At 61.4% G+C, this 51,859-nt stretch carries 45 protein-coding genes (1 of these 45 only partly in view); 25 read left to right on the forward strand and 20 right to left on the reverse strand.

What is annotated here, in order from left to right; all coding sequences use genetic code 11:
• Positions 1-232: the start of a Rossmann-like and DUF2520 domain-containing protein gene (locus tag AC1ECK_RS31510; protein WP_480326323.1), read on the reverse strand. Its footprint begins 707 nt before the window's first position; 232 of the gene's 939 nt are visible here — the first part of the coding sequence; its start codon is at positions 230-232; its stop codon lies beyond the left edge, outside the window.
• Positions 233-1,050: 818 nt separating this feature from the next.
• Between AC1ECK_RS31510 and AC1ECK_RS31515 the strand changes: the two genes are divergently transcribed.
• Positions 1,051-1,344: a hypothetical protein gene (locus tag AC1ECK_RS31515; RefSeq protein ID WP_480326325.1), complete on the forward strand. Its 294-nt coding sequence runs from the start codon at positions 1,051-1,053 to the stop codon at positions 1,342-1,344.
• Between the two features lie 178 nt (positions 1,345-1,522).
• On the opposite strand, the gene AC1ECK_RS31520 is transcribed toward AC1ECK_RS31515, so the two are convergent.
• Positions 1,523-3,091: a UbiD family decarboxylase gene (locus tag AC1ECK_RS31520; RefSeq protein WP_480326327.1), complete on the reverse strand. Its 1,569-nt coding sequence runs from the start codon at positions 3,089-3,091 to the stop codon at positions 1,523-1,525.
• A 586-nt stretch (positions 3,092-3,677) separates the two neighbouring features.
• On the opposite strand from AC1ECK_RS31520, the gene AC1ECK_RS31525 reads away from it, so the two are divergent.
• A complete protein-coding gene (locus tag AC1ECK_RS31525) occupies positions 3,678-4,832 on the forward strand; it encodes a transglycosylase SLT domain-containing protein (RefSeq protein ID WP_480326329.1) in 1,155 nt (384 codons plus the stop codon).
• Positions 4,833-4,974: 142 nt separating this feature from the next.
• On the opposite strand, the gene AC1ECK_RS31530 is transcribed toward AC1ECK_RS31525, so the two are convergent.
• The 4 genes from AC1ECK_RS31530 to ribBA all read right to left on the reverse strand — a co-directional run bounded on the left by AC1ECK_RS31530 (position 4,975) and on the right by ribBA (position 8,507).
• Complete coding sequence (locus AC1ECK_RS31530) at positions 4,975-6,168, reverse strand: pyridoxal phosphate-dependent aminotransferase (protein WP_480326331.1); 1,194 nt, start codon at positions 6,166-6,168, stop codon at positions 4,975-4,977.
• 175 nt (positions 6,169-6,343) lie between these two features.
• Positions 6,344-6,778: a transcription antitermination factor NusB gene (gene nusB / locus AC1ECK_RS31535; RefSeq protein ID WP_480326333.1), complete on the reverse strand. Its 435-nt coding sequence runs from the start codon at positions 6,776-6,778 to the stop codon at positions 6,344-6,346.
• Positions 6,775-7,293, reverse strand: coding sequence for a 6,7-dimethyl-8-ribityllumazine synthase (gene ribH / locus AC1ECK_RS31540; protein WP_480326335.1), 519 nt, complete (start codon positions 7,291-7,293; stop codon positions 6,775-6,777). Before ribH ends, nusB begins: the two co-directional genes overlap by 4 nt.
• 77 nt (positions 7,294-7,370) lie before the next feature.
• Positions 7,371-8,507, reverse strand: coding sequence for a bifunctional 3,4-dihydroxy-2-butanone-4-phosphate synthase/GTP cyclohydrolase II (gene ribBA / locus AC1ECK_RS31545; RefSeq protein WP_480326337.1), 1,137 nt, complete (start codon positions 8,505-8,507; stop codon positions 7,371-7,373).
• A gap of 259 nt (positions 8,508-8,766) precedes the next feature.
• Between ribBA and AC1ECK_RS31550 the strand changes: the two genes are divergently transcribed.
• A complete protein-coding gene (locus tag AC1ECK_RS31550) occupies positions 8,767-9,534 on the forward strand; it encodes a tetratricopeptide repeat protein (RefSeq protein WP_480326339.1) in 768 nt (255 codons plus the stop codon).
• 40 nt (positions 9,535-9,574) lie between these two features.
• On the opposite strand, the gene AC1ECK_RS31555 is transcribed toward AC1ECK_RS31550, so the two are convergent.
• Positions 9,575-10,294 carry an ABC transporter substrate-binding protein gene (locus AC1ECK_RS31555; RefSeq protein WP_480326413.1) on the reverse strand — a complete coding sequence of 240 codons (720 nt, stop codon included), beginning with the start codon at positions 10,292-10,294 and terminating at the stop codon, positions 9,575-9,577.
• Positions 10,295-10,855: 561 nt separating this feature from the next.
• Positions 10,856-11,173 (reverse strand): hypothetical protein, encoded by a 318-nt coding sequence (locus AC1ECK_RS31560; RefSeq protein WP_480326341.1) that lies wholly within the window; start codon positions 11,171-11,173, stop codon positions 10,856-10,858.
• Between the two features lie 14 nt (positions 11,174-11,187).
• Between AC1ECK_RS31560 and AC1ECK_RS31565 the strand changes: the two genes are divergently transcribed.
• On the forward strand, positions 11,188-12,366 hold the full coding sequence (locus AC1ECK_RS31565; RefSeq protein ID WP_480326342.1) for a porin: 1,179 nt from the start codon (positions 11,188-11,190) through the stop codon (positions 12,364-12,366).
• A gap of 114 nt (positions 12,367-12,480) precedes the next feature.
• On the forward strand, positions 12,481-14,289 hold the full coding sequence (locus AC1ECK_RS31570) for a methyl-accepting chemotaxis protein (RefSeq protein WP_480326343.1): 1,809 nt from the start codon (positions 12,481-12,483) through the stop codon (positions 14,287-14,289).
• A 141-nt stretch (positions 14,290-14,430) separates the two neighbouring features.
• On the opposite strand, the gene AC1ECK_RS31575 is transcribed toward AC1ECK_RS31570, so the two are convergent.
• Together AC1ECK_RS31575 and AC1ECK_RS31580 are read right to left on the reverse strand one after the other, a co-directional pair.
• On the reverse strand, positions 14,431-14,724 hold the full coding sequence (locus tag AC1ECK_RS31575; protein WP_480326345.1) for a hypothetical protein: 294 nt from the start codon (positions 14,722-14,724) through the stop codon (positions 14,431-14,433).
• A 298-nt stretch (positions 14,725-15,022) separates the two neighbouring features.
• Positions 15,023-16,573 (reverse strand): methyl-accepting chemotaxis protein, encoded by a 1,551-nt coding sequence (locus AC1ECK_RS31580; RefSeq protein WP_480326347.1) that lies wholly within the window; start codon positions 16,571-16,573, stop codon positions 15,023-15,025.
• A gap of 572 nt (positions 16,574-17,145) precedes the next feature.
• On the opposite strand from AC1ECK_RS31580, the gene araD reads away from it, so the two are divergent.
• The 6 genes from araD to AC1ECK_RS31610 all read left to right on the forward strand — a co-directional run bounded on the left by araD (position 17,146) and on the right by AC1ECK_RS31610 (position 25,376).
• Positions 17,146-18,948 carry an L-arabinonate dehydratase gene (gene araD / locus AC1ECK_RS31585; protein ID WP_480326349.1) on the forward strand — a complete coding sequence of 601 codons (1,803 nt, stop codon included), beginning with the start codon at positions 17,146-17,148 and terminating at the stop codon, positions 18,946-18,948.
• 17 nt (positions 18,949-18,965) lie between these two features.
• A complete protein-coding gene (locus tag AC1ECK_RS31590; protein WP_480326351.1) occupies positions 18,966-19,700 on the forward strand; it encodes a ribonuclease activity regulator RraA in 735 nt (244 codons plus the stop codon).
• 69 nt (positions 19,701-19,769) lie between these two features.
• A complete protein-coding gene (locus tag AC1ECK_RS31595) occupies positions 19,770-21,107 on the forward strand; it encodes an MFS transporter (RefSeq protein ID WP_480326353.1) in 1,338 nt (445 codons plus the stop codon).
• A gap of 133 nt (positions 21,108-21,240) precedes the next feature.
• A complete protein-coding gene (locus AC1ECK_RS31600) occupies positions 21,241-22,428 on the forward strand; it encodes a porin (protein WP_480326355.1) in 1,188 nt (395 codons plus the stop codon).
• 224 nt (positions 22,429-22,652) lie between these two features.
• Complete coding sequence (locus tag AC1ECK_RS31605) at positions 22,653-24,245, forward strand: aldehyde dehydrogenase (NADP(+)) (RefSeq protein ID WP_480326357.1); 1,593 nt, start codon at positions 22,653-22,655, stop codon at positions 24,243-24,245.
• 63 nt (positions 24,246-24,308) lie between these two features.
• Positions 24,309-25,376, forward strand: coding sequence for a LacI family DNA-binding transcriptional regulator (locus AC1ECK_RS31610; RefSeq protein WP_480326359.1), 1,068 nt, complete (start codon positions 24,309-24,311; stop codon positions 25,374-25,376).
• A 199-nt stretch (positions 25,377-25,575) separates the two neighbouring features.
• Here the strand turns inward: AC1ECK_RS31610 and AC1ECK_RS31615 are convergent, their stop codons facing one another.
• The 3 genes from AC1ECK_RS31615 to AC1ECK_RS31625 all read right to left on the reverse strand — a co-directional run bounded on the left by AC1ECK_RS31615 (position 25,576) and on the right by AC1ECK_RS31625 (position 28,185).
• Positions 25,576-26,634: an SDR family oxidoreductase gene (locus AC1ECK_RS31615; RefSeq protein ID WP_480326361.1), complete on the reverse strand. Its 1,059-nt coding sequence runs from the start codon at positions 26,632-26,634 to the stop codon at positions 25,576-25,578.
• Between the two features lie 28 nt (positions 26,635-26,662).
• On the reverse strand, positions 26,663-27,577 hold the full coding sequence (locus AC1ECK_RS31620) for an SDR family NAD(P)-dependent oxidoreductase (protein WP_480326363.1): 915 nt from the start codon (positions 27,575-27,577) through the stop codon (positions 26,663-26,665).
• Between the two features lie 80 nt (positions 27,578-27,657).
• Positions 27,658-28,185, reverse strand: coding sequence for a TetR/AcrR family transcriptional regulator (locus AC1ECK_RS31625; RefSeq protein ID WP_480326365.1), 528 nt, complete (start codon positions 28,183-28,185; stop codon positions 27,658-27,660).
• Between the two features lie 441 nt (positions 28,186-28,626).
• Here AC1ECK_RS31625 and AC1ECK_RS31630 point away from each other — a divergent pair, with 441 nt between their 5' ends.
• The 3 genes from AC1ECK_RS31630 (at position 28,627) to andR (ending at position 32,234) form a co-directional block, all read left to right on the forward strand.
• Complete coding sequence (locus tag AC1ECK_RS31630; RefSeq protein ID WP_480326367.1) at positions 28,627-29,931, forward strand: MFS transporter; 1,305 nt, start codon at positions 28,627-28,629, stop codon at positions 29,929-29,931.
• A gap of 147 nt (positions 29,932-30,078) precedes the next feature.
• On the forward strand, positions 30,079-31,191 hold the full coding sequence (locus tag AC1ECK_RS31635) for a succinylglutamate desuccinylase/aspartoacylase family protein (RefSeq protein ID WP_480326369.1): 1,113 nt from the start codon (positions 30,079-30,081) through the stop codon (positions 31,189-31,191).
• Positions 31,192-31,277: 86 nt separating this feature from the next.
• On the forward strand, positions 31,278-32,234 hold the full coding sequence (gene andR, locus AC1ECK_RS31640) for an anthranilate 1,2-dioxygenase regulatory protein AndR (protein WP_480326371.1): 957 nt from the start codon (positions 31,278-31,280) through the stop codon (positions 32,232-32,234).
• 56 nt (positions 32,235-32,290) lie between these two features.
• Here the strand turns inward: andR and AC1ECK_RS31645 are convergent, their stop codons facing one another.
• On the reverse strand, positions 32,291-33,655 hold the full coding sequence (locus AC1ECK_RS31645) for an NAD(P)/FAD-dependent oxidoreductase (RefSeq protein ID WP_480326373.1): 1,365 nt from the start codon (positions 33,653-33,655) through the stop codon (positions 32,291-32,293).
• Positions 33,598-34,083, reverse strand: a complete 486-nt coding sequence (locus AC1ECK_RS31650; RefSeq protein WP_480326375.1) for a DUF3830 family protein — start codon at positions 34,081-34,083, stop codon at positions 33,598-33,600. The genes AC1ECK_RS31645 and AC1ECK_RS31650 overlap by 58 nt, the downstream gene beginning before the upstream one ends.
• A gap of 299 nt (positions 34,084-34,382) precedes the next feature.
• On the opposite strand from AC1ECK_RS31650, the gene AC1ECK_RS31655 reads away from it, so the two are divergent.
• From AC1ECK_RS31655 to AC1ECK_RS31675, 5 genes are all read left to right on the forward strand, one after another.
• Positions 34,383-35,015: a redoxin domain-containing protein gene (locus tag AC1ECK_RS31655; protein ID WP_480326377.1), complete on the forward strand. Its 633-nt coding sequence runs from the start codon at positions 34,383-34,385 to the stop codon at positions 35,013-35,015.
• A 110-nt stretch (positions 35,016-35,125) separates the two neighbouring features.
• Positions 35,126-37,075, forward strand: coding sequence for an alpha/beta hydrolase domain-containing protein (locus AC1ECK_RS31660; RefSeq protein ID WP_480326379.1), 1,950 nt, complete (start codon positions 35,126-35,128; stop codon positions 37,073-37,075).
• 65 nt (positions 37,076-37,140) lie between these two features.
• Complete coding sequence (locus AC1ECK_RS31665) at positions 37,141-37,872, forward strand: SDR family NAD(P)-dependent oxidoreductase (RefSeq protein ID WP_480326381.1); 732 nt, start codon at positions 37,141-37,143, stop codon at positions 37,870-37,872.
• A 16-nt stretch (positions 37,873-37,888) separates the two neighbouring features.
• A complete protein-coding gene (locus AC1ECK_RS31670) occupies positions 37,889-39,124 on the forward strand; it encodes a dienelactone hydrolase family protein (protein ID WP_480326383.1) in 1,236 nt (411 codons plus the stop codon).
• A gap of 130 nt (positions 39,125-39,254) precedes the next feature.
• On the forward strand, positions 39,255-40,421 hold the full coding sequence (locus AC1ECK_RS31675) for a pyridoxal phosphate-dependent aminotransferase (protein WP_480326385.1): 1,167 nt from the start codon (positions 39,255-39,257) through the stop codon (positions 40,419-40,421).
• 107 nt (positions 40,422-40,528) lie between these two features.
• On the opposite strand, the gene AC1ECK_RS31680 is transcribed toward AC1ECK_RS31675, so the two are convergent.
• A complete protein-coding gene (locus AC1ECK_RS31680) occupies positions 40,529-41,728 on the reverse strand; it encodes a porin (protein WP_480326387.1) in 1,200 nt (399 codons plus the stop codon).
• A gap of 180 nt (positions 41,729-41,908) precedes the next feature.
• Between AC1ECK_RS31680 and AC1ECK_RS31685 the strand changes: the two genes are divergently transcribed.
• From AC1ECK_RS31685 to andAa, 5 genes are all read left to right on the forward strand, one after another.
• Entirely contained in the window at positions 41,909-42,613 is a 705-nt protein-coding gene (locus AC1ECK_RS31685; protein WP_480326389.1) for a GntR family transcriptional regulator, read from the forward strand.
• A 219-nt stretch (positions 42,614-42,832) separates the two neighbouring features.
• The gene (andAc, locus tag AC1ECK_RS31690; protein ID WP_480326391.1) at positions 42,833-44,140 is read left to right on the forward strand and encodes an anthranilate 1,2-dioxygenase large subunit AndAc; all 1,308 of its coding nucleotides are present in this window, start codon (positions 42,833-42,835) and stop codon (positions 44,138-44,140) included.
• A gap of 9 nt (positions 44,141-44,149) precedes the next feature.
• On the forward strand, positions 44,150-44,623 hold the full coding sequence (gene andAd / locus AC1ECK_RS31695; RefSeq protein WP_480326393.1) for an anthranilate 1,2-dioxygenase small subunit AndAd: 474 nt from the start codon (positions 44,150-44,152) through the stop codon (positions 44,621-44,623).
• 10 nt (positions 44,624-44,633) lie between these two features.
• On the forward strand, positions 44,634-44,957 hold the full coding sequence (gene andAb / locus AC1ECK_RS31700; protein ID WP_480326395.1) for an anthranilate 1,2-dioxygenase ferredoxin subunit AndAb: 324 nt from the start codon (positions 44,634-44,636) through the stop codon (positions 44,955-44,957).
• The gene (gene andAa / locus AC1ECK_RS31705; protein ID WP_480326397.1) at positions 44,947-46,164 is read left to right on the forward strand and encodes an anthranilate 1,2-dioxygenase system ferredoxin--NAD(+) reductase; all 1,218 of its coding nucleotides are present in this window, start codon (positions 44,947-44,949) and stop codon (positions 46,162-46,164) included. Before andAb ends, andAa begins: the two co-directional genes overlap by 11 nt.
• 205 nt (positions 46,165-46,369) lie before the next feature.
• On the opposite strand, the gene AC1ECK_RS31710 is transcribed toward andAa, so the two are convergent.
• The 4 genes from AC1ECK_RS31710 to AC1ECK_RS31725 all read right to left on the reverse strand — a co-directional run bounded on the left by AC1ECK_RS31710 (position 46,370) and on the right by AC1ECK_RS31725 (position 50,333).
• Positions 46,370-46,987, reverse strand: coding sequence for a riboflavin synthase (locus tag AC1ECK_RS31710; RefSeq protein WP_480326399.1), 618 nt, complete (start codon positions 46,985-46,987; stop codon positions 46,370-46,372).
• A gap of 16 nt (positions 46,988-47,003) precedes the next feature.
• Complete coding sequence (ribD, locus tag AC1ECK_RS31715; RefSeq protein ID WP_480326401.1) at positions 47,004-48,125, reverse strand: bifunctional diaminohydroxyphosphoribosylaminopyrimidine deaminase/5-amino-6-(5-phosphoribosylamino)uracil reductase RibD; 1,122 nt, start codon at positions 48,123-48,125, stop codon at positions 47,004-47,006.
• 61 nt (positions 48,126-48,186) lie between these two features.
• On the reverse strand, positions 48,187-49,479 hold the full coding sequence (gene hemL / locus AC1ECK_RS31720) for a glutamate-1-semialdehyde 2,1-aminomutase (RefSeq protein ID WP_480326403.1): 1,293 nt from the start codon (positions 49,477-49,479) through the stop codon (positions 48,187-48,189).
• Between the two features lie 311 nt (positions 49,480-49,790).
• Positions 49,791-50,333, reverse strand: coding sequence for a hypothetical protein (locus AC1ECK_RS31725; protein WP_480326405.1), 543 nt, complete (start codon positions 50,331-50,333; stop codon positions 49,791-49,793).
• Between the two features lie 235 nt (positions 50,334-50,568).
• Here AC1ECK_RS31725 and AC1ECK_RS31730 point away from each other — a divergent pair, with 235 nt between their 5' ends.
• Positions 50,569-51,789, forward strand: a complete 1,221-nt coding sequence (locus tag AC1ECK_RS31730; RefSeq protein ID WP_480326407.1) for a Bcr/CflA family multidrug efflux MFS transporter — start codon at positions 50,569-50,571, stop codon at positions 51,787-51,789.
• Positions 51,790-51,859: the final 70 nt, after the last annotated feature.

A 51,859-nucleotide genomic window follows, 5' to 3' on the forward strand; every position in this document is an offset into this window, starting at 1 on the left:
TGTTGTCGTCGGGAACGGCTAGAAAGACGATATCGGCGGCGTCGACGACCTGCTGCGGGTCGTCGTAGGCCGCACACTGATCGATCTGACTGGCGAGCTGGCGGGCCGATTCCGCCGTGCGGCTCGCAATTGCCGTCACCGGATAACCGGCGCGTGCAAAGCCGTGCGCGAGGCAGCGCGCAAGGCGCCCCGCGCCGATAAAGCCGAGACGCGGCATAGAGGACTGGGACATGGTTTCGGCTCCGGGCGGCACGTTGAACTGAAAGCTGGAGTATCGCGCATTCAATAAGCGCTCGGGCGCCACCAGCGTGGCGACGCACGCCGCACGTGGCGGCCAGGAGGGTTTCCTCAGATCAATTTTTGCGCGATATGGCTTGTGGAGCGGGTCATCGGCTGGCGCGCTCCCCGCAGGCGCGAAAACTGCTCACAATTTTCAGGGTCGATGGAGGTAGCAGTCGCGGTTGGAGTTTTTTCTGTCTCGCAATCAGATTCGGGAGGTAACAATGAGCATCTTTTCTTACCGAAAGCACTTGCGGTTCTTGACTCATTCGCAGCGCCGCCGCTGGTGGGATCAAAAAAAGCGCCTCACGCCACGCGTCAAAATCAGCGGTGCCTACGTGCCACCGAGTGTCACGCGCGAGTTCACCTACGTCAAAGTAGGCTGAAGATTTGTCTCTGAATGGGTAAGAAATGCCCGGTGCTCGCACCGGGCATTTGCGTTTACGACCACTGCGCTGTCTTGCGCCGACGCTAGGCCAGTCGGCCATTGAAGTGAATTTGTAATTAAAGATTACCGGCGCGGCCGCTCCGGCGCTGCGGCAACCGGTAAAACGGGCCGAGCCGTGCCTCTGACCCCGCGCAAACCCCTAGTTATCGGGGCACAGCGGGGGTTCGGCGTGCCGCAACACCTCACGGCTGGTTACGGCGTATCTGTACCGATTGCAATTTGCAACAAATGCGAACAGCGGCGCCGATCCTTTTTCTATACATTGAATTCCATAGCATGCACGTCATGCGACACGGTCACCCGGCCGCGCCTGGAGAAGAAAAGTGAAAAAGATCATTCCGTTTGTTGTTGCCGCTGCGCTTGGTGTGGGCTTCACGACCGCCGCCGAGGCGCACGTGTCCGTCGGTATCGGGATCGGTATTCCGCTGGCGCCCGCTTATCCGGTCTATGCACCTCCGCCGCCGGTGTACTACGCACCTCCGCCGGTGTACTACGCTCCGCCGCCTGTCGTGGTGGTCGGCGGCGGCTATGGTTACTACGGCTATCGTGGCCCATACTATCACCACGGGTATTGGGGCCATGGGTACTACGGTCATGGCGGCTACTACCGCCGCTAATCGATACGACTAGTTATTACGGTACACGCCTCAACGGCGCAACGCAGGCTGAATTGCCGCGTTGCGCCGTTGCCGTTTTAGGCGCGTGTGCGGGACCGGCGTGGCGGTTCGCTTCGCTGCCCGATGCGAATAAGCCCTTGTTTAAGGGCCTAAACCAGGCGCTGCGCAAGGCGCAGGGCTACAAGCCCAACTCGGTCCACAACGCGTCGATGCGTTGTTTGACCGCCGCATCCATCTCAATAGGGCGGCCCCATTCGCGGTCGGTTTCGCCGGGCCATTTGTTGGTGGCGTCGAGGCCCATCTTCGAGCCGAGTCCCGCTACCGGCGACGCGAAATCCAGATAGTCGATAGGCGTTCGATCGACCAGCACGGTGTCGCGCACCGGATCGATGCGGGTGGTGATTGCCCAGATCACTTCTTTCCAGTCGCGGATATTCACGTCCTCGTCGACTACGACGATGAACTTCGTATACATGAATTGTCGCAAGAAGCTCCATACGCCGAACATCACCCGTTTGGCGTGACCCGGGTAGCTTTTCTTCATCTGCACGATCGCCATCCGGTAGCTACAGCCTTCGGGCGGGAGATAGAAGTCGGTGATCTCGGTGAACTGCTTCTGCAGCAGCGGCACGAACACCTCGTTGAGCGCGACACCCAGCACGGCGGGTTCGTCGGGCGGCTTGCCGGTATAGGTGGAGTGGTAGATCGCGTCGCGGCGCATCGTGATGCGCTCGACGGTGAAGACTGGAAACCACTCCTGTTCGTTGTAGTAGCCGGTGTGGTCGCCGTAGGGGCCTTCGAGCGCGTGTTCGTAGGCAGCGCTCGCGCCTTTCGCGGGGCGCGGCGGCGCACCGTCCGGTGCCGGCGCTGGTGTTCCTTCCTGCGGGTAGATGAAACCTTCGAGCACGATCTCCGCGCGCGCCGGCACTTGCAGCGTGTCGACGCCTGGCGTGATGCACTTCGCCAGCTCGGTGCGGCCGCCGCGCAGGAGGCCGGCGAACTGATATTCAGAAAGCGTGTCGGGCACCGGCGTGACCGCGCCGAGAATGGTGGCCGGATCGGCGCCGAGCACGACGGCTACCGGATACGGCTTGCCTGGGTTCTGCAGCGCGAATTCGCGGAAATCGAGCGCGCCGCCACGATGGGCCAGCCAACGCATGATCAGTTTGTTACGTCCGATCAGTTGCTGGCGGTAAATGCCCAGATTTTGGCGGCTCTTGTTCGGGCCGCGCGTGACCGTCAGGCCCCATGTGATCAACGGACCCGCGTCACCGGGCCAGCAGGTCTGAATCGGCAGCTTTGCGAGGTCGACATCGGCGCCTTCCCAGACGATTTCCTGGCAGGGCGGGGCGCTCACCGTCTTCGGCGCCATGTCCCAGACCGCCTTGGCGAGCGAGAACAGCTTGCCGGCGTCCCGCAGACCCTTGGGCGGCTCGGGCTCCTTCAGCGCCGACAACAGGCGGCCGACGTCGCGCAGCGACTCCAGCGCACCGCTATCGCCGTCCTGTTCGGCGCTATCGATACCCATGCCGAGCGCCACGCGCCGTGGCGTGCCGAAAAGGTTGCCGAGCACCGGGAACGCGTGGCTTTGCCTGCTCTCAAACAACAGCGCCGGGCCGCCGGCGCGCAACACCCGGTCGCACAACTCGGTCATTTCCAGGACGGGCGAGACGTTTTGCGGGATACGGCGTAGCTCGCCTAGTGTTTCGAGACGGCCGACGAAGTCGCGCAGATCTTTGTATTTCATCTGGTCCGGATCAAGGCCGCGCAGCGCGGCGAAAAGTGGGGCGCGACAGGCTATTGCCGCGCAGGAACGATTGTCGATTTTACCTGCGTTGGTTGGCGCACGTTGCCGAAGCAAATCTGTAACTGCCCCGAGAGGCGCGCAGCGCGCGGGTTTGATCGCACTGAACACTGTTCGTTATTACAATTAGTTATACTTTTGCATTTCTATAGTGTTGACGATCTATTAAACCCTGCTAGAATCCGGTCACATTGGTTGCAGGGCGTGAACCTTTTTACCACCGCCCCCTGGTCCTTACGACGCTACGCGTCACCGCTTACCGACCCCCTGCACGGTATTTGACGGCCTTTTTTGCAGTCCTCGCCAGCGCGATCTGACGCTGGTTTTTCGCGTGGGAGCCTCTGCGTGCGTGCTTTTTAGGCACGGCGCCGGGTTGTATCCGAGATGGCTCCCCACCGACGGTTTTGACGCCGTATTCCCGACGCCGCTGCCGCCCTAACCAGAGCGCGCGACGTCTTGACTCTGCGAACGTGTTTTGATGCCGGCTCGACCGGTGGGGTTCGCAGATCATGCAAGATGGGAGATCTGAATGAACGCCTGGTTAACGTGGCGTCCCGACGAACGACTTGCGCAAGCTGTGCGCGCTGTCTTGCGTCGCGGTACGCGAATGAGTCATCACCTGTTCAGCATTGTTGGCGGCTTCGCCATCCTGCTGGCGTTCGCGCTGTGGCTGATGCCGGCATGGCGCGGCACCCTGGCCGCAAAGTTGATGCCGGTCATTTCCGCTGCTGTGCAGGCCGGCCCGGCCCGTCTGCTGCAGGGCAATCCGCTGCCGTCGTTCGCTCCTTCCAATGGGGCGAGCTCCGACGATTCGCTGTCCGCCAACGCGGCCAGCGGTGACGCCAGCAACGGCGCCACCAGCAATACCAGCTACGACGGCGCTTTTGACGGCAGTGGCACGAGCGGCCTCGGCGTCACGGCTTTTAACGCGCTCGATCCGCACTCGGTGCAAAGCATCAGCGCGCTCGCGCGGCTGATTCCGTCGCAGCGCGTCGCCGCCGATGCGCGCGACGACCGCGTGCTGGTTTCGTCCCGCGAACAGGATCTGGTGGCCTCCTATCTGGCGCGTCGCTATCGCGTCGCCCAGGAGCCCGTGAGCGAGCTCGTCAAGGCTGCGTTCGATACCGGTCGCGAAGTCGGCCTCGATCCGCTGTTGCTGCTCTCCGTGATGGCGATCGAATCGGGCTTCAACCCTTACGCCGAAAGTGGCGTGGGTGCACAGGGCCTGATGCAGGTGATGTCGAAGGTGCACTCGGACAAGTTCCAGTATTTCGGCGGCCAAAGCGCTGCACTCGATCCGCTGGCCAACATCAAGGTTGGCGCGCTCGTGCTGAAGGACTGCATCGCACGCGGCGGTTCGCTGCCGGGTGGTCTGCGTCTGTATGTGGGATCGAGCACGCAGGACGACGGCGGCTACGGCGCCAAGGTGATGGCCGAACGTGGCCGTCTGCGTGACGTGGCGCGTGGCCGCAAGGTGCCGATCAACGCTCCGCAAGCACCGGTGACGACGACTGCGTCGATCGCGGCGCCGGCCTCGGGTGCGGGAGCCGCGCCTGCCAAGCGTGTCCAGGTGACACTCGACGCGTCGCATCCATTGACGGCGACCACGCCGGTCAAGGCGCCGGAGCAGGACGACGCCAGCACGACGCCCAAGCATGCAGCGACACCGGAACTAGGCGCCTGAGAGAGTAATGGCCTAGTCGCCCGATCCACGCGCGGTATCCGCAGTACAAGAAAGAAAGGCACCCGAGGGTGCCTTTTTTCATGGTGCGCTGCCTGAGCGATGGTTGCCGGGGCTAGACGAGGCTCACGCGGCGCGTGAAGGTTCAGCGTCCAAAGAACCCGCGCAAGCGCTCCACCGCTTCTTCGAGCTTCGAATACGCCGTTGCGTATGACAAACGGATATACGAACGCGGCGCGTGGTTGCCGAAATCCAGTCCCGGCACCATCACCACACCTGCGTCGTGCAGCATGGCCGTAGTCAGCGCGGCGCTGTCGCCGGCCGCCGCATGGGCCACCCGACTGCAATCCGCGTACACATAGAATGCGCCGTCCGGCATCACAGGCACCGCGAAGCCGAGCGATTCGAGTGCCGGGGCAATGAAGTCGCGGCGACGCTTGAATTCGAGGCGGCGCGCTTCATAGATCGCCAGTGTGTCCGGTTCGAAGCAGGCGAGCGCGGCATGCTGGGCCAGCGCCGAGGCGCAGATGAACAGGTTTTGCGCGAGCTTCTCGAATGCACTGACAAGCGACGGCGGCACGACCAGCCAGCCCAGACGCCAGCCCGTCATGTTGAAGTACTTCGAGAAACTGTTGACGGTGATGACATCGTCGCCGAACGACAACGCGGAGACGGGCGGCGCGTCGTAGCTCAAGCCTTGATAGATTTCGTCGACAATCGTGAAGCCGCCGCGTGCGCGGACTGTTTCGACGATGCGCTTCAACTCCGCAGGCTCGATCGACGTACCGGTGGGATTCGAGGGCGACGCCAACAGCACGCCGCGCGTGCGTTCGCTCCAGAGGCGCTCGACATCGGCGGCAGTGAGCTGGAAGCGTTCCGCCGGGCCGCTTGGCACCAGCACCGGCTTGCCTTCCGCCGCGGCGACAAAGTGCCGGTTGCACGGATAGCAGGGATCGGGCATCAGCACTTCATCGTCACGGTCGACCAGCGCCGTGCACGCGAGCAGCAGCGCAGCCGAGGCGCCGGCGGTGACGACGATGCGCGCCGGATCGATATCGACGCCATAGGCGTGCGCATAGTGCCCGGCAATTGCCTCGCGCAACGAATGCAGGCCGAGCGCGCTGGTGTACTGCGTAACGCCGCGGCGCATCGCGCTGGCGGCGGCTTCGATGACCGGCTCGGGGGCGGTGAAATCGGGCTCGCCGATTCCCATGTGGATGATGTCGCGCCCTTTACGTTCCAGCAGGGCGGCTTCCTTCGCCAGTTCCATCACATAGAACGGCTGGATGGCGTCGACGCGCGCAGCAAGCCGCACCAACGGTTCGGTCACGGAATTCATACAGTGAATACAGTAAATGCCATTTCAAAAGCGTGGCGGCATGCTATGCGCGTCTGCGCCTCAGCCTAGCGCGGTGCATGGCTGCGCGACGCGACCCCGCCTGCCGGAATAGCGCGCGGCAAACCGGAGTTTGCCTGCACACTCACCCCGCCGAGGCAGGCCCGCATGCGGCGGCTTATTGCTTGCGAGCCGCTTGCGTTTCGGCAAGGCGCAGTTGCGCCGCCAGCTTGTCCAGCACGCCATTGACGTACTTGTAGCCGTCTGCGCCACCGAATGTCTTGGCGAGCTCGACAGCTTCGTTGATGACGACGCGATACGGAATGTCGACGTGATTCTTCAGCTCATATGCTGCGACGAGCAGCACCGCGCGTTCGACCGGCGAGAGCTGGTCGATCGGGCGGTCCAGACACGGCGTGAGTTCGGCTGACAGCGCTTCCGAGTCGCGGATCACGCCATGCAGCAGCGCGTCCAGATGCTCGTGGTCCGCCTTATCGAAGCCTTGCGCGCCGCGCAACTGCGCGTCGATCTCGCCGCCGGGCGCGCCCGACAGCAGCCACTGATACAGCCCCTGCGTGGCCAGTTCACGGGAACGTCGGCGAGCGCTCTTCATGCCTGTGCCTCTTCATCGTCCTCGTCTTCTTCTTCGTCGTCATCGTCGCCGCCGAGTTGTTCGAGCGCGACGGCGAGGTTCGCCATTTCGACGGCCACGCGTGCGGCGTCACGACCCTTTTCGGTCATGCGTGCGACGGCTTGCTCATCGGTTTCCGTGGTCAACACGGCGTTGGCGACCGGAATGCCGAAGTCGAGACCGATGCGGGTGATGCCCGCGCCGCTTTCGTTCGACACCAGTTCGAAGTGGTAGGTCTCACCGCGGATCACTGCGCCGAGCGCGATCAGGGCGTCGAACTGGGCGCTTTCCGCGAGCTTTTGCAGCGCCAGCGGGATTTCCAGCGCGCCTGGCACGGTGACCAGCAGCACGTCTTCGCCGGTGACGCCGAGGCGTTCGAGTTCTTCGATGCACGAATCCGCGAGGCCGTTACAGACGGGCTCGTTAAAGCGCGCCTGGACGATGCCGATACGCAGGCCGTCGCCGTCGAGGTTCGGTTGGTATTGTCCGATTTCCATAGTGAGTCCGTAGGGTTGTTTCAGTAAGCGCTAATGCGCGTGAATGGTCGGATCAGCGTTGCGGTTGCTGGTGCCGGTCAGGGCGTTTGCGGCGTTTGGGAGGGGCAGCCCGGCATCGGCACGAAGCCCGTGACTTCGAGACCGTAGCCCGACATGCTGCCCAGCTTGCGCGGGTTCGACAGCACCTGCATCTTGCCGACACCCAGTTCGCGCAGGATCTGCGCGCCGATGCCGTAGGTCTTGAAATCGACCGGGCGGCGTTTGAGCGCGTCGGCCTTGTCCTTCGAATCGAACGCCTTGAAGACGTCGATCAGGTGCTCTTTCGAGTCGCCGCAATTGAGCAGCACGACCACGCCGAGGTCGCGTTGCGCGATCTCTTTCATCGCGGCATCCAGCGTCCACGAGTGGGTCGATGCGCCGACTTCGAGCAGATCCAGTACCGAGAGCGGTTCATGGACCCGCACCGGCGTTTCCTGCTCGGGGGTGGGCTTGCCGCGCACCAGCGCGATATGCGGCTGGCCGCTTGGCTGGTCGAGGTACATCACCGCGCGGAATGGGCCGTGCGCCGTCTGCATGGTGCGCTCGCAGATGCGCTCGACGATCGATTCCGTGCGGCTGCGGTAGTGAATCAGGTCGGCAATCGTGCCGATTTTCAGGTTGTGTTCCTCCGCGAACTCCAGCAGGTCCGGCAGGCGCGCCATCGTGCCGTCGTCCTTGATGACCTCGCAGATCACCGCCGCGGGCGTCAGGCCCGCCAGCGCCGTGAAATCGCAGCCGGCCTCGGTGTGGCCGGCTCGCACCAGTACGCCGCCGGGCTGCGCCATGATCGGAAACACGTGACCGGGCTGGACGATATGCTCGGGCCGTGCGTCATGCGCGACGGCGGCGAGGATCGTGCGGGCCCGGTCGGCCGCCGAAATGCCCGTGGTGACGCCTTCAGCCGCCTCGATACTGACGGTGAACGCTGTGCCGTACTGGGTGCCGTTGCGATACGTCATGAGCGGCAGGTTCAGCAGCTTGCAGCGTTCCTGCGTGAGCGTCAGGCAGACGAGGCCGCGGCCGTAGCGGGCCATGAAGTTGATCGCTTCCGGCGTGACGAATTCTGCGGCGATGACGAGGTCGCCCTCGTTTTCGCGGTCTTCTTCATCGACGAGTATCACCATCCGGCCGGCTTTCAGTTCGGCGATGATCTCAAGAGTGGAGGCGAGCGTCATGTTGGCGAGAAGTTCGGTAAAGCGCGTATTTTACGCCACCGGCGGGTCCGCGTCGTTACGGCGAACGGGATAGGCCGTTTGGCGGGGTGGTGTAGGGGCGGCGCGACTCCGTCTTAGGTAGACTGTGGCATCTGCAATGCAGCAATTCAACGGATTGCGATCCGTTGCGGGCCGCCGGCACGCTGCGCGCCCATCGTGGTTGCGCCTTTGCCGTCCGGCGCGGTCGTTTATCGCTTCACCTTGGTCTCAAGTCGAAAACATGTCATTTTTTGGAATCGGTCTTCACGTCATCGTAGCGCTGTTTTTTGCCGTGCATGTGGTGCGTACGCACCAGAATATGTACTGGCTGTTGCTGCTGTTCGCCTTCCCGTTGCTCGGCAGCGTGGTCTATCTGTTCGCGATCTACTTGCCGAGCCTGCGCGAGTCGCGCGGCGGCCGGGCCGCCACGCGTGCGATTTCGCAACTGGTCGACCCCAATCGGGCAGTGCGCGAGGCGCGCGTCAACTTTGACCGCGCGCCTACGGTCGAGCATCGGATGCGGCTGGGCGCGGCATTGCTGGAAGCGGGGCAGGCCGGAGAAGCGCTGGAGCATTATCAGGCGGCCGCAAATGGACCGTTTGCGACTGATCCTGCGTTGCTGCTAGGCCTGGCAAAGGTGCAGTTCGAGGTCGGTCAGCATGCCGCGGCGCAGGCTAGTCTCGCGCGGCTGTTCGACGCGAACCCGCAGGCGCGCCAGCAGCCAGAGCCGGCGTTGCTCTATGCGCGGACCCTTGCTGCGCTCGATGCCCCCGACACACGGGCGGCCTTCGAGCAGTCGCTCGCCTGTGCGAGCGATGCCGCGCCGCGCTGTCTGTTTGCCGACTGGTTGGTCAAGCAAGGCGACGCGGCGGATCGCCAGCGCGCCATCAGCCTGTACGCGGATATCGCGCAGGATGCGAAGCACTGGCCGCGTCATGCACGGGAACACAACCGCGAGTGGCTGCAGCGGGCTCAGGCGGCGCTGGCGGCGGCGCCGTCACGGTCGTAACAGGCCTTCTCGCCCAGGCAACGAAACGCCAAGGGAACTGCTAGTCAGTGTCCCTGGCTACGGCTGCGCCCGTGATGTTGTGACGCGCGAGAGACGCCGCGACAAAGCCGGACGCTTTCATGTCTTCGACAAACCCGGACAGATACGCGGCGGCTTCATCGCCCCTTGTCTTCGGCACACCCATCGCCTGGCGGATCACCATGAAACGCTGACCGAGGATCCGCAATCCGCCCGCCTTGGCGGCATCTGTTTCGAGCTGTTGCTTGACGCCTGCTGCGACGTCCAGATGCTGATCCAGAAAACTTCGCACCACAGCGGGCGAGGTCGGAATCCGCACAATCGTCGCGTGATGCAATTCGCGCGTGAGAAACAGATCGTAGGCGCTGTCCTTGCCGACTGCGACGGTTACTCCCGGTTGATCGACCTGATCGTTGGTGGTGATCGGCGAGGTGTCGCGCACCAGGTAAAAGCCTTCGATCAACACGTACGGTTTCGTGAAACTGATTTCCTGTCCGCGCTTCGGATCGACGGCGAAGAAACCGATATCGGCCTTGTCCTGATTCAGATTGTCCACGGATGCGCCCGCTGACTTTGCCGTGACCAGTTGCAACGGTACGCCGAGACGGCTGGCGAGTTCGGTGGCGAGATCGACCGAAACGCCGACCGGCTTGCCGGTCGCCGGATCGATGCTTGCCAGCACCGGATTGCCGAGATTGATGGAAGCGCGCAGCGTTCCGCTCGGCGCAAATACCTTCACCATGGATTCACCTGCTGGCTCTGTCGACTGCGAAGCGGTTTGTGGTGCGACGCTCGCGCCTTGAGCTTGCGCGAACGCGGACACCGGAACGAAGGCGGCGGCGCCGGCGCCGGCCGCCAGCATGAAAGATAGCGTGCCAATCAGACTGGTTCGGCGTTCCGGCGTTGAAACCTTCTTCATATGGAGATGCGTTTGTTTAGCGGATTGGCACGAGCTTGCAAGCGTACGTCGAACGGACTGCAAAAATCCAGTTATTCCAACGGGTTGTGAAGATCCAGGGGGGGCGATGGATAGGCCTCTCCTGATGTCCTGCTTATTCGGGGCTCACGCAGGTATCGCCGACCATCAGGTGCACGATTTCATCGCCGTTGGTTTGCGGGTCCACTGCTCGCCGGCCACTTCGCCGCGCCGCAGCACAACTATGCGGTTGGCGAGTCCGAAGATGTTCGTAGTTCTTGTTGTACGACGACGCATAACAAGCGAGTTGCTCGCCCGTGTCCTTCGGGCAGGGTCTCCATCCTTATACGATAACGGGCATATCCCTACATGCCATGCAGAGTATCCTTACATGGCAAGTTCCTGAAAGCTAAGAGGTGGGTAAACACCGACTAGCTGAGCTTTGCCTAATTTTAAGTTACGAGATACGATGACCGACAATTTTGCGTTGCCCGATCGGCGCATGTCGCGTTGTTCTGCATTGATGGCTTTGCGCACCAGATGACTGCTGTCCTCGTCAGCGTGCTGAGTGCGTATTTTCTCGAATCGACCGGCCTGGGAACCGTGTGCGGATTTGCGGGAGTGGCGGCCTGGGATTTTTAGTTGTGGCTGGCGCACTCGCAATAGAGAGAATAGTTGGTTTAACGAAATATTAATGACTTTCAACAGGAGATGACGAGATGAGTATCAAGCAAGTAGCGCTTTACCGGGGAGCGGTGACGGGACTTTGTGCAGCCGTCGCGTCTGGCTTGCCGTTAGCCGCGCATGCCCAGAGTAGCGTGACCTTGTATGGTGCTATCGATAACGGGATTACCTACGTCAGCAATCAAAAGGGCAGTCATAATATTTACCTGAGCCAGGGCAGTCTGAACGCGAGCAAGTTTGGCTTTCTCGGTTCGGAAGACCTCGGTGGCGGTCTAAAAACGATCTTCCGGCTCGAAGCCGGTTATAACTCGTTGACCGGCGCCGCCAGTTCGTCAGGCTATGAATTCAACCGCCAGGCATACGTAGGATTGAGCGATCAGCAATACGGCACGTTGACAGTGGGTCGCCAATACACGCCGTACTTCAATTTCGTCGGTGCGCTTGGTCCGACGGGTTACCTGACGGGTGCAACCGGTGCGCATCCGGGCGACCTCGACGCGCTCGACACCACCTTGCGGTTCAATAATTCGCTAACCTACGCGTCGCCCGTGATCCGCGGCTTGCAGGGTAGCGTGCAGTACGGTCTGGGTGGCGTCGCAGGCAATTTCACGCAAGGCAATACGCTAAGCGCGGCGCTGCGTTACGAGATGGGCAGTTTCAGGGCCGCGGTCGGCTACGTTCGGCTGAGCAATCTCTCCTCCAGCAATGCGCTGGGCACGGTGGCCGACAACTCCCCGGTCAACGCCGCGTACGCGAGCGCCGAAACCAACCAGATGGTTGCAGCGGCGGCCCAGTACACGTTCGGCGGCTTGATGGTCGGGTTGAATTATTCGAATGTGTTGTATCGACCGGGCGCGGGCTCGGCTTTCAAGCAGACGGCCGTGTTCAACACCTACGGCGCGATCGCAACCTATCAGGCGACCCGAGCGATCACGGTGGCCGCCGGGTATAGCTATACGCGGGCGAGCGAATCGAACGGCATTTCGGATACGGCGCGTTATAACCAGGTCTCGCTCGAGCAGACTTATGCGCTCTCCAAGCGGACCTGCATCTACTTCCTCGAGGCCTATCAGCGCGCCAGCGGGGAAGCACTCGCGTCCAACGGGACTTCGATTGTCAACGCGGTGGCGGTTGTCGGCGATTCGCAGAACGGCACACCTTCTTCGGGACCCTCCCAGTTCGTCGGGACCATCGGCTTGCGCCATTTCTTCTGATTTGAGTTTGCTGGAGTGCGCATGGATTGATCTGGCCGGCGTGGCCGCGATTTCGCGCAAGGCAGTACGCTGAGCGCGGCCTGTGCGCCGGCCAACAATCGTTGGGAATTCATCATGCTTGTATCGATTCGCGCACGCATCCTCGTCACGTGTGTCGCCATTGTCGTCACTGCGCTGGCCGTTACCGGCGGGCTGCTCTACTACGTGGCGCAGCGGCACAACGATCAGATGATCGACGAGAATCAGAAGGCGGTTTTAGCCGGCCAGGCGCTCGCCATCGACGAGTGGATCGCCACCCGGACGAAGCAGGTCCAGACGCTCTCCGACTCGATTCCCCTTGGCGACGGCGATCCATTGCCCATGCTGAAGCTCATTTCCGGTTCGGGGGACTTCATTGCCGTCACACTCGGTCTGCCCGACAAGAGCGCCTATTCGTCGGTGCACCTGCCTGGCGGCTATGACCCCACGGGGCGGCCCTGGTACAGGCAGGCGTCGGCGACGGGCCATGCGCTGGTGACGAATGCCTATCTCGATGCGGGGACCGGCAAGCCGACCTTCTCGTTCGTGGCGCCTGTCATGCGCAACGGCAGCTTCAAGGGTGCGATTTCCGCCGGCGTGCTGCTCGAGGGCGTGAGCAACATTGTGTCCGGTATTCACCCGACACCCGCGAGTTTTGCCTTCCTTGTCGACAAGGAAGGCAATCTGCTCGCTCTTGCCAGGACCCAACTTTTGATGAAGCCGGCAACCGAGCTCGCGCCCACGCTGACGCGCGACAAGCTGGCTTCGCTACAGGATGCGGCGGCGCCGGTTCCGGTGACGATAGACGGCGTGACCAAGCTGCTGCGCGCTCACCCGGTTGCCGGCACCGCATGGAGCCTCGTCCTCGCACTCGACCAGTCGGATGTGACCGCCGGCACACACGCGATGGCGACGACGTCGTTGATCGCGATCGTCGTGGTTGCGCTGATTGCGGCGGCCGTCGTCGGCACGTTGACGGGCGTGACGTTCAAACGCATTTTGCTGGTGCGCGACGCGCTGACCGACGTGGCCAGCGGCAGCGGCGATCTGTCGACGCGTTTGCCGGTCACCGGTGAGGATGAAGCGTCGCAGATCGCTCACGCATTCAACCTGTTTGCCCAGAAGGTCAATGCGATCTTGTTGCAGATTCGGGAAAGCAGTGCGTCGGTCAGCATCGCGAGCGCTGAAATCGCGCAGGGCAACCAGGATCTGTCGAGCCGGACCGAGCACGCGGCCTCGAGCCTGCAGGAGACGGCGGCGGCAGTCGAGGAGATCGCCGGCACCGCACGCAATTCGGCCGATGCGGTCAGGAAGGTGAGCGAGCTTGCCGAGTCGGCATCGAGCGTGGCGTTGCAGGGCGGCAAGGTCGTGAACGAAGTCGTCTCGACGATGAACGACATCACGCAGGCGTCGGCCAAGATTGCGAACATTATTGGCGTGATCGACGGCATCGCGTTCCAGACCAATATCCTTGCGCTCAATGCGGCGGTCGAGGCTGCGCGCGCGAGCGAGCATGGCCGCGGTTTCGCGGTGGTGGCGGCTGAAGTCCGGGCGCTGGCCCAGCGCAGCGCGCAGGCAGCCAAAGAAATCAAGGAGCTGATCCAGTCGTCGGTTCAGCAAATCGAGGCGGGCTCCGGCCTCGTGGATACCGCTGGGGTGACAATGGGGGAAATTGTCGCAAGCGTGCGTGGCATCACGGGCGTCATCGGCGAAGTCACCGTGGCCGCGTCCGAACAGAGCACCGGGCTCGGTCAGGTGAATCAGGCGTTGGCGCAGCTCGATCACACGACGCAGCAGAATGCCGCGCTCGTCGAACAATCCGCAGCGGCCGCTGCGATGCTGAGCGAGCAGGCGGAAAAGCTGGCGCAGGCAGTCGGTCAGTTCAAGCTGGCGGTCGAGCGGTAAGGCCTCAAGGTATTGGCTCGTGGCGTTTTACACGCTGTCTTCGACATCGAGCAATCGAGTAGGAAGCGCCATGGCGTCCGCACTTGGCTCGTCATCGGGCTATCAACAAGCACTTCGAGTAGCGATTCCCGAGGCTCCCGCTTACGAATTCGAATTAGGGTACAGGGTGTCGCGCGGGAAGAATATGCGCGGTTCGAACGGCGTCAGCCTCACAGTCGCGCCCGTCGCGGTAAGGATGACGTTACAGGTCTGATCAATCTGCTTACCTTTCCTGTAAATGAACGCGCCTGGGCCGCCATCGCATTCGGCAGCGTGTTCGACGAGGCGCAATTCACGCCCGTTCGACATGGATCTCGTGATGACGAATCCGTCGGCCTGGGCCGCGGTTACGCCGACGAGGGCGGCTATTCCGATGACGATTTTCGCGATCTGCATGATGGGACCTCCGGGTTCGGCTGTGTGGCGCATGGGCTGGCCGCCGACAGGCTGGAGCCGATGTGAATGCAACTATATTAGACCGCGCTGCTTTCAAAGAAATTCGCCGCCGACCCATGTTCAACCGATGTAAAGGCCAGTCATTGCAACGGGTTATGCCCATCCGAATTTTGATGCTCGCTTCGACACTCTGGCCGGTGACCGGCTTGAGCGGCGCGCCGTTGGGTCCGGGAATCAGAGGCCCCTGAGCGGGTCGGCGCTACGCGCGACGATCGAGCGTGTTGCGCACCGCCTTTATTTACAATTTAAATATCGCGACGGTTTCCCGAAGCGTTTGGGTTTGCGCCTCCATCGATTGAGCCGCGGCAGCCGCTTCCTCGACCAGCGCGGCGTTCTGCTGGGTAACTTCGTCCATCTGCGTCACGGCTTGAGCGACTTGATCGATACCTTTGCTCTGCTCTTTTGACGCGCTTGCGATTTCTTCCATGATTTTCGTGACCCGCGACACGCTGTCCGAAATCTCCCGCATCTTGTCGCTGGTTTCGCCAACCAGACGGTTACCGGCATGCGTGCGCTCGACGGAAGCATCGATCAAGGCCTTGATCTCTTTGGCCGCTGCGGACGAACGTTGTGCCAGCGTACGAACTTCGCCGGCGACGACCGCGAAACCACGACCCTCTTCGCCGGCACGCGCTGCTTCAACCGCCGCGTTCAACGCCAGAATGTTGGTCTGAAATGCGATCCCCTCGATGATCGAGATAATTTCCGCGACTTTGCCGGAGCTGGTATCGATCGCCTGCATGGTGCTGCTCACCTGTTCTACCGCCATGCTTCCCGCGGCCGAATTATGGTGTGCCGTCAGAGCGAGGTTATTCGCGACCACGGCGCTTTCGGCGTTTTGCTTTACCGTTTCGGTCAGTTCCGCCATGCTGGCTGCGGTTTGTTCGAGCGCTGCTGCTTGCTCTTCGGTGCGCGACGACAGATCGAGGTTGCCGGCCGCAATCTGACTCGCGGCAGTCGCGATGCCTTCCGCCGCGTTGCGCACGGTGGCGACGGTGGTCCCCAATGTTTGCTTCATTTCGGCAAGGGCGCGCAATAGGGTGCCCATCTCGTCGTTCGAGGTGACTTGCACAGGGCGCCGCAGATCTCCTTGCGCCATTTCCGAAAAGTGTTCAAGCGCGGCGTCGAGCGGCAAGGTGATCGCTCGCAGCAGATTGCGCACCGTCAGCAAGCCAGCGACTGCAGCAATCACAATGGCTGCGTAGATCACGGCACGAATCGTCACGTAGCGGTTGTAGGCGTCGTTGTACAGTTTCGCCGATTGCTCCGTCTGAAAGGCCTTTAATTTGTCGTCACTTTGTCGATAGGGACTGTATGCGTTGCCGACGACGGTTGCTGCGGCGAGTATGTCCGTTGGGCTTGCGCCGGCCCTGATTGCTGCGCTGAGCGTGTCGATTTTCGTATATAGGGTTTGGCGGTTTGCGGAGACCGCCGCGGCTAGCCGGAGTTCGTCGGGACTGCTGGGTAGGGCGGTGTACTTCGCCCATGCGGCGTCTGTGTTGGCGCGGAATTCGCCGGCTCTGGCAATGACGGCCTCTACGCCCGGCTTGTCAGATGGATTTGCTGCCAAAGTCGCTGCCGCCCGGTCAAGGGTCGTGCGAATTTGCAGCACATTGGATTCGGCCTGGCTGATGGCTAAGGCGCTTGCGAGCTGATTGCTATAGACCTCGTTCAGACTGTCGACCGCTTTGCTCATTCCGAATTGCCCGAGCAGACCAAGGACGACCATCAGCGCGACCAGAAAAGCGATGGCAATGCATAAACGCCCGCGAATGGATAGATTCAGCATAGTTGACTCATTAGTCGGCGCGCGAAATGCGCCATGACGTTATAACGACTGCGTTGGATACGTAGAAAAAGGTCTTCGCAAGCGCCGGCGCAATAGCGCCAACTAACAAGGCGCGAATCGCCGCCGCCAGAACAAGTGTTTTTCTCAAACTGCTCATTAAATAGCGCTTCTCTATTTCCTTGGTTGAATGGTTGGTTTATTGAGGAACCACTGACCAGGTAAGGTCCGGACCGAGGCGAATATGGTATCGTTACCAATTATAAGGCCGATAATAACGTTGCCTCGATTGGTCCACAAGGCACGATAGCTAGGGGTTTTCCCGCTTCAGACGCTGAGTCGGTCGAGGATGGAGAAGTCGATGTCGGCCGCTGGCTGATCGATTGAGTGGCTATCAAGGCGCTTTGAGCCAAGCAGCGAGGCAGCCCAATCGAAGTGAATGTCCATTCTGGCTGTTGATCAGGGAAATCCCTTGCTGACATGCAGTAATGGTAGCGATACCATTGCCGCATGTTCATTGCAGTCCGGCCGCTGTGGTTGGGATTGGCATGATAGCGCTACCATAGAGGTCCAGATTGAAGACAAACCGCAAGACGCCTGAGGAGCTTCGCAGCCATCGCTGGTACGGTGTGAACGACCTTCGCTCGTTCGGTCATCGTTCGCGAACCGCGCAGATGGGTTACCACGCATCGGATTACATGGGCAAGCCGGTAATCGCGGTGGTCAACACGTGGAGCGAGATCAATTCCTGCCATACGCACTTCAAGCAGCGCGTCGAAGAAGTGAAGCGCGGTATCTGGCAGGCGGGCGGCTTTCCGGTCGAAATGCCGGTGATGACGCTCGCCGAACCGTTCCAGAAGCCGACGACGATGCTTTATCGCAACTTTCTCGCGATGGAAACCGAGGAATTGCTGAAGTCCTACCCCTTCGACGGCTGTGTGCTGATGGGCGGCTGCGACAAGACCACGCCCGGCCTGCTGATGGGGGCGATCAGCATGAACCTGCCGTCGATCTTTCTGCCCGCGGGACCGATGCTGCGCGGCAACTGGAACGGTCGCACCCTCGGCAGCGGTTCGGACACGTGGAAGTACTGGGCCGAACTACGCGCCGGCAAGATCACGGAAGATGAGTGGAAGGGCATCGAGAGCGGCATAGCCCGTTCGCCCGGCCACTGCATGACGATGGGCACCGCGTCGACGATGACCAGCGCCGCGGAAGCGCTCGGCTTGACGCTGCCCGGCTTCTCCTCGATTCCTGCCGTCGACTCGCGGCATGCGCAGTTCGCGTCGCTGACCGGCCAGCGCATCGTCGAGATGGTGTGGACCGATCAGAAGCCGTCGGACATCCTGACCGCCAAATCCTTCGATAACGCCGTCACCACCGTGCTGGCCATGTCCGGTTCGACCAACGCTATCGTCCACCTCGTTGCCGTAGCGCGCCGTGCCGGCATTGATCTAACGACAGCGCGCTTCGACGAACTGGCCCGCATCACGCCCGTGCTCGGCAATCTGCGTCCGTCCGGCCAGTATCTGATGGAAGATTTTTTCTACGCAGGCGGCTTGCGCGCGCTGCTGGTCGAACTTGGCGAGTTGATCGACGGCTCGCAGATGACGGTCAATGGCTCGACGCTTGGCGAAAACATCGCTGGGGCGCAGATCCATGACGACGACGTGATCCGCAGGCGCAACAATCCGCTCGTCGCGAGTGACGGTCTTGCAGTTCTGGCCGGCAATCTCGCACCGGACGGCGCAGTCATCAAGCCGGCCGCGATGGAAGCGCATCTACTGAAGCACCGCGGCCCGGCAGTCGTGTTCAAGGACTACGCGGACATGGCGGCTCGCATCGATACGGAAGAACTCGAGGTCACGGCCGATTCGGTGATCGTGCTGCAGCATGCCGGTCCGGTCGGCGCGCCCGGCATGCCGGAGTGGGGCCAGTTGCCGATTCCGCAGAAGCTCCTGAAGCAGGGCGTGCGCGACATGCTGCGCATTTCCGACGCGCGCATGAGCGGGACCAGCTACGGCGCGTGCGTGCTGCATGTGGCGCCGGAGTCGTTCGTCGGCGGACCGCTCGCCCTGGTGAAGGACGGCGACATGATCGAACTGAACGTCGCCGCTCGCCGCCTGCATCTCGAGGTCAGCGACGTCGAACTCGCCGCGCGCAAGGCAGCGTGGCAACCGCCCAAGCCTCCGTTCCAACGCGGCTTCGGCGTGATGCATCAATTGCACGTGACGCAGGCGAACAAGGGCTGCGACTTCGACTTCCTCGAGGAGCCGGTGAACGCAGGCGCGGAGCCGCAACCCGTGCAATCCGGGCAGACGGAGCAGGCCATCCGCGACACGCCGAGCGCGAAGCGCAGCGAGCCCGAGATCCACTAATTCATCCAGAGCCTTTCATGACTTCATCCGATATCACCGTCAGCGAAGCCACACTCGAACAACTGCGGTACGTCAGCACGGCGACGTTGACCACGCAACTCTTCAAGCGCGGCCTGCGCAACGTGTTTCTGCAAGGGGTCGCGCCGCTCGTGAAGCCTGCTCCCGGCCAGCCGAATCTGGTCGGTCCGGCGTTCACGCTGCGCAATATTCCGGCGCGCGAGGACCTCGATCACGTCGGTGTGTTTCAGGACCCCGATCATCCGCAGCGCAAGGCTGTCGAAAGCGCGCCGCCTGGCAGCGTGCTCGTGCAGGACTGCCGTGGTGACCGGTCGGTCGCGTCGGTCGGATCGATTCTGGCGCTGCGTCTTGCGAAGCGAGGCGTCGCCGGCATGGTATCGGACGGGCCGGTGCGCGACAGCGGTACGATTGCAGAACTGGGCCTGCCGCTGTGGTGTACGGGCGCAAGCGCACCGCTCAATCTCGCGAAGCACCATGCCGTCGATATGGATGTGCCTATTGCATGCGGTGGCGTGCCGGTGTATCCGGGCGATATCGTCGTTGCCGATGTGGACGGTGTTGTGATCGTGCCGCGTGAAATGGCCGAAGATGTGGCCCGCGATGCCGCCGAGCAGGAACAGCTCGAAGCGTTCATTACGCAGCGTATCGAAGAAGGCCGGCCGTTGCGCGGCACCTATCCGCCGAACGAGGAAACGCTGGCGGCGTATGCGCAGTGGCGAACACAAAAACAATAAGGCGCTAAAGCCGCTTCGATTCATCATAGAACAAAGGTTCGCGCACACCGCGCGAGCACAGGAGACACCGTGACTGTCACGACACCGGCGATCGGCGAATCGCGTTTGATCAACCGCCTTGCACTTCGTTTGATGCCGCTATTGGGGCTGCTGTATCTGGTCGCCTACATCGACCGCTCCAATATCAGTTTCGCGAAGTTGCAGATGCTCGGCAGCCTCGGACTCTCGGAAGTGGCGTATGGGCTCGGCGCGTCGCTGTTCTTTGTCGGCTACCTGGTCTTCGAAGTACCGAGCAATGTGCTTCTGCATAAATACGGCGCGCCGCGCTGGATGGCGCGCATCATGTTCACGTGGGGCATTGTCACGCTGCTGCTCGCCTTCACGCGGAACGCGACCATGTTCTACATCCTGCGTTTCCTGCTCGGCGCCTCGGAAGCCGGTTTGTATCCCGGCGTGATCTATTACCTGACGCTGTGGTTTCCGGCCCGGCATCGGGTGCATATGCTCGGGTATTTCACGGTCGGCAGCAGTCTGGGCAACATGGTCGGCGCGCCAATCTGCGGCTGGCTGCTCGACAAGAGTGGCCTCGCGGGTTTGCATGGCTGGCAGCTCGTGTTCATCGTCACCGGCCTGCCGTCGGTTCTGCTGACGTTCGTGGTGTTGTTCCTGCTGCCCGCATCGCCGAAGCAGGCGAAGTTCCTGTCCGCCGACGAGAAAGCGTGGCTCAACGCCACGCTCGATGCGGAGCGTGCACAGATCAAGTCCGTCACCGCCGCCCATGCTTCGCTGCTGAGCGTGCTGACGGAGCCGCGCGTGATCGGCATGGCGCTGTACTACATGATGCTGTCGATTTCCGTCTACGGCGTGAGCTACTGGCTGCCGACCCTGGTGAAGGGCTTCGGCGTCAGCAACACGACCAACGGCCTGCTGAACATCATTCCATGGCTGATGGCGACGATCGTGCTGGCGTGGCTGCCGGCAAAGCTCAAAGCCGGCAACCGCGTGGTCGCCGCGATGTTGATTGCTGCGTTGCTCGGCGTTGTCTGTTTCCTGAGTGCCGTGTTCCTGCCGACCAACACGCTGCGGTTCGCCGCGCTCTGTTTCGGCGCGCCGTGCATGTATCTGCTGATCCCCTGTTTCTGGACGTTGCCGCCGAAGTTCCTGTTCGGCGCGCGCGCTGCGGCCGGCATTGCGGCGATCAATTCGCTTGGGAATATCGGCGGCTTCATCGCGCAAAATCTCGTGCCCTGGGTCCATCAGACCACGGGCAGCGTGAAGGCGCCGATGTTCATCCCGGCGGCGTGTCTGCTGGTCTTCGCTGCAATTACGGTGTGGGTCCTGCGCGGTTATGGCAGATCGGACGAACCCAAGCCGGCCGCCGAAAACGGCAGGCCGGTGACCGAATAGCCGTTCATCGAATTTGCGGGCATCACGCCGTGTCCGAAATGATAGCGTTACCATAAAGCAGCCGAAGAAGGTCGCCTCGTTGGAGTCGGCCGGAAGGCGGTTGCGTTTCAATCCACAGCAAGGAGACCAAGAGTTGAAATATAACCGTTTGATCACGCTGGGCGCGTTGGGCGCCATGCCGTTTCTCGCGCACGCGCAAAGTTCCGTCACGCTCTACGGCGTGATAGATGAGAGCCTAGGCTACACGAGCAACGCGGGGGGCGGGCACGTCTGGGGCATGTCGGGTGGCGTGTTGCAAGGCAGTCGCTGGGGTTTTCGCGGCACGGAGGACCTGGGTGGTGGGTGGGCGACCATCTTCACGCTCGAAAACGGTTTCGACGCGACAAATGGGTCGGCCCAGCAGGGCGGGCTTCTTTTCGGCCGCCGCGCGTTCGTTGGCCTGTCGAACGAACGGTTTGGTTCGGTAACGCTTGGCCGTCAGTACGACGAGGTTGTCGATTATCCAGGCCTGTTCGCCGATCGCGGCCTGGGCGGCGGCTACATCGCCTCGCACCCCGGCGACATCGACAACTTCAACAATGCCTACCGTACCAACAACGCGATCAAATACGAAAGCGCTAACTATGACGGCGTGCACTTTGGCGGACTCTACAGCCTCGGCGGTGTGCCCGGCGACACCGGCCGCAACCAGGTCTGGTCGCTCGGCGCGGGCTACCAGGGTGGTGCGCTGGCCTTTGGCGTCGGGTATCTGAACGTGAGAAATCCGAATGTGAGTTTCTTCGGCAATAGCACGATCGGCACACCTTCCGTTGGGAGTGCGAACGTATCGTCACCGGTTTATAGCGGCTTCACATCGGCACGTACTTACCAGGTGATCGGCGCGGGCGCAGCGTACCGCTTTGGCGCGGCGACGCTCGGCGCGACCTGGTCGAACATCCAGTTCCTTGGACTCGGCGACACCGCCGAGTCCGGTCCCAATCCGTCGCGCTATACGGGCGCCGCGCGTTTCAACAACGGCGAAATCAACCTCCAGTACCGGATTACGCCCGCTTTCACGGTAACGGCTGCGTACGACTACATGAGAGGCAACAGCGTCAGTTCGTCGACCGGAGTAAATGGTGGAGCAACCTACAACCAGGGAACGCTGAGCGCCGATTATGCGCTTAGCAAACGGACTGACGTGTACGTGATCGGCGTCTACCAGCGCGCGTCGGGCACCGATTCCACCAATCATGCTGCGGTCGCTTCGATCGACGGTCTGACGGCGTCGAAGGGAAACAGTCAGACGGCGGTGCGTTTCGGTTTGCGCCAACGCTTCTGAGCGCCCCCAAACCTGTCGCTTGCGCGTCAGGCCCCCCGAGGGGGGCAATCCCCCAATCCCCCAATCCCCCAAGGGGACTTCCTTCGGGGCGGGGGACTTCCTGACGGGGCGGGAAACTTGGGGCGGCCCGGCGTTTCCTTGAGAGCGTGCAGGGACACGGACGCGCACCTTCTCACCAACCCGGTATCCGGCGAACGTTGCCGGATATCCACTCAGGAGTTCACATGCAGATTACCGGCGATATGCTGATCGGCCAGTCCGTGGTTCGTGGCGGCGGCTCTCCAATGTTGGCGGCGAATCCCGCAACCGGGGCTGAAATTCCGGCGCCGGTGTTCGGGGCTGGGGACGCCGCGCTCGTGGAGCGGGCGTGCGCGCTGGCGCAGGCCGCGTTCGAGCCATTCCGGCATACTTCGCTCGATAAACGGGCGGCGTTTCTCGAGACGATCGCCGATGGTATCGTCGAACTGAAGGATCTGCTGATCGAGCGGGCGCACCTGGAAAGTGGCTTGCCGAAAGCACGTCTCGAAGGCGAGCGCGCCCGGACGGTCGGCCAACTGAGGCTCTTTGCTCAGATCGTGCGCGAGGGCCGCTGGCTAGGCGCGACGCTCGACTCCGCGCAGCCCGCGCGTAAGCCGCTGCCGCGTTCCGATCTGAGGATGCAAAAGATCCCGGTAGGTCCGGTCGCCGTGTTCGGCGCGAGCAACTTTCCGCTCGCGTTCTCGGTGGCGGGCGGCGATACCGCGTCGGCGTTCGCCGCGGGTTGCCCGGTGGTCGTGAAGGCGCATCCCGCGCACCCCGGTACATCGGAATTCGTCGGGCGGGTGATTCAGCAGGCGGTCGAGAAATGCGGCTTGCCGGACGGCACGTTTTCGATGATCGCGGGCGACGGCCCATCGATTGGCGGGGCGCTGGTCGCACATCCGGCAATCAGGGCAGTTGGTTTTACCGGCTCGCGCCAGGGCGGACTCGCCCTGATGCGCATAGCCGCTGCGCGGCTTGAGCCGATTCCGGTTTTCGCCGAGATGAGCAGTATCAATCCATGTTTTCTGCTGCCTGCGGCATTGCAAAGGCGTGGCCAGAGCATCGCGGATGGCTTCGTCGATTCGCTGGTGCTCGGCGCTGGACAGTTCTGCACGAATCCAGGGCTCGTGTTGGCGATAGCCGGTCCACAGCTCGATGCATTTATCGAAAGCGCGGGGACTGCATTGCGGCAGAAGGCAGCGCAGACCATGTTGACGGCAGGCATTCAAGACTCCTATCGGCGTGCCGTTGCGAGGTTGTCCAATGAACCCGGCGTGCGCGCAGTGGCGCACGGTATGGACGAAACCGGCCCGTCGCAGGCACGCGCGGCGCTGTTCGTCGCAGAGGCCGATACCTTCCTCGCGAACCGCGTGCTGGGCGACGAAGTGTTCGGACCGGCGTCGACCGTGATTCGCTGCGTGGACGAAACCCAACTGCTGCAGGTGGCCGCTGTGCTCGAAGGGCAGTTGACGGCCTCGCTGCATCTCGACGCGGAGGATGCCGGCGACATCGCGCTGGCCCGTGCGCTGTTGCCGGTGCTGGAGCGCAAGGCTGGCCGCGTGCTTGCAAATGGTTATCCGACAGGTGTCGAGGTGTGCCATGCCATGGTGCATGGTGGACCGTTCCCGGCAACGTCGGACAGCCGCATGACTTCGGTCGGTGCAACGGCGTTGGAGCGTTTCCTGCGGCCGGTCTGCTATCAGGATTTGCCGCAGGCACTGTTGCCTGCCGCTCTGCAGGACGACAATCCGCTGCAACTTTGGCGTCTGAAGGACGGCCGGCTCGAACAATCCTGAATGCGCGGTGCGTGACTGTCGCGGTCTACAATAGACGCGATACATTACCTCCAGTCAGGACCTATGCCGAATCACAAGCCGATCGTCGCTGCCAGTCCCGATGTTCCGGCCGCGGCGGCGCCAGCCAAACGCTCACGCGGCGGTCCCAAGGGATTGCGCATTACCGATGTCGCCGCGCAGGCCGGCGTCGCACCGATTACGGTGTCGCGTGTTTTCAATAGTCCCGAGACGGTGGCGCCGGAAACGCTCGAGCGCGTGCGGCAGGTCGTGCAGAAGCTCGGCTATGTGCCCAATCGTCTCGCGGGCGGCCTGTCTTCGTCGCGCTCCCGGTTGATCGCGGCGATCGTGCCGACCATCGCTCACTCGCTGTTTTCGGAGACGATCCAGGTTTTCAGCGAGACGATGTCGCGCGCGGGTTACCAGGTGCTGCTCGCACTGAGCGGCTACAGCGATTCGAGCGAGGAAGCATTGCTCGACGCGGTGCTGAGCCGGCGGCCGGAAGGTGTGCTGCTGACCGGGGTCGCTCACACCGACTCTTTGCGGGAACGGTTGAGCAACGTTGGCATTCCGATCATCGAAACGTGGGATATGACCGAGACACCGATCGACATGCTGGTCGGTTTTTCGCACTATCAGATCGGGGTCGCGGTGGCCGAGCACTTTCTGCTACGAAACGTGCGGGTGCCAGGCCTCGTGTCGGCGAATGACGATCGCGCGCTCGCACGCCGCGACGGCTTTCGCGAGCGGCTGGCGCAGGCGGGCATCCGCAAGATCGCTGAAGTGCTCGTGTCGCCGCCGAGTTCGGTGGCCGTCGGCAAAACCGCCTTGCCTCGCCTGATTGAACAGGCGCCGTATCTCGATGCGGTTTTCTGCGGCTCCGATTTGCTTGCGGTCGGCGCGCTGGGCGCGGCCAAACGCCTGGGTCTGAGCGTGCCGTCGCAGTTGGCGATCTGCGGTTTCGGCGACCTCGAATTTTCGACGGAAACCACGCCGCAATTGACCACTGTGCGTGTGGATGGCACCCGGATCGGACTCACCGCCGCACGATGCCTGCTGGACCGGCTGGCCGGCATCCAGAAGACCAATGTGACCGACGTCGGTTTTGGCATCGTTGAACGCGAAACCACCTGAGGCACGGCCATTGTTTTGGCGTCGTTGTTCTTGCGGTCATTCCGCCGGTTTCAGCTCCCGAAACAGGATGGACGCTGAGCCTCGCCTTCGTCCAGTACACAGAACCCGGGTGATCGGATCGCCGCACAAGCAACGATCCCCAGGCGCCAGGTTCTGACTGGCGAACCGGCACGTATGTTTGGCGAACTTGCACACTTTTTCACCTGGGCTGGGAGGTGCGGCGTCCGTATGCTTTCAGCAGACCAAGCTCTAACAGGCTCCGCGCTGTGGCCAAAACCGCCTCCTTCGGACTGGCCGGCGTCCAGCCCAGCACGCGACGAGCCTTCTCATTGGATGCGTTCTTGTGTTTGCCAAGCTCCGGCAACACGCCTTTGACTTCAGCATCGAACCGCCCGACCACGCGCATCAGCCAGCTAGGCACGGAGCGGGTCGTCACGTTACGGACTTCATGGCCGACGCCATCCTTGAGAAAGTAGGCGACCTGCCGAAGACTCACGAAATCCTCACTCGTGGCGAGAAACCGTTCGCCGCGCGCGGCCGGATCGGTCATGGCCTTAAGGTGTAAATCGGCAACGTCACGTACGTCGACAACGCCGAACCAGAGATCGGGGCAACCCGGCACGGAGCCGTCGAGCAGACGCTTCACGAGCAGGACCGAGGTCGAGTAGTCCGGCCCCAGCACGGGCCCCAAAATTCCGACTGGATTAATCACGGTCAGTTCCAGGCCTCCGCCTTCCCGCGCAATGAAATCCCAGGCTGCCTGCTCGGCGATCGTCTTCGACTTCTGGTAGGGCTGAACGCTCGGATCGGCAAGATTTGTCCAATCCTTTTCCGTGAACGCGGTGGCCCGGTCCTTTGCGCCATATCCTATCGCTGCAAAGGAAGAGGTCAGCACTACGCGCTTGACGCCAGCATCGCGTGCCGCACGCAATACGCGCAGCGCGCCATCGCGGGCTGGCGCGATCAGTTCGTTTTCATCCTTGGGTACCGTGCTCGGAAAGGGCGAGGCGACATGGAGCACGTAGTCGCAACCGGCTACTGCTTCAGTCCAGCCTGCATCGGCATTCAGATCGGCGCGAAACAGGCTGAGGCGCTCGCCGACTTCACCGGCTCCGCCTTGACGTAACATGGCGCGCACATCGCTTTCGCGCCCCAGATCGCGGATAGTGGCGCGCGTTTCATGGCCCGCCGCCAGCAGATGAATCAAACAACGGGCACCCAAAAAACCCGTGCCTCCGGTGACCAGAACACGCGCCATACGACAGTTCTCCAAAGTTAGGGGAAAGTCATCCACTTGTGGCCAGTAATGCGCGTGTCTCGGCAACAACGCGATCCTGGAAATTCGGGTCTCGCACAACTGTGGAGCCGAGCATCGGACGGCCACCTTCGTCGTAGTAGACGCCGCTCTGGCTGGATGTACTGACCAGGATTTTGGTGATCACGTGCGCGGCTCGCTTTGGTGTGCTCAGAATCTTGAAGAAGGGCATGAGCAGCGGCACAAGGAGCGGGATGACAAATCTCTGCAAAAGGCGGACGAAGGTGCCGACATCGCTTCCCCCTAGACCGGTGGTTGGATTCAGGCCCGGCTCGATGGCACTGAAGCGCAGCCGCGGAGTCTCACGGGCGAATGCCATTGCTGCAGCAAGGATGGCTTGTTTGGATGTTGCGTAGGCATCGAAGCCCGGCCGTTTGGCACCGTCGGGTTTCCATTCACCTCGCGCGCTCGCCTCTGCGGTGACATAGCGACCACCCCGAAAGCCCGCAGCAACGGCCGGTCTGCGTTCGGGATCTTCAACGGCGGAGACGACAAAAACGACATTTGCACCGTTGGGAAGACTTGGCGCGAGCGCCTCTGTCAGCGCAAACGGGCCAAGATGGTTCGTCGCGAACGACATGTCCCATCCCAGCGCATTTCTGGTGGGACGCATCTGCATGATGCCTGCGTTATTAAGGAGTCCGGTAATCGGGAGATGAAGCGCGATGATTTCCGCTGCTGCACGCCGCACGCTGATCATGTCCGACAGGTCGCACACGACCGACACCGCGCGTCGGCCCTGTCGCTCGATACTTCTCTGCAGTTCCTCAAGCTTTCTTCGATCACGGCCGACCAGAACGACCGTGCCGTGCTTCGCCAGTTCGAATGCCGTGCGACGACCTATGCCAGAGGTCGGGCCGGTAACGACATAGGCGTTGTGATCCATTGGATTGTCCGCGAGTAGAGTCTTTGGCACCGCGCTCTCCGCTTTCATGGCTGTCTAGTCAGTCATTATTTGGAAAAAAATCAACCAACCGCACGCCAGAAGGCGTCGAACCCGACCTTGCAATGTTTTTTCGCATTGGCCGCGTCATGGATCATGAAATCCATTGTTGCTTCCGCTATTGAATTCATGATTGACGCGGCGAAGTCCATTGGAACATTACGCATCGCGCCATGGGCGCGCAGTTGCTCCATCAGCTCGACGATCCCTGCCATTGCCTTGTGCGCTGCATGACGAGTGGCCGGTGCAATTTCGTCGGAAACGGCGAGTTGTGCCAACGCACGGCGCTTTTCAGGGTTGGCTGTCGCCCAGTTCATCCAGTTCGACCACACGAGGAAGGTCCGTTTGCGTAGCTCATCCTGCTCTGGAACGCCCGCCAGGGATGCAGTTGCTATCTCGGTCTTCAGTTCCAGATAAAGCTGATTGAACAGGTCGCTTTTGGTCTCGAAGTAGGTGAAGAGGGAGCCATTGGAGACACCCGCCTCCTTGGCGATGGCCGCCGTCGCTGCGCCCAGTCCCTCCGATGCAATGATGCGTGTCGCCGCAGTCATGATCGCGTTCCGCCTCTCGTCGCTTCTTGGTCTGGCCATGTCTTCTCATTCCTTTTTTAGCAGCATATAAGAGAGCGTCTAGTCGGTCAATGTGATTTGTTTGCACGATCAACCGCCTCTCGATTCACCTGTGTGACCAAGCGTGGTGACTGGGGGGCGCCACCCGAAGATGTGAAGGCAAACCGGCTTGCGATGATGCACGGCGCGCGCATTCTCTCTGCCTGCGTCATTGCGCAGAGGAGGGGGGCTCATTGACGGACGATGTGCTGAAACCTGGCGAAAATTTCGGATCGACACACATCTGCGGACCGGTTTCGCTTGACAGCCGTTTTTGACCAAGAAAGAATTCGGAAAGATCATTTAATAATTTGATCAAATAATGAGGCCTGCAGGACGAAGTCCACACAGGCGGTTCGAACTCATACCTTGAAGGGGTAAGCCGTGTCGGGTTTCAATGAATTCAGAACAGGCTGGGGCGTCGTCCTGGCCGCAACGATCGGAATTGGCACCAGCCTGACGACGATGGCGTCATACAGCGCAGGTGTATTCCTGCCGTCACTGACCAAGGCGTTCGGTTGGACCGACTCGCAGGTCATGCTCACGTTCATGATCCTGTTCTTTGGTTCGAGTGTGATCGGCCCTTACATCGGCACGGTTACCGACAGGATCGGACCTCGCAAGATCGTTCTCGGCTCGGTGTTCGGCCTGGCTATCGGCTGGATGCTGCTCGCCTTGAGCAATGGCTCGATTGCCGTCTTCTATCTGACGTACGCGGTTATTACCGTTCTTGGCGCCGGCACGCTTCCGGTAACCTGGACCAAAAGCGTGGTGGTCCACTTCAAGCAGCATCGTGGAATTGCGCTCGGCATCTGCCTCATTGGAACCGGCATTTTTGGCGCGCTCATCAAGCTCTACACCTTCCACTTTCTCAATCTGCTTGGCTGGCGTCTCGCCTATGTTTGCCTTGGCGCATTTCTGCTGGTCGTGACTTTGCCGGTTGCCTTCATTTTTTTCCGCGAACCTGCGATCGACGAAAGCAGTGGAGTGGCATCAACTTCGAATCCGGACAACCCTTCGGAACATGCGCTGGAGGGCCGCACTTTCAAGCAGGCGCTCAGATCGCCGGCATTCTGGCTTCTGACGGGAAGCTTCCTGCTGCTGTCGCTCGCGCTTGCCGGCATCGCCCCCAATCTCGAGCGTTACTGGACACGTTCAGGTTTCTCGATGGCGCAGGCAGTCAGTATTGCCTCGTGGTACGGCATCGGCATCGTCGCTGGACGTTTGCTGACCGGCTGGCTGCTGGACCGGATGTGGGCGCCGCTCGTGGTGTTCGGCATGCTCCTGCCGTGCGCCGCCGCGTTCGTGCTACTGGCGCATGGGGTGAGCAGTTTCTGGGTAGCGTCGCTGCTGGTGCTGATCGTCGGTACGTCGTCGGGTGTGGAATACGACGCCCTTGCTTATCTTGTCTCGCGATATTTCGGCATGCGGGCCTACTCAGCCATTTATGGCGGTGTATTTATCGGTTTCGCGGTGGGCGCCGGACTCGGCCCCTTTACTTTCAGCAAGCTGCTTACGCTGCTAGGCGGGTACGACTCCGTGCTGCTCATCAACGCGGGCGTTGTCGTGATTGGCGCAGGCGTGCTGCTACTGCTCGGCGCCTATCCCAAAGTCGTCGGTGTCGATAACAAGGCGCAGTCGACCGCGAATGCCGTGCTACGGCAGTCGCCGTCAGGCGAGATGAAGTAAGCCTTGTATTCGACCATGTCGGCATTGGTTGCATTAACGGCACTAGCGGCGTGCCATCTGTATCGCGGTTCCTGACCGCGCACTGCGCGAGATTACCGTTGAGCATTAGCGCAACAGTCTTACCAGGTACTGAAGCAGGACATTTATATGACTCACAAGATCGAATCCATTCCCCTGATGTCATCGAGCCCCGGCAGTCAGCGCTCGCTGAAGGTTCACCGCATTGGCACGCTCGGCGCGCGTCCGAAAGTCTACTTTCAGGCAGCGTTGCATGCGAACGAAACGCCGGGCCTGCTGATTGGCCACCATCTGCTGGCACTTGCACTGGCCGCCGATCGCGCCGGCAAGGTGAAGGGCGAGATCGTGATCGTGCCGTACGCCAACCCGATCGGTCTTTCGGATAACGTACTGGGTAACCAGATCGGTCGAGAGGCGCTCGATGGCGGCGGCAACTACAACCGCGGCTGGCCTAACCTGAGCACGGATCTCGCCGCACGTGTCGAAGGCAAACTCGGCCTTGACGCTGAACAAAACGTCGCGGTAATTCGCGCAGCGTTGAAAGACTCGCTCAACAGCCTGCGCCCACCCACAGAAGTACAGGATCTGCAGATCAACCTGCTGAAGCTGGCCATTGATGCTGACTTCGTAGTAGATTCGCATACCGAACTGGTTGCGATTGCAGGGATGGTGGTCGCACCGTGGAGTGAGCACTCGGTCGATCCGTTTATCGCCGATATCGACCCGGGTCTGGTTCACATGACCGATACACCGCCTCTCTTCGACACCACATGCAGCCGGCCGTGGCATGACCTCGCGAAGAAATTCGGCAGCAGGTTCCCGATCCCTCAGGCGAATGTAGGCGCAACCATCGAAATGCGCGGCGCCGCCGATGTCTCCGATGAACTGGCACGCCGCGACGCCGAAGCGATCTTCCGGCACCTGACCCGCATCGGCATCGTCGAGGGCGAAGTCCCCGCCGACGTCGCATGGTCCGGAGAAAAGACTCCGCATGAAGCCATTTCGATGCTGCGTACGCCGGTGGGCGGCGTTATCGTCTACCCGTTTCCGCTCGGTACGGATGTTGAAGCCGGCGCGGTGATCGCCGAAATTGTCGATCCGGCCGCGGACGATCCGGCCGAGGCCCGCACCCAGATCCACGCGACTCGCCCTGGGCGGCTCTATGCGGCTGTGTCGAACCGCCTGGTACGCCCAAACGATATCGTCATCAAGATCGCCGCAAATGACTTCGAGCGAAAATAAGCTTCGGCGGGTCGCCGCCTGTCGGTAAAAGGCTGAAGTAGCCAGCGCGACTGGGTGCCAACTGTCACAGCGTCGAGTGGCCTATCATGCATCGATCTGGTTTTTATCCTCGCGCCTTACGCAAGTATCGACTGTTTGAGTCGACCGACCTCGACGAAACGCGCGAGCGGATTTCCCGCGTAATGCAGCCGCATTCGCTCATCCCGTCGGACACATCCACGATCCGCTCGCATATGGACTTCGTGAAGATCGGCAGCCTCGGGATCGGTACGATCGCGTTCGGCGCGCCCGTGCGGGTCGACGTCGAAGCGGTCAGCGACTACTATCTGATGATGTTTTGCCTGTCCGGCGAAGCCGAGGTCAGTGTGGCGGGCAAACCGGTCCTGGTGAACAGCAGGCACGCCATTCTGCGAGCCCCCGGCGAGCCTTTCAGCGCAACCTTGTCGCGCGGCTGCGAGCAACTCGTGATGCGCATCGATCCGGCCTCGATAGCCGGCGAAGCGAGCGGCGCGCCGCCACGCTTTGCGTCACTCCTGCCGTTACTGAGCGACCGGATGCGCGCGTGGAAAGATCAGTTACTGCTGGTCGCGAGTTCGCCGGATTTGCTGGGAAGCGCGTGTGCGAATCCGCATATCGGCGCAAATCTGGAAGCGTTGCTCGTGAGTCTGCTTGTGCCTTTGTCAGACTCCACGCACGAGACCGGTACAGACCGTCCTGTTACGCCGCACTTTGTCCTCCACGCCGAGGAGCTGATGCGTGAGAATCTGACGCTCCCACTCCAGTTGAAGGATATTGCCGTGGCAACCGGTGTTTCAGTGCGCACGCTTTGCTTCGCGTTTCAGCGCTTCCGGAACACCAGCCCGATGCAAAAGCTGAAGGAGTTACGCCTTGATCGCGCGAGGCGCGAAATCATCGCGACATCGTGTGGCCAGCGTATCGCCGATATCGCATCCAACTGCGGCTTCAATCACCTGGGCCGCTTTGCGATCAGCTACAAGGAGCGATTCGGCGAGTCGCCCTCCGATACCGCGCGCAGGCGCTAGCCTGTTCGCCGAATCGCCTTGAGGCGGTGCAACTATCCGCACGGCATGGGAAGAGGCTAGCGCCGCAACGCGTCCTGCACGATCCCCACAGGCAATAGCAATTGAGGCGCATAGCGGGCGACAGCGTGGGCCCGGATCGGAGACGCCGGCGACATGGGAATCGGCAACGCCGAGACATCCCGGTCAACCACGAAGCGGGCGAGCCGCTGACCGAGTGAGGTCGACATCGCAATGCCGCGGCCATTACAACCTAACGGCGCAAACCAGCCGGGTCCGACTTCGAACAGCCGAGGCAGGAAGTCCGGCGTCAGCGCGGCGCGGCCCTGCCAGATGTAATCAAAGCGGACTTCTCCTAGTTGCGGAAAAATCCGCGCCATGCGGTGCGCCAGCGAACGCAGCAACCGAGGCTCGGCGAACCATTGAGACAGCGGCGCCATCCCGCCCGTGACGATGCGGCCGTCCGCCGTGTAACGTAGTGCGAAAAGATTGTTACGCGTATCGGAGAGGGCTTCGTTGTTCGGCAACACCGAGCTGCGTATCTGTTCCGGCACAACTTCGGTGGCAAGCTGAAACACCGACAAAGGAACAAAGCTTTTGGCGACCTCGTTTGCCAGCACGTGCGAGCCGGCCTGCATCGCGTTCGTACATTGCAGGACCGTGCGAGCCGTCACGCTACCCAATGGTGTAGTCAGGGCGTAACCACCCCCCTTTCTTTCGATGCGGACAACCGGTGTTTCGCTGTGGATTTTTGCCCCCGCCTGCGCAGCAACCCGCGCGAGTTCCTGAGTGTAGGCAAACGGATTCAGGTGACCGCCACTAGGGTCATAAAGCGCGCCGTGAAAGTCGCGACTGCCAATCCTCTCGCGCGCTTCCTCGCGTTCGAGCCATTGGGCGCGCGAACCTGCGCGCTGCCACGCGGCGACCCGCGCCTTCAGGCCACCGACCAGCTCGTTCGCGTGAGCAGGATTGAGCCAGCCACTTTGCACCGCGTCGCATTGCAGCCCCTGGTTTGCGATGAGGTCGAACACCATCTGCGCGCCATCGGCAACCAACCGCACGAGGCGCGGTCCATAGGTGTCTCCGAGCAGTCGCATGACGTCATCGGGACCGACTCGAGGCAGACTGGGCACGACGAGGCCACCGTTGCGGCCGGAGGCGCCGGCCGCCGGGCTTTGCGCCTCAAGCACGGCAACGCTGATTCCCTGGATTGCCAGCGAAAGTGCACTGCTTAAGCCCAGAATTCCTGCACCGACGACTGCTACATCACAGTCAACGTCCTGCTCAAGCCTCGGCGAACTCAAAGCCGGTGGAACCGCAACTGACCAATAATTCTCACTGACTGCCGAACGACGATTGCCTGCGCTCATTCGCCCCTCGACAAAGACAGCGTACAGGCACCATTGCGGCGGATCACATTGCATCCGTGCGCGAGTGCTTCGAGATCGTCCGGGTCGACGCGGGCGATTACGTTACCAGGAATCCAGCCAATCGGAAACAGCATCCGGCCGCCCGGTCCATAGAAAAAGCCCAGATCAAAAACGGGTTCTGGATTGCCGCCCCACATGCGCGCCGGCACATAGGCGAGAACCAGTTCGCCCGCCTGCGGCGTAACCGTGACGTTTTCCGGCGTCAGCGGGCGCGCATTGCGCGTGGGATCGATCATGCCGGTGGGAATCGGGCACGAAATCTCGGGACCGGTCCACATCGCGTGGATCGCGGGCATCTGGCGTGGCACGGCCAGCAGATCCCAGATGAATGCACTGCTCTCCGGCGTCTGCGCTTCGAGCAAATGAAAACGGACCGTCATCGCGCTGACAGCTTCCGACAAAACAATGGTTTTACGGCTCATATCTTCTCCAGCACGCGAATGCTGAGTGGCAACGGTGGGCTGCCGCCTCGCTGGCCGGCAGATAGGATACGCCGGCGCCTGCCTGCGATCATTTGATCAAATTATAAACAGATAAAATTTTGCCGGACAAGTATTGTCTGATGTCTCACTCAAGCAAGCATCGTCAAAAATCCAGGCCCGAGAAAGGCCTTGACAGAAAAATTTGCTCGGCTAACACTGCCGAAGCGATCACATTATTATTTGATCAAATTTATTAGACGGGGTAGGGCGATGAACCTGCCTCAGAAAGGAACTGACGCATGACGCTCCCGGTGGGCAGCACCTGCCCGAATTTCTCTGCGACATCCACCGCAGGCCCCATCCAGTTTGAGGACTGGCTCGGCGACGGTTGGGCGCTGGTGTTCGCGTTCAAAGCCATGTCGCCCACCTGCAGCACCGAATTTGCGGCCATACAGGCGCTGGTCCCCCAGTTCGAAGCGTGCGGCACGCGGATTCTCGGCGTCTCCATCGACGCTCCCGAAGTCGTATCGGCATGGCTCGACGACCTGCGCGAGATGTTCGAATGCGTGCCGTCGTTCCCACTCATCAATGATGCGACCGGCAATCTGCCGGAACAACTCGGCCTGATCGACCCTTCAGCAGCGCAACCTTCGTTGCTGCGCTCGGCCTGCCTCATCGCACCCGGGCGCCGCGTCGCGATGACGCTGACCTATCCTGTCACGAACGGCCGCAGCTTTAGCGAGATTTTGCGTACGCTGAAGGCCGCGCAATTGACCGCGACAAAGCGGGTGGCGACCTCGGCCACGTGGACTGAGGGGCAGCCGGTCATGCTGCCGCCCTCGCTGTCCCAGGCGCAGGCCGAACAGATGTACCCGTCCGGTGTGAAAGTGCTGCGACCATATTTACGGATCGTCGCGCAGCCTGGGTCGTAACAGCAACATCCCGGCCTCGTCGCATGATGTGGCCACAACGCGGGCAATACAGGCATCACTCGTAATAGAGCATGGAGGGTAGGCATATGGCAGGTGTGAAACGATTCGAGGTGAGCTCACGTCGGCCCGTTTTCGAGGGCATGGAGTTCGGTGAAAACGGCCGTGTGGGCGCTTATGAGCTCCTGTCAGGTCGCGCTCATTGCGACATCGATCCCCAGCATCCCCTCAACCGGAGGATCGTCAACCTCGAATACGCACCGCGCAATGCACAAGGTCTGGTCGAGTACAGCGTCGACTTTCACATCTACAAGCCCGTGAATCCCGGGCGCGGCAATGGCTGGCTGTTCTATGAATATCTGAACCGCGGGACGCAACGCGGCATCGTCCGCATCAATAACGCGCCGGTTGTGGCGCTGCCCACCCGGCCCGAAGAGATTGGCAACGGATTTCTGATGCACGAGGGCTACTCGATTGTCTGGACTGCATGGCAAGGCAATGTCGAACCCGGCGGTGGACGGATGCTGGCGGAATTTCCCGTCGCGACCCGCGACGGGGCGCCGATCACCGGCAAAGGCTGGGAAGAATTCATTCTGGACGCGCCCGACTCGATCCGGGGCGCACTACTGCAGGAAATCAACGAAAACCGCTACGTGCTGACGCTGTCGTATCCCGCTGCGAACACCGACCCGGCACTCGCTACGCTGAGCGCACGGCAGAACGAAACCGACCCCCGCACGTGCGCGCCGGGCATCGAGTGGCGATTTCTCGATCGCAACCGCATCCAGATCGACCGGCTGCCACACTGCACGCTTGATCGCGGAGCGATCTTCGAGTTCATCTACGACGCCCAGGACCCGGTTGTGATGGGGCTCGGGTACGCCAGCGTGCGCGACGTAATGGCGTTTCTGAAATACGAAACGCATGACAGCGAGGGTGCGCCGAATCCTCTCGCGCAGGCGGGCAATGACCGCGACACACGCGCACTCGGATTTGGCCTGTCGCAAAGCGGCCGGGTGTTGCGCGACTTCCTGTACGAAGGGTTCAACGAAAGCCTTGATGCCAGGCGCGTATTCGACGCTGCGGTTCCTATCATTGCAGGCTCACGTCGCGCCTGGGTCAACGCCGCGTTTTCACAACCCGGCCGCTATTCGCGCCAGCACGAAGACCACAGCTATCCAGGCGACCAGTTCCCATTTGCCTATCAAACGCTGACCGATCCGCTCAGTGGACGCACCGACGGCATTCTCGAGCGCGCCCGCGCATCGGGAACCCATCCGAAACTGATGCACATGGACACCGATTCCGAAGTCTGGTCGGCACGTGCATCGCTGGTGGCGACCGATTGCGAAGGTCGCGATCTGCCTGCTGATCCGGATGTGCGTCTGTATCTGGTGACGGGTGTTGCGCATGGCGACTATCCGCTCCCGAATGCCCCGGTGACGCTTCACGCGACCAATCCCCTTACTTACGGCGCGACACTGCGCGCACTGTTCGTCGCAATGCACGAATGGGTGGACGAAGGCATCGAGCCGCCACTGAGCGCGTTCCCCTCTCATGCGGCCGGTTCATGGTGGACGCTTGAGCAGTTCACGGAGCGCTTCGAGCGCTCCACGGGTATCGCAAGCCCACGCGCTTTCAACGAATTGCATCTGCTCGATCACACGCATGTTCCGCCGCTCAAAGGTTCTCGCTATCCGGCCTTCGTTCCGGCTGTTGACGTGGACGGCAACGGCGCCGCCGGCGTACGCCATCCGCTCATCCAGGCGCCGCTTGGCACCCACACGGGGTGGGCGCCGCGGGCCCCAGGCTTTGCGCCGGGTGGCCTCTATAGCGTGTATGGGTCTTACGTCCCGTTTGTCGAGCGCGTCGGGCAGCCGGAAAGCGCGATGCACGATCTGCGCCCTTCGTTTGAGCAACGTTATGGTTCGCGCGAACAATGGCGCGACGCGGTACTCGCCGCCGCGGCGACGCTGGTCGAGCAGCGCCTCATGCTGCAAAAGGACGCGGACTGTCTCGCAGCCGAAATCGATCGGGCCAGCGATGTGTTTCACATTATCTAGCCGACAACTTGCGCCGGCTATCGGTAGCGCAAGCCCTTTCTCACGTCACCTGGACCGTTCGCCCCATGATCGATCACCGTACCGTTGCACTCGTCACTGGCGCCAACCGGGGCCTCGGTGCGCAGTTTGTCGAAACGCTGGCCGCCCGCGGCGCCGGCAAGATATACGCCGCGTCGCGCCTCCCGCGTGAAAGCTACCATCCGGATCTGCGAGGCCGTGTCGTCCCGCTCATGCTCGACATCACGGACCCGCAGCAGATCAAGGAAGCCGCGCAACTCGCCCCGGACGTGACACTGCTCGTCAACAACGCCGGCATCAATCGCCAGTCGAGTCTGCTGTCAGCGACGCAACCCGATGACGCACGCGCCGAAATGGAAGTGAACTATTTCGGCACCCTGGCCATGGCACGCGCATTCGCGCCGCAATTGATCGCCGCGCACGGCGCGATGATCAACGTGCTCTCGATTCTCGCGCGCGTGACGCTGCCTGCCATGGCGTCGCTGTGTGCGTCGAAAGCAGCCGCGTTGCGCCTGACCGAGGCGCTCGACTCTGAACTGGCGCAGCACGGTGTGCGCGTCTACGGCGTCATGCCCGGTGCGGTCGATACCGATATGAGCCGTGACTATGTCGGCGAAAAGCTCAACCCTGTCGAGGTGGTCGACGCCGCGCTCGACGCGCTATCCGGTGAAATACGTGAAGTGTACGTCGGGCCGATGGCGCGCGACATTGCCGACGCGCTCGCCTCTCGCCGCACAGCCATTCACGCACAATTGCTTGGCGTTGGACCGACCTCCTAACCAGACAGGAACCCCAATGGGACAATTCATCGACATTCAAAGCCATGACGGCCAATCGTTTGCCGCGTACAAGGCCACACCTGCACAAGGTTCGGGGCCAGGGCTCGTATTGCTGCAGGAAATTTTCGGCATCAACGATTTCATGAGGTCGACGGCCGACCGTTACGCGGAAGAAGGTTACGTCGTGCTGGTGCCCGACCTGTTCTGGCGCATGAAGCCAGGCGTGAATCTCGGCTACGGCGAGGCGGATTTTGCCGAAGCGCTGGGCTACAACGAACGGATTGATCTTTCACTCGCCGTGCCTGACATCGCGTCGACCATCGGTGCATTGCGCGCGTCGCCGGAACACGCCGGCAAGGTCGGCGCTATCGGATATTGCCTGGGTGGCAAGCTGGCCATGCTCGCCGCAGCACAAACCGACCTCGATTGTGCGGTTAGCTACTACGGTGTCGGGCTCGAGGCTTACCTCGATATCGTCCCGTCTATCCAGTGCCCGATGGTGTTCCACTTCGCGGGCGAAGACGCCTTCTGTCCGCCGCAAACACGCGAGCAGATCATGAAGGCGCTCGCCGTAAAGCCGCAGATCGAGCAGTACGTTTATCCCGGTTGCGACCACGCGTTCGGCACGCCCGAGCGCGAGCACTTCGATAAGCCGGCTGCATTGATGGCCTATTCACGCACGATGGCATTGCTCCGCAAAGTGCTGGGGCCGATATACGATCTCAACGCGCTGTGGGAACAGCATTGCTATTACGAATTCGGCACGCGCGATGTCAATGCAGTCATGCCGACGATGGTGGCCGAGCCTTACGTGAATCACATTCCCACCATGACGGGCGGCGTGGGCCACGACCAGCTCAAGCGATTCTACAAATATCACTTCGTCAATTCGAATCCGTCCGACACGCGGCTCATTCCGATCTCGCGGACCATGGGCGCTGACCGTATCGTCGATGAATTCGTGTTCTGCGCCACCCATGATCGCGAGATCGACTGGTTACTGCCGGGGTTGGCGCCAACCGGAAAGTATTTCGAAGTGCCGATGCTGGCCGTCATCTGCTTCCGTGGAGACAAGCTGTACAACGAACACATCTACTGGGATCAGGCGTCGGTTCTGGTTCAGATTGGTGTGCTCGATCCCACCGGATTGCCCGTAGCCGGGATTCAGACCGCGAAGAAGGTTGTCGATGAAACATTGCCGACGAACACGCTAATGCCTAGTTGGGCATCAAGCGAAGGCAAGCCGGTCTGACTGGACCGCGACGGCATTCTTCGTCGCTCCCCGAACCCTCCCTGAGCCAGTTAACCGCCCGTTCGTCGCGCCTCACGCGGCCCATCGCCACGTGAGGCGCGACCCTACGTCACTCTCTTCAACCTCCATCATGAAACTTGCCAAACGCATTACTGAGACCTCGAAAAAATCGTACGGCATGTACGAGAAGGCGTTACGCCTGCCCGGCGATACGTCGGATCTGATTCACCTTGAACTCGGCAGCCCGCATGCCGATACGCCACTCCCCATCAAACAGGCAACCGTCGACGCGCTGATGCTTGGCGACGTCCACTACAGCGACTTGCGCGGACTGCCGAAGCTACGCGAGGCGCTCGCCCAGAAGCTGCAAACCCGTAACGATCTTGACGTGGGCGCCGACGACATACTGGTCACAAACGGCCTTACACATGCCTCCTTTGCTGCCTTCTTTTCATTGATCGACGAGGGTGACGAGGTCATCCTGCTGGCGCCTTTTTACCCCCAGCACATCGGCAAGATCGAACTGGCGGGTGGGCGCCCCGTGATCGTCGATCTCGATCGCAACCGTAACTTTTCGATCGACGTTGGAGCGATCGAAGCCGCGATCACCTCCCGCACTAAAGCAATCGTGATCGTGAATCCGGCCAACCCGACGGGCCGCGTGTATGGACGCGACGAGTTGCAGGCATTGGCCGATCTGGCAATCCGCTTCGACCTCCTGATCCTCTCGGACGAAGTGTACGAGGAGATTGTTTACGACAGCGCCCGCCACATCAGTATCGCGTCGCTGCCGGGCATGAAAGAGCGCACGATCTCGATGTTTGCGTTCACCAAATCGTATGCAATGGACGGTTGGCGGATCGGCTACATGACCGCTCCCAAAGATGTGATGCCGGCATTGCTGAAAATCACGGCTAACGACGTAACGCACGTGAACACGTTTATCCAGGCCGGCGCCTATGCGGCGGTGAGCGGTCCGCGCGACGTGCTGACCCGCCTGCTGGACGAAGACGGCGAGAAGCGTTCGATCGTGGTGGAGAGTCTCAATGCGATGCGCAGCGTAAAGTGCGCGAGCCCCGAAGGTGCGATTTATGCATTTCCCGACATCAGGGCGACCGGCCTCTCCGCCCAGGAGTGCGCCGACCGGTTGATGGTGGAAGCACGCGTGGTCGTCGAGGCGGGCAGCTTTTACGGCAAGGCCGGCGAAGGTCACCTGCGGGTGTGCTTCGGATGTGAATCGAAGGAACGGATTGCCGAAGCGATGACCCGCATGAAGCGCTTCTTCGACGGCCTGTGACACATAAGAAGGATACCTGAATAAAAGCCGGCCGACATTTCCATGTCAACCGGCTTTTTGTTATGCCCGACCTGTTTAGGTGACTGCCTGGACGGCAGATGTGAGCGTTAGAACTTGTGACGGATGCCGATATCGGCGACTAGCTGATTTGCGTTCGACGACACGCCGATACCGATGATGTCCGCGCGGGCATTATTGCCCTGGGCATGTTCGTCCAGCAGCATTGCGTAGACATCCGTGCGTTTCGAGAGCGCGTAGTCGAGTGTGGTGCTGACCTGATGCAGTCTGGTGGCACCCACGGCGGTCATCGTATAGCCTGCTGCGGCTTGCAAAGCGGGCGTAATGCGATAGGTAAAGCCCACTTCACCGTTCCTGAACATCACGTTTTCGACATCACTTTTGCCGCGTACGCCGGCGTAGAGTGCCTGCGTGTACATTGCGTAGACAAATGCCCTGCTGAACTGGTAACTCGTCGCCACACCCATCGTGCGCAGATAGCTGCCGCCGGCCATGACAGTGCCGGTGGGGCGGCCAGTGAGAGACGATATATCGAGTGACGAGGCTGAACCCGCGACTTCCGTATAAGCCGCCGCTACGTTCCAGGGTCCGGCGTTGTAGCTCGCCGAATAACTGTACGCACGGCCACTGCCATTGATGTTGCCCGCCAGGTTGGAAAACCCGTACATCGCACCGAACTGGAAACCGGACCAGACAGGCGTCATGTACTCCACAGAGTTTGCGAGACGAAGTGAATTGGCGCGGTCGTTCGCAAACGGATGGTCCGAGTATTGGCCTAGCAGCCATGTAGAGGTTTCGTACATGCCCAACGTCGCGCCCATGTAGTCATACTGGTTTCCGAGCGTTAGCGTCCCGTAATGCTTGTCCTGGAGGCCGACGTACGCCTGCCGGCCAAACAGCGCGCCGCCTTGTCCCAGCGCGCCGGTGCTGGTGCTAAAGCCGTTTTCCAGCACGAAGACCGCGCTGGTGCCGCCGCCCAGGTCTTCAACTCCGCGAAAGCCGAACCGGTCAGCCTGCATGACTGAGGTGCTCTGCATATATTCGCTCTTGCCGCCGATGTTGCTGACGTATCCGACACCGGCGTCAACAATGCCATATAGCGTGACGGAGCTTTGCGCGCGCGCCGCGGGCGCCAGGGCGAATAGTGCGGCAGCGGCGAGAGCCGCGCGGGAAATAAGGGTGCGACGAAAAAGGAAAGGTCTGTTCATTGGATGGATGGCACAGCAAAAGTCGCAGTTAAGGGGATCCCGCCGTACACAACGTGGTGCTTGCAGCATCAGGCCGGACATATTTGATCAAATTATAATTTGATGATTCGCATTGTTTTTTGACCAATAAGCTTTGTCAAGAGCAATGCGAACGGGGTCGCGTCCATGTGTCTCCTCCGTGCGACGGGAGCCAGATATCGCCGGAAGTCGGTGTTGCTGGTAGGATGTGAATAAATTGATCGAACGATCATGGAGCATTGGATGAACGACCCGATAAAGCGCGTAGTGAAGCGATCGACGATGCAGGAGTCGATCTATGCGCAGTTGCGCATGTCCTTGATGCAGGGACGCTTCGAGCCGGGCGCACAGTTGACCGTAGCAACGCTCGCCGAGGGTTTTGGATCGAGTGCGATGCCGGTGCGTGAGGCGCTGCGCCAGCTCGTTGTCGAGAACGGCCTGATCGCCTTGCCGAACGGAACCATTCAGGTACCGGAAGTCAGCACGGCGCACTTACGTGATCTTTGCAACGCGCGCATTGCACTTGAAGGCCTGGCCACTGAAATGGCCAGTTCGAACATCGACGATGCCATGGTGCGCCGGCTCAAGCGGCTGATCGCCGAGCACGAACTTGCCATCAAGCACGACGGCATCCACGAGAGCCTGGAGAAAAACCAGGAGTTCCACTTCGTGATCTACCGCACGTCCGGTTCGACCGTCTTACCGCAGCTCATCGAGACTGTATGGCTGCAATGCGGACCCTACATGCGCGTGATCACCGAGGAAGTCGAGCGAAATCAGGAGGTGCCGTACAACACCGCAGGAACGGACTACCACCACATCGTGGTAGAGGCGCTCGAGCGGCACGACGCTGCTGCGGCGCGCAGTGCAATGGAAAAGGACATTCGCCTGTCCTTTGATTTCCTGATTAGCATCCTGACCAGGCGGGAAGCGGCAGCAATCGCCTGACGCCGTTCAGTACCCGCGCCACCACCGGCCGGTCGCCCGAAATGCGACCGGAATGCAACGCCGTATAGCAGTACTGCAAAAAGCTGCCCGAAACGGACAGAAACGGGACAGTCCAGCCACAATCGGATAGACCCTCCATTTTGGTGCTCCAAGAATAGGGACAAGTCGATCGGCCCAGCCAGCCGTATCGCGAAAGCCCTCACTTACGGAGAAACCGCCATGGAAATGGTCGAGTCCATTCTGCATCCACTCAATCGCTCCGATTCGGATCACGTTGAATTCCCGCGCGAGGACGGCTCGCGCGTGCCCTATAAGGTCTTCAGTTCGCAATCCGTCTACGAGCGCGAGCAGCAACGTATTTTCCGCGGACCGACCTGGAATTTTGTCGCGCTGGAAGCCGAAATTCCTGACGCGGGTGACTTCAAAAGCACATTCGTGGGCGATACCCCAGTGGTCGTCACGCGTATCGACGACGGATCGATTTCCGCGTGGGTGAACCGGTGTGCGCACCGTGGCGCATCCGTGTGCCGCAAGTCGCGCGGCAACGCAACCTCGCATACCTGCGTCTATCACCAATGGAGCTTCGACAATAGCGGCAACCTGCTGGGCGTGCCGTTTCGACGTGGTCAGAAAGGCATGACTGGCATGCCGGCTGATTTCGATCCGAAGAACCACAGCCTGCGCAAACTGCGCGTCGAAAGTTACAAGGGTCTGGTGTTCGCGTCGTTTAGCGATGAAGTCGGTCCGCTACCCGACTACCTCGGCGCGGAAATGCGACCCTGGATAGACCGGATCTTCCATAAACCCATTGAGTATCTGGGCTGCACACGCCAGTTTTCGAAGTCAAACTGGAAGCTGTACTTTGAGAACGTCAAGGATCCATACCACGCCAGCATGCTTCATCTGTTTCATACCACCTTCAACATCTTCCGCGTGGGTATGAAGGCACGTTCGATCCCCGACGCAACGCACGGACTGCACAGTATCATCACGGTCACGAAGACCGGCGAAGACACGTCGTCGGCCTACAAACAGCAGAATATCCGCTCCTTCGATGAAGGCTTCACGCTGGAAGACGACTCCATTCTCGGCCTCGTGTCCGAGTATGAAGAGGACACGACGAACCACATCCAGCCAATCTTCCCGCAACTCGTGATCCAGCAGATTCACAACACGCTGGTCGCGCGGCAGTTGCTGCCGAAAGGGCCGAGCAGCTTCGAACTTGTCTTTCATTTCTTCGGCTACACGGACGATACGCCCGAACTTCGCGAACTGCGCATCAAGCAGGCCAATCTGGTCGGGCCGGCAGGCTATATCTCGATGGAAGACACCGAGGCAACGGAGCTGGTACAACGCGGCACGGTGCGGGACGCGGATGCGACGTCCGTGATTGAAATGTCGCGCGGCAATCCCGATCAGCAGGACACGGTGATTACCGAAAGCCTGATCCGCAAATTCTGGGTGGGCTATCAGAAGCTGATGGGCTATCAGACCAGCGAGAACAACCCACGCGAAGCGCAAGCTTGAGGAATGGAAATGGATCAGATGAGACTGTGGTTCGAACTACACCTGCTGCAAGACCAGTACATAAACAATCTCGACAACGACCGGCTCGAAGCGTGGCCCACGCTCTTCACCGAAGACTGTCTGTATGAAATCGTTCCAAAGGAAAACGCCGATATGGGCCTGCCGATCGGGATCATCCATTGCAACAACCAGAAGATGTTGCGTGACCGCGTGGTGTCGCTACGCAACGCAAACATCTATGAGGAGCACTGCTACCGGCACATGACATCGGGCCTTGCGATAACCGGTGAAAAAGACGGTGTGATCGAAACAGAGAGCAACTATGTGGTGATCCAGACACGCACAAATGGCGAGTCGAACGTGTATCAGGCAGGTCGCTACTTCGATCGGGTGGTGCGCACGCCGGATGGCCTGCGCTACCAGTCCAAGCGAGTGATCTACGACACGTCGCGCGTGCAGACGCTGCTCGCCACGCCGATCTGAGGAAAATCACATGGAACAGTTAATCGACGGCTGGCGAACGCTAGGCGCGCTGGACGATTTCACCGAAGGCGAGCCGGTTGCGGCAGTCGCGGGCGACAAGCCCGTCGCGCTCTTCCGTCTCGGCGACGAAGTGTTCGCGCTGCACGACCTGTGCACGCACGGTCATGCACGGCTCTCGGATGGCTTTGTCGAAGACGGTTGCGTCGAATGTCCGCTGCATCAGGGCCTGGTCGATATCCGCAGCGGCGAACCGCGTTGCGCGCCGGTGACGGAGCCGGTACGCCGCTATCCGATCAGGATCGTCGACGGCAAGGTGGAGATTCATGTCGCGTGAAGCCTTTGTGATTGTTGGTGCAGGCCATGCGGGGCGGCGCGCAGCCGAATCACTGCGCGCGCGTGATGCGGATGCTCGAATCGTGATGATTGGCAGCGAACCGGAGGTGCCATACGACCGCCCGGTTCTGTCCAAAGATGCCTTGATGAGCGAAGCTGGGGAACAGCGCGCGTTTATCCGGGATCGCGCATGGTACGACAAGCAGCGTATCGAACTGCGCCTTGGCGTGTCGGTCAGCGAGATTCGGCGTGAAGCGCAAACCGTCCAGCTCGAGGACGGGCACACTCAGCCTTATGAGCGCCTGCTGATTGCAACGGGATCGCGCGTGCGCCGCTTTGCCGGTGACGTCGATGATCACGTGCCGCTCTACTACGTCCGTACGGTCGCTGACGCGAGGGCCCTGCGCGCCGCGCTTGCGGCAGGCAAGCGGGTTGCGGTGTTGGGAGGCGGCTTCATCGGCCTCGAAGTCGCAGCGTCTGCTGTCCAGCTCGGCTGTAAAACCGTTCTGCTCGAACCCGCGCCAAGACTCCTGCAGCGCTCGATGCCGCCGGCGCTGAGCGACTTCATCCTCTCGCTGCATGAAGCACGCGGCGTCGATGTCCGCCTGCAGACCACGCCGCGGGCGATTCGCAAGGCTTCAGGTCACGTGATCGTCGAGACGGACAGGGGCGCTATTGAAGCCGATGTGGTGGTGATTGGCATTGGTGTCGTGCCAAATGTAGAACTGGCCGCGGCAGCCGGGCTCGAAGTGGAAAACGGCATTGTGGTGGACGAGCTCTGTCGCACCGCGGACCTTCACATCTACGCAGCGGGCGAAGTGACGATGCATTACAACCGGCTGCTCGGGCGGCGCTTGCGCGTCGAGTCCTGGCAAGTAGCGGAAAATCAGGCCCCCATCGCTGCTGCGAACATGCTGGGTGGGACGGAGTTGTACGCGGAGGTGCCGTGGTTGTGGTCGGATCAATACGATTGCAACCTGCAAACGCTGGGCTCGTTTGACGCGGCAGCGACGGTGATTACGCGAGGTGTACCCTCCAGTGGATCGTTCTGCCTCCTCGCCCTCGACGAACATGAGCTGCTCAAAGGGGTAGTTGCGGTTAACGCCGGACGGGATATCGGTGTGTGCAAGCGTCTGTTCGCAAACGGGAAAAAGCTAAGCGCCGCCACACTTGCGGATACCTCTATCGGGCTTCGCACTTTGCTCTGATGGAAGCAGATCACAGACTCGCATGCAGGTAGCAGGCGGTTGTTGTTGCCGTCGGCGGATGGCCGGTTCGAAGTAGCGAGCGTACATATAAACGTCGATCGACTAACGTCGGCTTTGGCCGATCATTTGCCACTCACCTTGGATGCGCAAATGACTGTTCGACCTCGGAACCGGCCGTTGAGATGGCCTGGGAGCGAAGGGCGGTTCAGTCCTGAGACGTACTAAGCATCCGCTCCACATACCGTGCAATCAAATCAATCTCCAGATTAACCTTCACCCCCTCACGCAGATGCTTGAGCGCGGTGACCTGAACCGTGTGAGGAATCAGGTTAATCGAGAATTCGCAACCATCGTCGCGGTCCTTCACCGAGTTGACGGTCAAGCTCACGCCATTGACCGTAATCGACCCCTTGTACGCCAGATACCGCCCAATTTCCCGCGGCGCCAGCACGCGCAGTTCATGCGACTCGCCGACCGGCGCGAAATGCGTCACCGTACCGAGACCATCCACATGCCCCGAGACGATATGTCCGCCGAGGCGGTCATGCGCACGCAGCGCCTTCTCGAGATTCACCTCGCCCGGTTCACCCAGCCCGGCCGTGCAATTCAGGCTCTCGCGCGACACATCCACTTCGAACGAACTGGAAGTCTTGGCGACCACGGTCATGCACGCGCCCTGAATCGTGATGCTGTCGCCAAGCTGCACGTCCTCGAGATCGAGGCCGCCGGCGTTGACGTTCAGGCGTACGCCCGCATCCCCATCGCTGCCGAGGGGTTTGACTGATTCGATACGGCCAACCGCCGCGACGATTCCGGTAAACATGGTGCTGTTTCCTTGTTCAATTGGAAGTAGGATGCGGCGCGAAGCGCGCCAGAATCCGCAGGTCGTCGCCGATCCGGTCGACGGCGTGGAAGTTCAGTAAGACGCGGCCCTCGAGCGTTGGCGGTGCGACGAGGTTGAACATGCTCATCGAATCGGTACCGAGCAGGCTCGGCGCCAGATAGAGCAGCAGTTCGTCGACGCAGCCTTCGCGCAGCAGCGAGCCGTTCAGCTTGTAACCCGCTTCGACATGCAGTTCGTTGACATTGCGCTCGCCGAGCGCCTTCAACATGGCCGGCAGATCGACCTTGCCAGCCGCATTTGCCATTTGCACGATCTCCGCGCCTCGTTCGCGTAGCGCGTTGGCGCGTTCGGCGTGACGTTCGTCCAGGTTGCCGCAAAAAATCAGTGTCGGTGCACCGGCCAGAATCTGCGCGGTGGGCGGCACATCGAGCTGGCTGTCGATCAGCACGCGTTGCGGCTGGCGCGGCGTATCGACGGCGCGCACGGTCATGCGCGGATCGTCTTCCTTGACCGTGCCGATACCCGTCAGAATCGCCGACGCGCGGGCGCGCCACGCGTGGCCGTCGGCGCGCGCCGGCTCGCCGGTGATCCATTGGCTCTCGCCGGACGGCAGGCCGGTGCGGCCGTCGAGCGTGGCCGCCACTTTCATGCGCACCCATGGCCGGCCGCGCGTCATGCGCGACACGAAGCCGATGTTCAGTTCGTAAGCTTCATTGGCGAGCAGGCCACAGCGCACTTCGATGCCGGCATCGCGCAGCATTTTCAAACCACGTCCGGAGACCTGTGGATTCGGATCTTCCATGGCCGCCACCACGCGTTCCACTTGCGCCTCGATCAGCGCATTGGCGCACGGCGGCGTGCGGCCGAAGTGGCTGCATGGCTCGAGCGTCACGTAAGCGGTGGCGCCGCGCAGATCGTGGCCGCGCGAGCGGGCATCTTTCAGCGCTCGCACTTCGGCGTGGTCTTGCCCGGCGGGCTGCGTAAAACCTTCGCCGATCACTTCGCCGTTCTTGAGCAGCACGCAGCCGACCCGCGGGTTCGGATCGGTCGTGTACATGCCGCGCTTCGCCAGCGCGAGCGCGCGTTCCATATGGACGAAATCGGTTTGCGAGAACATCGGCGTCCGTTAAGTGCTATTTCGTGGCGATTGATACTGTCCGGTAGGGTGGTGGCCTGTTTCAGACGGCCAGCGCGGCAAAGGCGCTGCGCGCCGCGTCGATCGTGGCGTCGATGATCGCTTCGTCGTGCGCGATCGACACGAACCCGGCCTCATAAGCCGACGGCGCGAAGTACACGCCCGCGTCGAGCATCTTGTGGAAGAACGCGTTGAAGCGGGGCACGTCGCTCGCCGTGACTTCGGCAAAGCTGGCGGGGATCTTGTCCGCGAAGTAGAGGCCGAACATGCCGCCGAGCGAGTCGGCCGCGAACGGCACTTTCGCTTCGCGAGCCGCGTTGGCGAGGCCCGCTACGAGCCGCGCGGTGCGGGCTGCGAGCGTGTCGTAGAAGCCGGGGGCCTGGATCAGTTGCAGCGTCTTCAGCCCGGCTGCCACGGCGATCGGGTTACCCGACAGCGTGCCCGCCTGGTAGACGCCGCCGAGCGGCGCGAGGTGGGCCATGATGTCGCGGCGACCGCCGAATGCGGCGGCCGGCATGCCGCCGCCGATCACCTTGCCGAGGCAGGTGAGGTCCGGCGTGATGCCGTAGACCTGCTGTGCGCCGCCGAGCGCGACGCGGAAGCCGCACATCACTTCGTCGAAAATCAGCACGGCGCCGTATTCGCTGCACAGGCGGCGCAGCGCCTGCAGGAACTCGGGCGTGGCGCGCACGAGGTTCATGTTGCCCGCCACCGGTTCGACGATCACCGAAGCGATCTCGTTGCCGAAGGCCTTGAACGCTTCTTCGAGCGCGGCGACGTTGTTGTATTCGAGGACCGTGGTGTGCTTGGCGATATCCACCGGGACACCTGCCGAGGTCGGGTTGCCGAAGGTCAGCAGGCCCGAGCCGGCCTTGACCAGCAGGCTATCCGCGTGGCCGTGATAGCAGCCTTCGAACTTGACGATACGGCTGCGATTGGTGAAGCCGCGGGCGAGACGCAGCGCACTCATGGTGGCTTCTGTGCCGCTCGAGACCATGCGGACCTGCTCGATCGACGGCACCAGCTTGCAGATTTCCTCGGCGATCTCGACTTCGGATTCGGTCGGTGCGCCGAACGAGAATCCGTTGACGAGCACCTTCTGCACGGCTTCGAGCACTTCCGGATGGACATGGCCGAGGATCATCGGACCCCAGGAGCCGATGTAATCGATATAACGCTGGCCGTCCGCGTCCCAGAAGTAAGCGCCCTGCGCGCGCTCGATGAAGCGCGGCGTGCCGCCGACCGAGCGGAAGGCGCGTACGGGCGAGTTGACGCCACCGGGGATAGTGAGCTGGGCGCGTTCGAAAAGAGCTTCGTTCCGGGAATTGCTGGACATGGACGTTGGACCTGCCTGATAGAGATGCACGGAGGCGCGCGGAACCGACCGGTGGCCGGGGTTTCGCCCGGCCCGTCCGCCCGCTGCGCGGCGGCTGAATGGTTATCTGAAATTGTACCGGACTCGCGCGGAGTCGGCCTGCGGCTTGGCAGACGGGGTTGCGGTGAATTGTCCATACGCCGGGCTGGAGGGGCGGGCGGTCCACGCAAGAGCAACCGCCGCAAGAGCAGCCGCAGCACGGGTGGCCTCCGCGTGGGCGGCCGATGCAAGGGCGGATCCCGCAAACGGCACGGCGCGGGTTACAGGCCCGTCTACGACACTGGTTTGGTCTTTGGCGCGGCTCGTTTTGCCGCGGCATGAGCCGAAACCTTGGAAGAATGCACCGGCCCGGTGGGCGCGGTGAGCGGCGGCGGCTTGCGTTTGCCGGTCAGCTCGGCCCAGCGCTTTTCCAGCGGACCCTCGGCCATGGGCTTGATGGAGGTACCGGAGGATTGTGCGTCCCAGGTCTGAACGGAGAAGGGATGCACACGCAACGCGTCGCGGGCGATGACGACCTCGTGATGAGCGTCGACCAGCCAGTCATAGACGAAGTCGATGCATAAGCGAAAGCCGCGTTTGGAGTTCGCATCGGGCACTTCGTAGGGGGCCCGCGTGACGTAGCCGGAGCCGAACAGCCCCTTGGGCTCCTGGGTGACGCGGTGAAGGAACACGCGGTCGCCCGGCAGGATGCTGCGGGCGACGCCACAGCCCCACACATCCGTCACCGCTTCACCCGCGGCGACGCGTTTGGCCACATCGGGCAGTTCCGGCCAAGGCCATTTCTTGGGGCTCCAGATCAGCAGGAAGGCGGTCATGACGGTAGGAGGACTGGTGCGTTGGGTTGGCCGATGACGGCTAAGGCGGCAGCTTAACCGATTGTCCGGCGCCGCGGGTTGATCGCCCGCTCAGCGTTGCCGATGATCGTGCCGGTTGCGCTGGCGCACGACGCGCTATTAACCGTCAAGTACAATCGCGACTATTGATGCTGCGGTTTTCACCGCATCCCGCGGTCCGGCACATGTGTGGACGGGCTGCTTCTTCTGGATTCCCATGTCTCACGTCACCCGACGCCGGCCCGATGGCCGGCTGATCCTGTTGCTTGGCGCGCTGGCCGCGTGCGGGCCGATTTCCATCGACATGTACCTGCCGAGCCTGCCGTCGATTGCGCAGGCGTTCATGGTTAGTACCGGCGCGGCGCAAACGACGCTGACGAGTTTCATGCTGGGCTTTTCGATCGGGATGTTGTTGTACGGGCCGCTGTCCGATTCATTCGGCCGCCGGCCCGTGCTGCTGGGCGGGATCATCATGTATGCCCTGGCGAGTATCGCGTGCGGCCTGTCTTTCTCGATTGGATCGCTGGTGACGTTCCGCTTCGTGCAGGCACTTGGCGCGGGCGCCGCGTCGGTGCTTGCGCGTGCGATTGCGCGCGACGCGCACGAGTCGGCCGACGCGGCGCGAGTGTTGTCGATGCTGGCGATCGTGACGTCGATCGGGCCGCTGCTGGCGCCGCTGATTGGCGGTCAATTGCTGTTGCTGGGTGGCTGGCGGGTGGTGTTCGTCGCGTTGACGCTCTTCGGCACGGTGTGTGCGGTAACGGCTTATCTGAAGGTTCCGGAGACGTGGCCACCTGAGAAGCGCAAGCATTCGGCGGTGCTGCAATCGTTCGGTGCGTACGGGAGGTTGCTGCGCGACCCGGTGGCCTGGGGGCATATGTTGTGCGGTGGGATGGCGTTTGCGTCGATGTTTGCGTACATCACGGCGACGCCGTTCGTGTACATCGAGTATTTCCACGTTTCTGCGCAGCATTATGGGTTTTTGTTTGCGCTGAATATTGTCGGCATCATGTTCGGGAATTTCATGAACACGCGGCTGATTGGGCGGTTGGGGTCGCTGCCCATCATTTCGTTCTCGGCGACGGTCAGTTGTGTGGCGTCGCTGTTTGTTTCTTTGGTCTGCCTGACCGGGTGGGGCGGGTTGTGGTCGATCGTGGCTGGCCTGTTTTTTGTGGTTGGGGTGGTGGGGTTGTTGTCGGCCAATTGCACCACCGATCTGATGCATCGGTATCCGCATAATGCGGGGGCCGCTGCCGCGGTGTTTGGGGCCGTGCAGTTGGCACTGGGGGCGGGGGCTAGTCTTGCCGTTGGGGTTTGGGAAGGGGCTTCGCCTAAAGGGATGGGCGTCACTATTGGCGTTGCCGGTTTGCTTTGCTATTGCGGGAGGGTTCTTGTTGTTCGCTGGCATGGGAGGGGTGTGCCGGGAGTGGTTGCCTAGCTTTTTGGCCTGCGGCGGCTTGGTTTTGGTTGTTGTTCTTGCTGTTTTGGCCTTTCCTTGCTTTGTTATC

This window comes from Paraburkholderia sp. SSBN10T, from assembly GCF_056619545.1.

What these genes read in the sequence shown, in the direction of transcription:
- AC1ECK_RS31550 (WP_480326339.1), top strand. Translation starts at nt 8,767, where the DNA reads ATGTCATTTTTTGGAATCGGTCTTCACGTCATCGTAGCGCTGTTTTTT.
- AC1ECK_RS31680 (WP_480326387.1), bottom strand. Translation starts at nt 41,728, where the DNA reads ATGTCCGGCCTGATGCTGCAAGCACCACGTTGTGTACGGCGGGATCCC.
- andAa (WP_480326397.1), top strand. Translation starts at nt 44,947, where the DNA reads ATGTCGCGTGAAGCCTTTGTGATTGTTGGTGCAGGCCATGCGGGGCGG.
- AC1ECK_RS31725 (WP_480326405.1), bottom strand. Translation starts at nt 50,333, where the DNA reads ATGACCGCCTTCCTGCTGATCTGGAGCCCCAAGAAATGGCCTTGGCCG.
- AC1ECK_RS31655 (WP_480326377.1), top strand. Translation starts at nt 34,383, where the DNA reads ATGACGCTCCCGGTGGGCAGCACCTGCCCGAATTTCTCTGCGACATCC.
- AC1ECK_RS31520 (WP_480326327.1), bottom strand. Translation starts at nt 3,091, where the DNA reads ATGAAATACAAAGATCTGCGCGACTTCGTCGGCCGTCTCGAAACACTA.
- nusB (WP_480326333.1), bottom strand. Translation starts at nt 6,778, where the DNA reads ATGAAGAGCGCTCGCCGACGTTCCCGTGAACTGGCCACGCAGGGGCTG.
- AC1ECK_RS31605 (WP_480326357.1), top strand. Translation starts at nt 22,653, where the DNA reads ATGCAGATTACCGGCGATATGCTGATCGGCCAGTCCGTGGTTCGTGGC.
- andAb (WP_480326395.1), top strand. Translation starts at nt 44,634, where the DNA reads ATGGAACAGTTAATCGACGGCTGGCGAACGCTAGGCGCGCTGGACGAT.
- AC1ECK_RS31530 (WP_480326331.1), bottom strand. Translation starts at nt 6,168, where the DNA reads ATGAATTCCGTGACCGAACCGTTGGTGCGGCTTGCTGCGCGCGTCGAC.
- AC1ECK_RS31525 (WP_480326329.1), top strand. Translation starts at nt 3,678, where the DNA reads ATGAACGCCTGGTTAACGTGGCGTCCCGACGAACGACTTGCGCAAGCT.
- ribH (WP_480326335.1), bottom strand. Translation starts at nt 7,293, where the DNA reads ATGGAAATCGGACAATACCAACCGAACCTCGACGGCGACGGCCTGCGT.
- ribBA (WP_480326337.1), bottom strand. Translation starts at nt 8,507, where the DNA reads ATGACGCTCGCCTCCACTCTTGAGATCATCGCCGAACTGAAAGCCGGC.
- AC1ECK_RS31610 (WP_480326359.1), top strand. Translation starts at nt 24,309, where the DNA reads ATGCCGAATCACAAGCCGATCGTCGCTGCCAGTCCCGATGTTCCGGCC.
- AC1ECK_RS31555 (WP_480326413.1), bottom strand. Translation starts at nt 10,294, where the DNA reads ATGGTGAAGGTATTTGCGCCGAGCGGAACGCTGCGCGCTTCCATCAAT.
- AC1ECK_RS31710 (WP_480326399.1), bottom strand. Translation starts at nt 46,987, where the DNA reads ATGTTTACCGGAATCGTCGCGGCGGTTGGCCGTATCGAATCAGTCAAA.
- hemL (WP_480326403.1), bottom strand. Translation starts at nt 49,479, where the DNA reads ATGTCCAGCAATTCCCGGAACGAAGCTCTTTTCGAACGCGCCCAGCTC.
- AC1ECK_RS31675 (WP_480326385.1), top strand. Translation starts at nt 39,255, where the DNA reads ATGAAACTTGCCAAACGCATTACTGAGACCTCGAAAAAATCGTACGGC.
- AC1ECK_RS31625 (WP_480326365.1), bottom strand. Translation starts at nt 28,185, where the DNA reads ATGACTGCGGCGACACGCATCATTGCATCGGAGGGACTGGGCGCAGCG.
- andAd (WP_480326393.1), top strand. Translation starts at nt 44,150, where the DNA reads ATGGATCAGATGAGACTGTGGTTCGAACTACACCTGCTGCAAGACCAG.
- AC1ECK_RS31650 (WP_480326375.1), bottom strand. Translation starts at nt 34,083, where the DNA reads ATGAGCCGTAAAACCATTGTTTTGTCGGAAGCTGTCAGCGCGATGACG.
- AC1ECK_RS31615 (WP_480326361.1), bottom strand. Translation starts at nt 26,634, where the DNA reads ATGGCGCGTGTTCTGGTCACCGGAGGCACGGGTTTTTTGGGTGCCCGT.
- AC1ECK_RS31635 (WP_480326369.1), top strand. Translation starts at nt 30,079, where the DNA reads ATGACTCACAAGATCGAATCCATTCCCCTGATGTCATCGAGCCCCGGC.
- andR (WP_480326371.1), top strand. Translation starts at nt 31,278, where the DNA reads ATGCATCGATCTGGTTTTTATCCTCGCGCCTTACGCAAGTATCGACTG.
- AC1ECK_RS31590 (WP_480326351.1), top strand. Translation starts at nt 18,966, where the DNA reads ATGACTTCATCCGATATCACCGTCAGCGAAGCCACACTCGAACAACTG.
- AC1ECK_RS31670 (WP_480326383.1), top strand. Translation starts at nt 37,889, where the DNA reads ATGGGACAATTCATCGACATTCAAAGCCATGACGGCCAATCGTTTGCC.
- AC1ECK_RS31645 (WP_480326373.1), bottom strand. Translation starts at nt 33,655, where the DNA reads ATGCAATGTGATCCGCCGCAATGGTGCCTGTACGCTGTCTTTGTCGAG.
- AC1ECK_RS31620 (WP_480326363.1), bottom strand. Translation starts at nt 27,577, where the DNA reads ATGGATCACAACGCCTATGTCGTTACCGGCCCGACCTCTGGCATAGGT.
- AC1ECK_RS31685 (WP_480326389.1), top strand. Translation starts at nt 41,909, where the DNA reads ATGAACGACCCGATAAAGCGCGTAGTGAAGCGATCGACGATGCAGGAG.
- andAc (WP_480326391.1), top strand. Translation starts at nt 42,833, where the DNA reads ATGGAAATGGTCGAGTCCATTCTGCATCCACTCAATCGCTCCGATTCG.
- AC1ECK_RS31665 (WP_480326381.1), top strand. Translation starts at nt 37,141, where the DNA reads ATGATCGATCACCGTACCGTTGCACTCGTCACTGGCGCCAACCGGGGC.
- AC1ECK_RS31580 (WP_480326347.1), bottom strand. Translation starts at nt 16,573, where the DNA reads ATGCTGAATCTATCCATTCGCGGGCGTTTATGCATTGCCATCGCTTTT.
- AC1ECK_RS31730 (WP_480326407.1), top strand. Translation starts at nt 50,569, where the DNA reads ATGTCTCACGTCACCCGACGCCGGCCCGATGGCCGGCTGATCCTGTTG.
- AC1ECK_RS31575 (WP_480326345.1), bottom strand. Translation starts at nt 14,724, where the DNA reads ATGCAGATCGCGAAAATCGTCATCGGAATAGCCGCCCTCGTCGGCGTA.
- AC1ECK_RS31565 (WP_480326342.1), top strand. Translation starts at nt 11,188, where the DNA reads ATGAGTATCAAGCAAGTAGCGCTTTACCGGGGAGCGGTGACGGGACTT.
- AC1ECK_RS31570 (WP_480326343.1), top strand. Translation starts at nt 12,481, where the DNA reads ATGCTTGTATCGATTCGCGCACGCATCCTCGTCACGTGTGTCGCCATT.
- ribD (WP_480326401.1), bottom strand. Translation starts at nt 48,125, where the DNA reads ATGTTCTCGCAAACCGATTTCGTCCATATGGAACGCGCGCTCGCGCTG.